The organism is Pseudoalteromonas marina, assembly GCF_000238335.3.
In the GTDB taxonomy this organism is placed as follows: domain Bacteria; phylum Pseudomonadota; class Gammaproteobacteria; order Enterobacterales; family Alteromonadaceae; genus Pseudoalteromonas; species Pseudoalteromonas marina.
Map to the genome: position 1 here is coordinate 1,845,486 of NZ_AHCB03000005.1, position 57,671 is coordinate 1,903,156.

Consider the following 57,671-nt stretch of genomic DNA (forward strand, 5'->3'; position numbering starts at 1 on the left):
AAATAATTTCCATGCAAGGTTAGGTTTGTTAAAGGCCGACTCTTTAGGCACATTAGGTAATAGCTGCTGGTATAGTTGCCAAATGAAACTCGATGGCAACGGAAAATCAACCTGAGCAGCCACACCTAAATGCTCACTCAAGCCAATTTTTAGCCACTGCGACATACCCGGAGATTGCACCAGCACCACTTCTTTATCGAACGGGCTTTGCAATGGGCTTACCTTTAACAGTTGATGAAACTGTGCTTGCAGGGCTTCCATACGGTTTGATTGAATAATATTGAGCATACGACACTGTCCTTACTTGAAGTAAAACCAGTGTAAGATATTTTCAATTATAGGGGTAGCAATAAGGGGAAAATGACGTTAATAAAACAGCAAGTTAGAAGGTAGTTAAACAAAAAATAAACGCACAGAACTTACTTTAATCACTTTTTAATCACTGTGCGTTTATTATTTATATCGCGCTTTATTTATAAGGGCTAATACTTGAAAGGCCAAAGTTACTTTGCATAATGACCTTGCCGTCAATCCCTTTGAGTTTTAATGAGATAGCTGGGTCGGCTTGTTTCCAATCAATGCTTAAATCACCATAGTTTACATTGTGCGTGTAATCGCCCACGCGATGCTTATTTGGGCTGACGTCTTTCCATTTTTCAGTCAAACCTGAGCTGGTCATTTCAATAAGCGGATAATCTAGGTTTTGATCGTATTTAGATATTTCCCCCCAGTGTGTATCGCCACTAATGATCACCACGCCATTTACTTTATGTTTTTTAATTAACGTAAATAAACGATTTCGATCCTCTGGAAAGTTTGCCCATGACTCCCAGCCTGTAAAATCAGGCAATAACTGCAAGCTTGATGCAATAAGCTTAATAGCAGCAGGTTTTTTAAGCTCGCGCTCAAGCCACTGCCATTGCGCTTCACCTAGCATTGATGCGCCTTTTACTTCTGTTGGGCTATATGGGCCTTGGTTGTTTAATTTACGCTTGGTGTAATATTCAAGCTCGCTTACATGATTAAGTGTGTCACGGTTCCAACGTAAATCGGGCATAATCACTTGCACCGTTTGCTCGCCTTCACCATACATATACGAGGTATAAATACCTTCTGAGCGTGTTCTACGCTCTGTGTTTTTAGGCTCGCCCCAAAAGTCGAGCATAATTTGTCGCGATTCTTCTTTGTGAGGGTATTCTTTTCCTGCATCGTTTTGACCAAAGTCGTGATCGTCCCACATTGCAATAATAGGTGTGTTTTCTTTTAGGGTTTTAAAGCCGGGTTTTGCACCTAGTTTTTGATATTTATCAGCAAGCACTGACATGTCATTGGTGTCGCCGTAAATATTGTCGCCTAAAAATATAAACAGATCGCCCTGCTCTTTGTTTATGGTGTCGAATATTGGGATATCTTTGTCTTGATGCCCGCACGAGCCAAACAATATTTTTGATGGTGCAGCCATCGCGCTTGCACTAACAACCAACGCAAGCGTTGAATATAAAATAGGGTTTAATAACATTTTCATTTTAAAATCTCTTTAATAGCGGGTGCCATATTGGGGTTAATTGTATGTGGTTGCTGACCAAGTGCCGCAAGCACTGTAGCGGCAATTTGCGCTTGTTTAACATTTTTAATTTTTATTAGGCCATTTCCTTTAATGGCAGGGCCAATTGCGCCAAGCCAAATATGCTCCGAACCAACAATTCCCTCTGGGAATGCCCTTTTACCTTGCACTGAATTGGCTAAGGCCTGTTTAGAGCTGTGGTGTTGCCAATCGCTTGCATGACTCCCTCGGCCGTGGTCAGTAGTAATAATAAGCGTTGTTTTGTTTTTATAACCTGGGGTACTTTGAATGGTTTGCCATAAGTCTTTTAAAAATGCATCGCTTTGTTTGGCTGATTTTAAGTAAGCATCGTAATGACCATCGTGAGCAAAATCATCTGTTTCACCTAAGCTAATTACCAGCAACTTGGGTTGTTTAGCCAACATGTAGGCTTTGGCAAAACGGTAGGTAAAACTGTCTAATCGAACATTTGTCCACGGGCTGGGGATTTCTTTTTGCAGTGCATTTAAAAGTGGCGCATCGGCAAATAAATCCTCTGCAATAGGCATAAACCCTGCATTTACATATACGTTACTGCGCTTGGTGTTTACAATGTATGGAAACACATCCCAGCTACCAAATAACGCGGTGCTGTTTTTAAATTCAGCTTGCGCGTCTAAACGCTCTAAAATAGTTTTATTTGGGTTATACACTTTATCGTTACTGTTAATATTTTCATCTACTTCGCCACTTAAGATTTCGTTATAACCGGGATACGAAAAATACCACGGATTACTAACCGACATTGTAGATCCCTTTGTTCTGTCGCCAATAATCACGCCTTGTTTAGCCACTACTTGCGTTAAAAAAGGCATTAATAATTGCTGACGCTTGTTTGAATTTTCATCCCAAAATTCATTACTTAAATCGCTCGGCTGTTTAACAAAGTCTTTATTACTAATAAGGTTTTTATCAGCACCACTAAATACTTCTTGCCAGCGCACGCCATCAAGGGTTACAAGCACAACGTTTGCGTCATCCGCACACACAGAACTGGCAAGTAAAATAAAGCTCGCCGATAATACTTTTAATATTTTATGCATGAATTTTACACCTCACGTTAAATAAAAAGCCCATCAAAGTGACGGGCTTATATTTACGTAATTGATTGGTTAAAACGTAGCTGTAAAGGTAACTGCCGCAGTGCGAGGCGAGCCTATAAAGTAAGTTGAACCATTACCTGTGCCGCCAGCTAAGTAGCTTTCATCTGTTACGTTATAAACAACAAAAGCAATATCGATAGCTTTAAATGGCCCTGCATCAACTTGTGCTGCGTAACCCGCATTTAAATCAAGCACAGTGTAGCTATCTACGTCGCCACGCTCACCGGTATATTTAGCCGACAAACCAAAGCGAAAATCGCCACTGTAATAATCGGTAGAAAGCACAAATAAGTCATCCACTGAGTCTATAACCTTATCACCCGCTTCAAAACCTGGCGCATCACCTTTGTACTCTGAGTTATTATTTGTATACGAGCTGTAAAAACTCCACTCAGGGCTAAGCATGTAACTTGCTGAAAGCTCTAGACCTTGTGATTCAATACCGCCTACATTTAAGTAAGAGCCATTAGTACCAATGGTATAGTCAATGCCGCCAGTATCACTGCCAGGTGCAATAAAGGTAATACGGTTATCAAACTCAATTGAATAAGCTGTAGCGGTGAGTTTAAGAGCATCATTTTGGTAACGAACACCTAAGTCAATATTTTCAGCTGTTTCTGGTTCTATGGCTGATAAATCAGAGCTGTCGCGCTCAAGCACACCATCTTTTATAGCTGCAAAATTTTCGCTATAACTAGTAAATAGCTCTGTTGAGTTATTTAACTGGTACACAATACCACCACTAAACAGTATATCTGAGTCACTGTTTACTTTTGCAGTGGTTGCATTTTGGTAATGATCAAACTTTTCAATATCAACGAGGTATTTTTTAACACCTACGTTAAGCGTTAAATCGCCAAATGCCATTGAATCTTGTGCGTACCATTTTAGCGTATCGGCTTCAAAGGTATTTTTATATTGAGTCCAGTAAGGCGTGCTGTCGTAGTGGTGATAAATACGTGCATCTATCACTTTGTGCCAATCGCGCGATTCGTCGCGGTCACTTTGTTCATACCAAAAGCCCGCTTCTATGTCGTGCATACCAAATGTAGCGGCATAATGGGCTGTTACGCCTAAGCGATCTTTATTGTAATGAGTATGACGATACGACATAACCGGTGTTGCTCCTGCATCGTAACACGCAGGGTTTAACCCCGGGCCAGATTCCCATGGCCAGCTTAAGCTAGCTGTACAATCTGCGTTGGGTGCAAGCGGATTACCTTCACTGTCGGTAAAACCGTAAGACCCTGCATTTGAGCCACCTTCGGTTGTTGGGTTACCATTTTCATCAACTGGGGTTGTTAGGTAAGGTGGGATCCAATCGCCACGTCCTGAATTTTTATGATAATAAGGGCTAACAGTAAGTAATGACGTTGGCGAAATAGCGTATTCAAACTTTAAATACGCTAACGTATTTTCGCGAAGTGTACCCCAACCTTCTGCAAACATTTGGTCAAAATGCGGCACACCCGTCCAATTCCACGTTAGTTGATCCCAGTCTGGTGTTTGCTCAAATTGGGCTAGACTCACGCTGTTGTAATTTGTTTCGCTTACGTCGTCGTATGATATACGACCGGTAATGGTTAAATCCGTTAATGTAGTAACAAATTTAGCTTCAGCGTGTTGGTTATCTTTACCACCATTGCTACCCGAACCAATCCAACGGCTAGTATCAGTTTGTGAGTAACTAACGTAAGCTTGGGTGTTATCAAACAATGTACCCGTTTCGTGTTTTAAGTAATATCGTGTAGCATCGTGACTGCCCGACGTGTAAGCAAAAGTAGTGCTTTTTTCAAGGCTTGGTGCTTTACTGACAAAGTTAAATGTACCGCCAAGTGCTTCAAGTGAAGCCGATTTAATATCAGACGTACCTTGACCGACTTCAACGGTTGCAAGGTTTTCAGAGTCTAAGTAGCGATTTGCTTTTGCACCGCCGCCATAGTTAGAGCCACCATTAGGAATGCCATCAACTGTCATACCTAACTGTTGCTGATTCCCGTCAATACTAAAACCACGCATCGTAATTGTGGTAGACCAATCGTCACCGCCAAATGCATCACCTTCATTTATGCTAATGCCTGGCAAATTATCAATGACTGACAACACACTTGAAACCGTGCTTTGCTGCTCTAACATGGCAGGTTCAATCACATTATTAGCGTAACTGGTTGGCTTTGCCACAACCGTTACTTCTTCAATAGTGGTTTCGTCGTTAGCATAAGCAGATGTTGATACCGCCATGGCAATGGCCATGCTCAAAATCGATTTACTCTTTAAAGCGTACATTGTTGTCCCGTTTGATTTTATTAATGGTTTATTATGAAAACGGGCACAGTATGATTTTTAAATATGACAATAACGCTTTGTTTTATTGACATAAAGATTAAAAAAATATGAGAAAATAATGGCGAAAATATGTAAAAAAAAAGACACTTAATAAAGCTATTAAGTGTCTTTTTTTTTAATTACTACAAATTACTTAAGCTCAGCAAGCATCTCGTCGCTGTAAGGCACTAACTCTTCGCCGTTTGATACTTTACTAATATAATCTGGGTTTGCAATTAGCGGGCGGCCAATCGCAATTAAATCAAACTTACCTTCATTAATTGCTGCTTTAGCTGACTCAAAGCTATAGCTACCAACACCAACAAGTACTCCTTTGTATCCCGCACGTAAAAACGCTGATGTAGTTTTGCCTTCTAGCGATTCGAATGTTGTGCTGTCGTCAAAAATACCACCGTGCAAGTAAGCAAGGTTTCGTTTTTCAAGTTCAGGTAGTAAGTAGTCAAATACCGCTTTGTCGCGGTTATCTTCACTCATATTAAAGTAGGCGCCAGGTGTTACACGCAGTGCTGTACGCTCGTTACCTACTGCAGCAATAACTGCATCAGTAACCTCAAGTGCAAAGCGAGCCATGTTTTGCGGTGTTTGGCCGTACTCGTCTTCACGTACATTGGCTTCATAATGTAAAAATTGATCAATTAAATAGCCGTTTGCGCCATGAATTTCTACACCATCAAAACCGGCTTCAATTGCGTTTTCGGCGGCTTTGGCAAAATCTGCAATTAACGATTTAATATCGTCAATTGTCGCGGCTTTTGGCGTGATGTAAGTCAGTTCACGCATGCGGGGTACCGAACCTTCTACGCCAATTGCTGAAGGTGCGAGTACTTCACCATCAAAAAAATGAGGGTGCGCTACACGGCCAACATGCCAAAGTTGAGCAAACATTTTACCACCATTTGCATGCACAGCGTCGGTCACTTTTTTCCAACCTTGAATTTGCTCGCGTGTAAACAAACCAGGCGTAGTTGGGTAACCTTGCCCGTCTGGGCGAATAATTGTCGCTTCGCTAATAATAAGACCTGTGTCTGCGCGGCGAGCATAATACTCAACCATATCTTGCGTTGGCACTAAATTTTCATCAGCCATACAACGTGTAAGCGGTGCCATTAATACACGATTTTTAAGCTCAATCGTGTCATTTAATCGATATGGTGTAAGTAAATCTGTGTTCATTTTATAAATCCTTGATTAAGTGTATGCATACTAAGTGCGGCCATTTAGGCAACATTCAAGATCAATTTTGAATGTTTGCTCAAAATATACTGACTAACCCATAAAACAGATCTAAATAACAAAAATTAATTGTGAAGTTTTCAACACGATGTCACATAACTCGATATACTTGTACGCTATAAATATAAATTGACCGCAACAAAAGTGAGCCCATCATGACACGCGTAAATGCAACCGAAGAACACGACGTAATTTTAGGCCTTGGAGCCAAAAAGCGTCTCGCTTTTATGTTTGAAACCGTACAACAGTACAAGCAAGTATGGATTTTAAATGACGACGACGGCTGTGTAATGCTTACTAACGAAGATGACGATTGTGTGCCTGTATGGCCTACACGAGAATTTGCACAAGCATGGGCAACGGGCGACTGGGAAGGATGCACACCTAAAGCAATCCCTACTAATGATTGGTTCAGCCGATGGACACCTGGCCTTGAAGAAGACGACTTACTTATTGCCGTATTCCCGACAGAGGAAGACGACGGCACTATTTTATTTCCTGATGAATTTGAAAGGCAACTAAAAGCACCAAAGAAAAAATACTAAGTAACTAGCATAACTTTATTTAGTTTATAAACGCGGCTTTACAATAGCCGCGTTTTTTATACCTGCTTTCTAAAATTTAAATATGCCTGAGTGATTGCTTTAGCATCTTCAACTTGCGGATAGTGCCCAAGCTCAGCAAAGCCTTGTGTGCGGGCATTAGGTATTATTTTTTCATACTGTTCGAGCATGTGTTTCCCTGATATTGGGTCTTGCTCACCTGCAATAAATATAACCGGTATATCGCTATTAATAATTGCAGTAACCCAGCGCTGCTCGTTTTGCTTTCGCTGTGTAATGTAATTAATTAACTTTGGCATAACACGTAAACCATTATTGTGATTTAAAAGCGCCCAAAGCGTATCTATAACTACAGGTGCGGGTGGCGTGTTTGCACCAAATATGGAGGTTAAATTTTTGGCAAACTTTTGCTTACTCATTAGCTTAGGGACTATCCAGCCCAGCTTTGAAAGTAACAACTTTTGTATAAATAACGGTTTATGTGCTTGAGGAAACAACCCGCCATTCAAAAAGCACACACTGTGTATATGTACTTCACTTTGATTAGCCACTTGCCTCGCTAATAGCTCTTGGGCAACGGTATCGCCATAGTCGTGGGCAAGTATATGTACATTACTTATATTTAAACGCTGTAAAAAATGTGTGTATAAATCAGCTTGCTCTGCAATTTTATAATCCGCTTTTGAAGGCTTATCCGAAAGCCCAAAACCAAGCATATCAAGTGTCACTAAAAAGTAGTGTTTACTGAGTTCATCCCACATACCTTCCCAATCCCAGCTTGCACTTGGAAAACCGTGAATTAAAACAAGCGCGGGGTTATGTGTATTCCCTGCCGTTTTAGTAAAAATTTGATGCCCGTTTATATTTATAAATTGACCGCTTAATTGCCATTGTGAAAGTGAGTACATGTTATGAACCAAAACTTTTGTATTTAATTGTTGTAACACAATTACCCATAAACTTCGAAAAATCACCAGCAAGCTTTAACGCATAGATTAAAAGAAAGCCTTTTTCATTACAAAAATACCTATAAATACGGTATTAACTGAGAACCCACGCTAAATAAAAGTATTAAGCAACGTACTATTTAACAAAGAATTTAGTTAATTATTAGCTTGTAACTTAACTATTAAATGCTATATTCAAAGCTCTTAGGTAATAATACAGTCTCAAAAAATACCATACAAAAGGATTGCTAAATGGCTTTGCAAAGTAGAGCTAATAAAGGGGTGCGATTAAGTACTTTACTTCAGGTTGTAATCCTCACTACAGGTATTGTTTTAACTTACTTTCAACAAATTCAGCATCAACAAACCTTAGACTCAAAAGTAACAGCTGCGCTAAATAGCAAGTTAACCAGTTTATCCGTAGGTATAAATAACAGAATGGAGTTATATCAATACGGGTTATTTGGCCTCAAAGGGTTTATACAGGGTATTGGAATAGAAAATTTAAACTACACCGCAATTAAGAGTTATTCAAACGCAAGAGATTACGCCCAAGAGTTTCCTGGTGCTAACGGCGTTGGGTACATAAAAAAAGTAACACATAACGAACTTGCCGAGTTTATAAATAAAGCACAAAGCGAACGCCCCGATAGCCTATTTAATTTTAAAACACTTACTGAAAATAAAAATGATCATTTTGTGATCCAATATATTTTTCCTGAAAGTGGTAATAAACAAGCAATAGGGTTAGATATTGGCTCAGAAACTATTCGTAAACGTGCAGCATTAAGCGCAGTTTTTGCAGATAATGCGCAATTATCTGCACCTATTACGTTAGTCCAAGCAGATCAGAAAGCTCACCATGGTTTTTTGATTCTATTACCTATTTATAAGAGTAAGATCACTCCTACATCTAACGATGAACGCCTTGAAGCACTGCATGGCTGGGCATACTCCCCTTTGCTTATAGACAATATTTTAAACTCATTATTTGATATTGATGAAAACTACTTAACCATTAGCGATCTCAACGATGCAACCGATGTGGCCTTTTTTACATACGGCAATCCAGCAAATAACACTGAATTTAAAGTATCCACTGTGACTAAAGTGATTGGTCGTGAGTGGCAAATAACGTTGCATGGCTCTTACGCGTTTGTAGAAAACCTGCATTTGCCCTATCAGTATCAAGCACTCGTGAATGGTATTTTTTTAACACTCATTGCTATGTTAATTGTGCTTGCAATACAGTTACAATTTTTTCGAAAAGCCCAAAAAGAAAATTTAAGACGTGAAGCCGAACAAGCACATAAAAATATTCTTGAACAAGCCAATTTAAAACTAGAAACCGATGTAAAACTGCGAACTCAGCAAATAGCTGATATTAGTATGTTACAGCGTAGTATTTTAGACAGTGCTAGCTACTCTATTATAGCTACCGACATAAACGGTTTAATCACCGAGTTTAACCCTGCCGCAGAGAAGTTACTGGGCTACAAGGCATTTGATGTAGTGGGTAAAAAAACCTGTGGCATATTTCATTTAGAAACAGAACTGATAAGCAAAGCAAAACAACTGAGTATTGAGCTCAATAAAATAGTGAGTCCTGGATTTGAAACATTAATTGTAAAAGCAACCCCCACAGAACCCGATGTTAATCAATGGACCTATGTAGACTCTAAAGGTAGGCATATTCAAGTGAGCTTAAGTGTTACGTCGCTATTGAATAACAGAGCTCAAGTTGTTGGTTTTTTAGGCATTGCGTTTGATTTAACCCAGCAAATAAAACACGAGCACGCGCTTGCTCATGCAAAGGAACTCGCAGAGCAAAGCTCTAAGACTAAATCTGAATTTTTAGCAAACATGAGCCATGAAATACGTACACCCATGAATGGTATTTTAGGTACTCTGCAGTTACTGCAAGAGCAACCGATGAATGATAAATCAACAGACTACTTAAAAAAAGCACTCTACTCTACTCGCTCATTAACCACTATTATTAACGATATACTGGATTTTTCTAAAATCGAAGCCGGTAAACTTTCTCTTGAGCAGAAGGTGTTTGAGCTGGACGAATTAATTCATCATTTAGAGTCTGATTTATTAGTACCTGCCCAAGAAAAGAATATTTATCTAAAATTTAAATCAACGATTCATCATAAATACTGGCGTGGTGATGCTGTAAGAATAAGGCAGGTGTTTTTAAACATAATATACAACGCAATTAAGTTTACACACAAAGGAGGTGTAACGGTTGAGTTTAAACTAACTGACGATGAACAAGTTTGCGCTATTGTTTCAGACACAGGTATTGGTATTCCAAAAAATGTTGTAAACAGGCTCTTTGAGAGATTTGAACAAGCAGAGTCTTCAACCACGCGTGAATATGGTGGAACAGGGCTTGGATTGCCAATTACGAAGTCGCTTATAAACCTTATGGACGGTGACATAAAAGTAACAAGCGAAGAAGGTGTTGGTAGCCAGTTTTATATATACCTACCGTTAGAACAAGCTGACAACATACCAAGCAATGATAATACTGAAAATTTAGATTTTCCCGATCTAAGTAATAAAGTTATTTTGATTGCTGAAGATAATAAAATTAACCAAATAATTGTGAGCTCTTTTCTTGAGCCTACAGGTGCTAAATTAGTCATTGCTAATAATGGTTATGAAGCAATAGACTTATACAAAAAGCTATCACCTCATATAATTTTAATGGACATACAAATGCCAAAAATGGATGGCTTTGAAGCGTGTAAAGCCATAAAAAGGATAGATGCATCACAAACAGTCATTGCACTTACAGCCAATGTGCTCTCTGAACAAAAGCAACTTTATGAACAGTTTTTTGATGGGTACGTATCAAAACCTATTGAAAAACAAAAACTAATAAACGCATTACATATTAAAAATAGCTAAAGCCGAAATACCTTAAAAACTGACATATTGGGTATTAAATGGTTATATAAATACTTATAAAGTATTTTTTACATAAGCACATAAGCAAATTAAAGGGGGAGTATGCTTAGATTATTTAGTTTATATTTATGTATATTGTTGACCCTATTGTCTTTTAGTACATTAGCTCAATCGCTTAATGATGAACAAATTAAAAAAATTGGGCCAGCTATTTGGCAACAAGTTAATATAAAGTCACCTGTTTCGGGTGAACAAATAATCAGTGCATATCAAAATAAGCAAAGCCCTCTTGTTTCTTTATCTGAAATGCGTGGACCCGCTGTTGCTAAAATACCACTGTCGACTCTGAATGAAGAACGCTGGTTTGTATTACCCCAAGCAAACTACCTAGATGGTGGTTTTGCTTATTGGCAAGATACACAGGGAATTCGTTTAATTGCTGATTTTTCTCAGGGTTGTTTGTCGCAGTCAGCAATTATAATGCATGGACAAGCGTTTCAATTAAACCTAGAAACAAATTCTCAAGGCGTACTGTGGCTTTATTTAAATGCACGTCATTACGCCAAACCAGTGAGTGTAACCTTTTTAGATGAGCCTACATTTATATACCAGCAGTTTTTTATAAATTCACTCAGTATAATGTCCATCACCATTATGCTCACCCTTGCCTGCATGGCATTCATTCTTTATTTAAAAACAGGTCAAAACGTTGCGTTATATTGTGCAGGTTATATTGGCTTACACGGAATTGGTTGGGCGTTTGCGGCTGGGGTTTTTGGCGTGTTTTACAGCTTTAAAAGCATAAACTCACATTATTTTGGTATGTATATTTTTTCGTTTGCGATATCTTCAGCCAGCGCCTTTGCCTATTACTTATTTAATTTTCATACGGTTGAAAAAACACGAATAAGCCAATTTTTAAAGTATTTTTCTTATGTCGCTTTTATTAGTGGCTTTATAAACCTAGTACTACCCTTTCATTGGGTATTTTATTTAGCACACACTTTAGCAGCAATATGGGTGGTACTAACGTTAGTGCTCGGCTTTAAAATGTTGAGCTTAAACGATTTTAGAGCAAAGTACTTTTTAACCGGTAATATTGTTTACAGCCTATCACTTGTTGTCTTTATTTTATCTCATCTTAATTTATTCGTAACGGCTTCAGCTGAACTTTGGGTGCTTGTTGCCCTCGCTATTGATTGTATTTGTATATTACTTTCATTATCCGAATGGCTGAAAATAAAGCAAAACGATTATATTAATGCCCTTGAGCAATCACGTATTGACCCACTCACAAAAGTAGGCAATCGTTTATTACTACAAGAAAAGCTAAATTCCATAGGTCATTATTACTTAATAGTATTTATTGACTGCGATGGTATGAAAACAATAAACGATCAATTAGGGCATGCCAGTGGCGACAAACTACTTATCAATGTCACTGAATTAATTAAAAAAGAACTGGCCAACCTAGGAGATGTGTATAGAACTGGAGGCGATGAGTTTATATGTTTGTGTTGTGCTTCGTCGTTAAACGAGCTAGAAAAATTGGCAGACAACACATCTAAAGCACTTAATAAAGCGCATATTCAACTAAAGCAAACGTGGCCGCAATCTGGTTTAAGCTTTGGCATTGCTAGCAGCAGTGAGTGCACAGATTATAAAGCATGTTTTACTTTAGCTGATGAAAGAATGTATGCGGCAAAATATGCTCGTAAAAATAATACGCCTACTAACCACAATACCACCCAGCAGATTTAAAGCACAAAAAAGGACGTCCTGAGACGTCCTGATATTGAATGATGGTGGGGAAGAGGGATTCATAGAAAACCAATAAACCATTGTTTATAATAAATAATACCTTTAAAAATAAAATAAAGGAATACTAATAGGTATACTAAAAGCTATTTATCTTTAAAAATAACCATGACTGCCACAAAATTCTGAGCACCCTCAACGCCCTCGCTGAGCTTGCTCTACCCTTCCCAAGCATCTAATAACCTAGTAACCTTAGCATCTATAGATGATATGTCTTCCTTCATAGCTTTAATCTCACTGATATCATCAAAAGTTCTCTTTTTAAGTTCGTATTGCTCTTGCACTTTTGTATCTTTAGAAATCAACTTAGGATTTTTCCTAGCGTAATTTATTAGTTTTTCAATATATTTAGATTGGGATATTTCATCCGCGTCACTAAGCGCCTTTAATTTATCACGCGCTGATTTAGACACCTCCAGCTGAAGTTTACACACTTTATTAGATGTATTCTTCAAGCCTCTTTCATAGCTTTTCCAGGCTTTATGCAGCCTTTGCACCTCGACTTTTTGAGTATCCTCATTAGAACTGTACCCTTTAACTTCATATCTAATGAAGCTATTTAACGAAGCGTTTTCAGATTTAAAATATTCAGCATAGCTTGAGAATCGATAAGCTAGCCAGTTGCGCAAGTCTTCGTTATCTTCCTTAACCCACTTCAAAATATTCTTGCTATCAATCCAATCTGTCATTAATTCATCCATGTGCTTTAGCGTTTGTCACTGTTATAAAAACAATAATCCAACACTAATCTATAAGCAACTACTTTGCAGTCAGAAACTAAACCCCCTTCTTATTAGATGGGCAATTAAACACCACCTAAAATCTAAGTTAGATATTTATTAATGCTCACATCCAAATTTCAGTTAACACCCTTAGGTACTATATTAAAAACTCAGTTAGCCTCTCAATTAACCACTAAATTAACGACCCCATAAGATTTCTTTCGATAAATAAAAGTCTAAATAAACTCTAATTGAGATAAAGTTTCACCCTGCAATTTAAATACAAAATAACACCCTGTTATTGTGTTAATTGGAGTGTTCTTACTCTACTATAGAGTAACAATACGCTGCATGGAAACAATCTAATGAGTGAGCTTTTCAACTTAACCACAGGTATATCAGCATATTCAAAATGGGTTTTAATTCGTTTAATTACGAAGAAAAATATTGGAGACGAACTATCTAAACCTGATCTGATAGAATTAGGATGCCCATATAATAAATTTAAAAAAGTAATCGAAGAGCTACAAGAAATTAATGCAATTTTAACGCGCAAAACTGAAAATTCTAAAAAAGGACGACCTGCTGAGTCATACATTTTTATCTACGATGAACACACAGAAATGACTAAATCACTACCCAGTAAAGAGCTTATCAGAATAAAGGACGAAGAGTTAAGAGTGCCTGTAAAAATAGTATGGTGTTTCTTTGTATTAAACCAAGATGAGTTTGGATATGTTGTTAATTTTACACTATCCAACATTGCTAAAGCATGTGGGTTAAAAGATGCTGAGGTTAAAACTGCTATCTCTCAATTAATTAACCTTAAATTCATTCAAAAAGCCATAAAAGGGTGTACTTTAAAAAAAGTTGAAGACAAGAATAAAAGGAGTGTTGTTGGAACTGGATGTAACAACTTAAAGCGTTCGTCTTGCTATAAAATAATAGGCAATAATCAAAACAATTTCATATACCTATTCACAGTTCCTTCGTTGACTAATTTAGAGTCATATGCCAATCGTAAAAAAATATATAACTTCTCTGGGGCACTTATAGATTTTTTCTTCTCTGAAAAAATACGTGAAAATGTTTTTTTAAGATTATTAAGATTTGAAGTAGATTCACTTAAACATGACTTTAATTTTTTGTGTCAGCAGCCTAAGGAAGTTTTCAGCTACTTCGATGGAGTCCTTCTTAAGTTAGTTTCTATGGGGCTATCATATTTACTAAATGGTGGAACTAAAATTAAACCTGTTAGCCAAGAAGATGCTTTTAACCATATTTTTAGCCCTGCAGACTATGAATTAAGCGCCGCTAATTTAGGCTATGGAACTTCGTGCCTGATAAAAAATCTAGCTAATATACATATCCATTACATTTTATATTCTATATTTCACTCGCTAAAAGACACTCCGAAAGTTGGTGAGGACATAGAGAAATACCTTAGCTCTATACATTCATTCAAGAACAAAGGTTTCTATATCAATACCTTCATAAAAAACACTCATTCGAAGGTAAAGTTCTCTGATGTTACATCAATTAACAATTTAATTTTATTTACCAATCTAGACCTCTCTGAAAAAGTTAATAGTAATGATAGAACAGTGAAGTTTATGGACTCAAAAAGCCAACTGAACAATGGGAATTACAATATATTTCATATTGATCTAAAAGTATTTGAAGCATTTTACAAAAACACTTTAACTTCAGAGCAGAATTAATAGAGAATAAAGCCCGTATGTATAGCGCTAAAAAAATGTCCCGTTGATACGTGCTTACTTTTTCCAAGCCCATTTCTCGGTTTGGTAATATTTATTAGAGCTACTAGTAACGAATTGATTATCACAATAAATACAAATTAAAAAACTACTGCTCACACACCTGATATGAACTAATACCTATCAGGATAAATAGAATGAATAACCCAACGCAATACACGCAAACAACTAACCCTACTTACAAGCAATTTAAAACGCTCGCTAGAGATAATCAGCCTTTAGTTATTCCCTATTTAGATGCTATTGAAAAAGTCATGCTTGCTGCATGTACTGAACATAAAAGAACGTTTGCAGTCAGAATTGATTTAAGGCTACCTACACATTCAAATACGATTAATCTAAATAGCAACAAAGTGTGTACTCGGTTTATTGCCTCTCTTGAGTCACAAATTAAAGCCGATACAAAACGTAAAGCTCGTGAGGGTAAAACGCCACACCCATGCAATATTAGGTATATTTGGGCTAGGGAGCAGAACACTGCTCACCACCAGCATTATCATTGTGTACTGTTTTTCAATAAGGACCGGTATCACTGTACAGGTAAAATAGATGTAGAGAGTGATAACCTGTTTACTCGAATAGTAAAGGCCTGGGCGAGTGCGTTAAGCTTACCAGTAGATGACACAATTGAATTAGTTCACTTGCCTCAAAATGCACATTACTATCTTGATGCTAAGAGCTCTAATTTTACTCATGACTATCATGCTCTGTATTATCGACTGAGTTACCTCGCAAAGCTCAATACTAAACAATATGGTTCAGGGCAGCGTTGTTTTGGTTATAGTCAAAGGTGATTTTTTAATTAAGACCTGTACTTCTCATAACTTGTTCTAACGCGCTTTTGGGACCTTCAACTAGCTTAATAAGCTAAAACCCTTAGTATATAAGGGATGGTAAGTTCCCAAAATAGCATTACGAGAAGCACTATTTACACTACAAAAGCAAAAAAAGAACGCACTGCAAAAATGCGTTCTTTGTTTACTTCTAATCAAATAAGCTCGCGACTCCGGCTAACAAACCACTAGCAACAGCCAAAGGCACCGTAACTGGCGCAGACGCCACGCCAAGGCCAACAACAACTGCACCGGATACTGTAGCGCCAGCTACAGCACCAGAGCTCACAGCAATGGCTGTTCTACTGAGTGATGGCTCAGAACTACCGGTTATTTGCTTAGAAACTTCATTTCCTACTACACCGCATGCAACGGCTTTTTCTAACGACATAACAAACTTACTCCTATCATATGTAATAAATTTATAGCTCTAACTCCTCAAAGTCTTTATCGATTTCCTCCTGGGTTATGCCAATGTAACGCAGTGTTGTTGCTTCCGAGCTATGGCGAAGCATCTTCATTACACGCGCGATGTCTTGGGTTTTATGGTAGAGGTGGTAACCTCGGGTTTTACGCATTGAGTGAGTGCCTAGTTTTAAATTAAGCTCTTCACCCACTAACGCAAATGCTCTTGTTACAGCCCTTCGAGATAAAGGCCGTGGTACTGAACTTTTAGCTTGTTGATTCCGATACGATTGAAATAAGTAAACATGGTTGGGGTGAGTGATTCGTACTTCATGGATAAACGCTAATACTTTTTGATTTAGCTTAATCTCTGCAAGCTTGCCTGTTTTACTTTCAAATATAAGTAACCTGTCGTTTTGAATATCCGTAAATTTAACAGACAATAAATCAGATATGCGCAATGCCAAGTTCAGACCTATATTCCAAATATGGCTCATCTGTTTAGAACACCGCTTTTCAAGCAAATAACTAATTAACTTTACTGTATCAAGGTCCTTAATCGCCTGTACTTCAGCCATGGCCAACTCCTTATTCTGTTGAAATAGTGACCTGGTAGCAGCCTGTGTTGTAATACTCAACAAAGTTAGTCACAAATAAAGTTAAAAGCTCCTTGCCCTCTCGTTCACTTAACCAGCCCACCAGCATGTGATAAACGCGTTTAATCACAAAGCAAACATCAATCTCCTTTACTAATTCAGAGTCCGATTGGCCCTGGTATGAAAAATCAGTAATGTATACAAGCTCCCAACCAATACCGCGTTTTTCTAGCCTAACCTCGACTGGGTGAAAGCCCCCAGCTGCTGCGCTATAATCTTTATCACGAAAATTAATAGTTAACTCACTCGCATTCCCTATCGATTCACCTTGTTTAGTGATGGCATTTACAATCACATCAAACAGTGACTCTGGCACGATTAGTCCTGGCACTTGCTCTATTTTAATCGCCATACCCTACTCCCTTTAAATTAAGCCATGCTCAGCAAATGAATAACTGGTTTCACCAATGATGATGTGATCGACTATCGAAACATCAATTAGGTTAAGCGCCTGCTGTAATTTGGTGGTGATAAGCTTGTCAGCTTGAGATGGTGTACTTACGCCTGAAGGATGATTGTGCGCAAGTATTACAGATGCTGCATTTAGCGCTAATACTTCTTTAACCACCTCTCGTGGGTATACGCTTGCTGCGTTAATAGTCCCCCTAAATAACTCTTTATATTCAAGTATGCGGTTTTGGCTATCCAAGAACAGGACGGCAAACACCTCATGCTCAATCAACGCCAGCTTATGCCTTAAATATTCTTCACTGTCTTTGGGACATGTTAAAGCCCCATGCCTAAATTGCTTTTGAGCGATTATGTAAGCAGCTGCTTCAAGTATTTGTTCATCACTTACAGGGTGATCAAATTCGTATAGTGACTTGTTATTTTGCATTGTTATGCCCTCTTAATGGTTTATGCAAAATAGTGATGTATGTGCTTAACGTTTTTGTTTCGCCTCAGTAAAAAATTACTACCTCCGGAAAGGATATGTACTAATAACCTAACTGGAGAAATCCCATGCGTTTAATCAAATTAAAAGAAGTTTTACATATCACAGGCCTAAGCCGTTCAACTGTTTATCGCTTTATGAGCGCTGGTGGATTTCCAATGAAAGTTGAGTTAGGTGGTAACTCTGTAGCCTGGGTAGAAAGTGAAGTTGAAGAATGGATAAGTGAAAAAATTGGGAAAAGAGACACTGCAAGTACTGCAGCTTAAAGTGCTACCCCATAGCGGGGTAGCTTTAATAAAGCCTACTTGCTCAATTCATAGCAAAGTCTAAAGCCTGTTTTTATGCCTTTATATTTACCTGTACAATCTCGCGGACCAGATGCCCTTAATACATTAGCGTCATCATAAAAAGAGGTTAAACTTGCTGAACGAATACTTACTCCTTCCAAAAGCCATTCTGCAAAAAAGTTCGAGTCTATAAATTCCAACCCATTTTTTTCAAAATTAGTTAAACTCTCAGGAAACCGTAATGTTAAAGCATCAAAGTCACTCTCATTCATATATGGTGGATGCCCAGGGTACTGCCTACCGTCAGATGTATGAAAGGTCATATCACTGCCTTTATTAGAGTGTGCACTTTTTCCAACTTCATTATCTCTGACAGCTAAGTACTCGTCGTAAGCTAGTAATCTTAGTGGAACGTTTGTTTCTTTTTCTGCCCAGCTAATATAAGCCAGCACATCATAAAAAGTACATGTAGCAGCTAAACCTTTATCACACTCACTATTTAATGGGGGTAACGAGTCACCCTTTCTGGTAGCAAAGTATTCATGGTTTTTATGTAAAAAATCATTTATTTCATCTATGGTTATAAGCTCTGAAACCATTAGCTCTTTCTCGGCTAGCTTAATCTTTTTAAAGCCATGTAAGCGCTTATTCGAGCTGCGGCTTTCAGTAATATAATCACCAGAGGTTTCATAATAATTTTGTAATATTACATGTTGCCCTGGATAGTTTTTAGTTAAACCGCCATTAGCATAGTAATGTTGCTCTGCTAAGTGGCTGTCTAATTCACGATTACCTTTATAGTTAAAGTACTCCCAACGCTTAAATCGATAATCTTCAATAAAGCTTGGTATATCAGCTCGTTTTAGATAATCACCATATATCTGATGTGAAAAAACCTTATCTCTTTGGTTTTTAATTAAAAAGTCATAGTTGCCACTATTGTCAGAAAGAAAAATAAGATTTTCGTTGTAAGGTATTACATTAACCCATCCACAATCACTAGCCTGAAGCCACTCATTTAATACATTTGAAAAAAACTCCATTTGTTTTTTTATTGATTGAATTTCAGATTTAAGCGTTCCCTCTTCAAAATAAACTTCTACCTCTGAATCAGGGCCATAACAATACGTATCACAAAGATTGTCCCCGAGTAAGTTATAACAACTGGATACAGTATTGTGATTCTTAATTAATATTAGTTCTGCAGCAGTAGTTACTAACTCTTTATGTTTAACTGCAGTTGAAGTAGCGTCTTGAGCTTCATCATCAGTGATAAGGTCTATGAAACTTGGTAGGCTTGATTTATCGACCACCTTAAAAGCTACTTTTGCTGATAGCCCTTGGGATAAAAGCTGCTGTTGACGCTCATTTAATTGAGTTATGTCATAGCCATCACTGAAAACCTTTAAATGAATATCGTTGGTAATTATACTTTCCCAATCACTATCAACCTCAAGTGCGGTATTTAGCTCTAGCATATCCCAAGCTAAAACACCTGAAAAATCGAAGTCGTGCCCAGTAAATAACTTACTCGGCATCTGCCCTTTTGAGTAAAACAGCCTCTCAGATACTTGCTGGTGGGTAAATTGTGCGTAGCCTAATTGCATTCCACGGTATTTATGCTCAAGTAAATTAACTCGTTTATGCAAGTTATGCTTTACCATAAATGGCTTAAGCTTTTCTTCAAACTCATTTGCGAAGTTAGCAAACCCTCCCTTAATACCGAGGCTTTTAGCTAGTATATTAAGCCTTGTGGTAGTAGATATTTTTTCTCTGTCTTTAATAATTTTTTTAGCTGAGTATTTTAAGTTCTGTGGTGTTAAACCAGTTACAGGCAGTATATGAAATTTTTCTAGAGGGATGTATGTAGTTGGAACTGTAGTATTGTTTTTCATTCTAAAACCTTCAAAAATAGTTAAAGCCCCGTTGTATATTTTAAACGGTGTACTTCTGGCTACTAAGTCCAAGAATGAAGTGTATATCGTAGGTGTTATCTAAAAAACGATTCGAGTGCTTTGTTTTGTAAGAAGTACATTACAAACCGCAGGTAAGCCTCTGCCCTTGAAACGCAATTTAATTGCAAAAACATTTAATGTCAAATGTTTATTGTAGCTATTTAAGAAACACACCACATTAACTCATTTTGATTGCATCTTTTCATTTGCCTGATATAGTTACTACAAAATAATGATTTAGTATATTTATGACTAATACCGCATTGGATGCACTCACACATGCTCAGAGGGAACGCTTAGCGTTCATAGATTTTAATCTGCAGTACTTTGGCCAAGTTGCAAGAGCTGATTTAATTCAGCGTTTTAAAACTGGCTTAGCCGCGTGTACTCGTGATTTTTCATCATATAAAGAACTTGCACCTCAAAATCTAGTATTAAGTCATACAACTAAAAGCTACCACCGCTTAGAAAGCTTTAAACCTTTGTTCGCACATAACGCTGAGAGTATTCTCAGCGCTTTATGCCGTGGTTTTGGTGATGGCCTGTCTAGTGGCGTTCAGCCAAGTGACTACTGCCAAAACGCAACGCGTTTAATACATCCAAATAGCGAGATCATCGCTACTCTAATGCGAGCTATTACTTCTAAAAAAGCAATTGAGTGCCTATATACATCTTTAAGTTCCGGCACAACTTCAAAAGAATTAATCCCCCACTCTATTGTAAATAATGGCACACGCTGGCATGTACGTGCATTTGATAGATCAAACCAAGAATTTAGAGATTTTGTTGCTACCCGTATTGAATGTCCAAAAATACTGCAGTCACTCATTAAACCTGAAGAATACGCAGATAAAGACACCCAATGGCACACCATTTACGATATAATTTTAACCCCGCATCCAAAGCTAAAATACCCAAAAGCAATAGAGCTTGATTACGAAATGGACAACGGGCAATTAAAATTAGAAGTAAGAGCAGCTCTACTCGGTTATTTGCTTAGACAATGGAACGTAGACTGTACCGAACAAGGCACATTAAACTGTAATACTTATCAACTGCACTTAAGCAATAAATCACAACTTAATCTTAAAGATATTGAGATAGCACCCGGTTATGAAAACTAATTTATGAAAATATCTAACACTAAAATTGAAAATATTAAAACTGACATTGATCAAGCGATTAAATCTGGCTCTTTTCAATCGAGTAATCTCATTTTATTGGTGCTGAACCCAACGGAAATTCACGAAGTAATTGTAAAGAATGTTGATAGTCAGTTTAAAAATCTATCTAAATTGTTGTCAGAAAAATTAGTCGTCTTATCGTTAAAAGATAGAGAACAATATCTACATAGTTTAGTCTCTGACTTAGTTAAAGAAGCTGAAGACATTTGCTACTTTTCAAGAATAAATTTGCTGTTTGAAGAAAGCTTACAAGCAGACCCATTAAAGCTGCTTCAACATGCAGCTAAAAAGAAACCGATTATTGTCATTTGGCCTGGCAGTTTAGATAGCATGTCATTGAGCTATGCAAAACCAGGTTTACCAGATTACAAAAGTTATAAATTAAATGAATTTCAAGATGTGCAGGTAATTACTACTTGCGAACAGGGAGTTAAATAATGAAGAAGTACAATGAATTAATCCAATTCGAACCAGTTACAACCACTATCGAATTGGAAGATTCCGCTGATCATACCAAAGCGGAAAAATTAATATCGTCATATGTTATTTCAGAAAAAATGAAATCTAAATTGAACGATACTATCATTAAGCATCTTCAATATGATGAATTTACAGATCAAAAAGCCCTTTGGATTGTTGGTAATTACGGCTCTGGTAAATCACATTTAATGTCTGTTATCTCAGCTTTAGCTGAATTCCCTGACCTAATTGACAAAGTAACAAATGAAGAAGTAAAAGAATGTGCAGGCCAGATAGCTGGAAAATTCAAAGTAATACGTTTTGAGATTGGCGCAAGTAAGATGGACCTAACAGACATCATTACTTTTCAGTTAACTAAAGGGTTAGAAGATCTTGGTGTGAATTATGAATTTCCACCGATGGATCAAATAACCTCTAATCATAAGCAATACATAGAAGAGATGATGTTGGCATTTCATGCTAAATATCCTGACCATGGCTTATTGTTAATTTGTGATGAAATACTCGATTATTTCCGCTCTCGAAATAACCAACAATTACCGCTAGATATGGCTATGCTGCGTGTTCTAGGTGAAGTTATTGAAGGTACACGTTTTCGCTTTATCGCAGGTGTTCAGGAAGCTATATTTGCTGATCCAAAATTAAGCTTTATCTCAAAAGAAGTTAAACGTATTACAGATAGAGCAGTAGAAGTTGTAATCGTAAGAGACGATATTAAATTTGTTGTTGCTGAAAGACTATTGAAGAAAACGGCTCAACAAAAAGAATGGATCAGAGAGTATCTACAAAAATTCACGCCTTACTACGAAAAAATGAATGAACGCTTAGATGAGTTTGTTCATATGTTCCCAGTGCATCCTGATTACATTAACACCTTTGAGCGTGTTCGTATTGCAGGGTTAGAGCAACGCCAAGTTTTACGTAGCTTATCAAACCATATGGAAACGTTAAAATCTCACGATGTTCCTGAAGATGTTCCTGGCATATTCTCATACGATACCTATTGGCACGAACTAAGTTCAGAGCCAAGCATGAAAACGAACCCTGAAGTCGGACAAGTTATTGAAACTGGTGAAACTTTAGTTGAACGTATAGAACAAGCATACCCAACACCAGGTGAAAAAGACTTTGCTAAACGATTAGTTGCAGGCTTAGCTATTCACCGAATGGCTGTTGGCGATATATATAAAGAAATGGGCGCTACAGCAGCTGAGCTTAGAGATTCTCTCTGTTTATTTATTCCAACGGTTGATGTTTTACCAGGTGAAAAAAGTAAAAACTTAGAAAACCATATTGTTACGGTATTAAAGAAAATAAGAAAAACAGTAAATGGTCAGTTTTTCTCAAAAAATAAAGCCAACGACCAGTTTTATATCGATCTTAAAAAGACTGAAGACTTTGACGCTATTATCGAAACCAAAGCTGAACAATTAGCTAATGATAATATCAATGGTGCATATCGTGCCGCCATGCTTGAGATCCTTGAACAAACTGATACCCAGCAAGTTCACACCATGTGGCAACATGAACTGAAATGGATCGATAGAAACGTTAATCGCCAAGGCTGGTTATTTTTAGGCTCGCCAAATGAGCGTGAAACGGCTAAACCTCAACGTGATTATTACATGTACTTTATTCAGCCTGAAGATGCGCCAAAGCAGAAAAAAGAACATATCCGTGAAGACGAAGTGCTGTTTGTATTAAAGAATAGAGATGAAACGTTTGATCGTTACCTTAAATACTATGCGGCATCAGTTGAGTTACGAGCCTTAGCCACTGGTAGTGCAAAAAATACCTACAAGCTGAAAGCAGATGATTATCTAAGGGATATGCAGAAGTGGATCAGAAACCATATTGCAGATGCTTTTGAAGTTAAATACAACGGCCAATCAAAGCCTATTATGGATTGGCTTAAAGGAACATCAGTTCGTGATATCACAGGCATATCAGCCAATGAGCATGGCAATGTAAAAGATATTTTTGAAGCAGTGGCTAGTTATGTCTTTGAAGGTTACTTCCAGTCGCTTGCTCCAGAATACCCTAAGTTTAGTCAGTGGATCACGGGTGATAACATGCAAGGGGCAGCAAATGATGTTCTTATTAGCTTGTCTAGTGGTGCTAGAACTAAGCGTGCTACTGCCGTTATGGATGCACTAGAATTGCTTGATGGAGAGAAACTACAAGCAACTAAGTCTCGCTTTTCTGCAACAGTTTTAGATGTGTTAAAAGCTAAAGGTCATGGTCAAGTAGTTAACAATGGCGAATTGCTAGAAAAAGTTAATGCCAACCTTTATTTTAAGCCCGATACATATCGCCTAGAGCCTGAATGGTTACTGGTTATCTTAGCAAGCTTGGTTTATTCAGGGGAGTTAGAGCTTTCCGTAGTAGGTAATAACATTACGGCAAGTAATGCGGATTTACTTAAATCTCTAGATTTTAACGACCTAGTTAACTTCAAACATATACAAGCACCAAAAGACTTCAATACTTCAGCTATTAAAGCATTATTAGAGTTGCTTGATATGAATGAAGGTTTAGCTATTAGCATTCAACAAGGTGACGATGGCATTGTTCGAGAAATGGGTGACAAAATTGAGCAGAAAGTTAAGTCACTTGTTACTGATAGCCAAGCAGTAAAAGAAAGGCTTCTTTTATGGGGTCAGCATGTACTTGAAGACAATGAAGCGGGGTTACTTACAGAAAAGCTAACATCAGCCAAAACTTTCTTAGAAGAAATGCAACGCTTCAATACACCAGGTAAGCTCAAAAACCTAAAAGCAACGCCTGAAGATATTGCATTACAAAAAGAAAACTTAATTGCTTGGAATGACTATAAGCAGTTAGAGCTGACAGTAAAAGAGTTTTCCGACATTACCAACTATCTAAGTAAAGCACAGTTGGTTTTAGCTGAAAATGACGACTGGCAAGAGACGGTTAAAAGTGCTCAACAAGAGTTACGTCAAGGCTTAGCTGATAAAGACGTAAGGCAATCAACTGAATTTAAGCAGAAAATGCTTAAACAACTAGCTAACGCAAAGCAATCTTATATCACTCGCTTTGTTGCTTTATATCAACGTGCTCACTTAACGTTAGCAGAAAATAAAACTAAAACGAAATTGATGGATGATGACAGGCTAGCTACATTAAGCTTATTAAGTGGTATAGCTTTATTACCAGGAAACCAAGTTAAAGACTGGCGTGAAGATTGGGCTAAATTGCAGCCTGCAACGGCTATCGATAGTAAAGTTTTAGGAGTTGATCCGAACCCTGTTTCATTCAACCCTAGAACGGAAAAATACCTTGCCCCAGCCAGTGATCGCTTAAACAGATTAGATGAACAATTAGATGCCATGCTAACGGAATGGACTTCTACACTTCAAACGAACCTTGCTGACCCATTTATTCAATTAGATTTAATGAAATCAGAGCAAAAGGCTGAAGTTACAGCGTTTATCAATTCAGGATGTTTGCCAGAACCACTAACAAAAGACTTTGTAGAAGAAGTGAATAAAGTACTTGATGGTCTAGTTGCTGTATCAATAACGTCAGAAGAGCTAGTAGCTAACCTTGGTAAAGGAACGCCACAAAGTATTGATGATGTGCGTAAGCGTTTTGAGCAACTCATTGCTGAACGTTGTAAAGGCCAAGATATCGATAAAGTTCGTATTGTTATTGAATAAACCTTATAGAAAATAATTTACTAGAAGGCCGTTAATTAATAACTTCCTTTTAAGAGAGAATATATGCAACAAGATTCATTATTAGATGATGTAAAAGTTGAATCATCAAAAGACCCTGTAGAGTGTTTAGGCCAAACCTTCGAAAATGAAGAAGCACGTAGAGCGCACTTTAGTAAACTTTTGCGTGAAAAATTAAAAGATCCAGAGTTTAGAAAAATAGAAGGCTTTCCAATAAGCACAGATGAAGCGATTCTTGAATTATCAGATCCGCCATATTATACCGCTTGCCCAAACCCTTGGTTAAATGATTTTATTGAATATTGGGAGTCTGAAAAACAATATTCAACAGAAGAATATGAAAGAGAACCTTTTGTAGCTGATGTTAGTGAAGGGAAACATGATCCTCTCTACAAGGCTCACTCATACCATACGAAAGTGCCTTTCAAAGCGATTATGCGCTATATCTTACATTATACCAATCCGGGGGATATTTTACTTGATGGTTTCTGTGGTACTGGCATGACTGGCGTAGCCGCACAAAATTGTGGCGATAGGACTACTGTCGAATCATTAGGGTATTTTGTAGATTCAAAAGGAAAAATTTACGAGGACGCTAGTCAGAAAAAATTAATTAGTCAACTCGGAGCAAGGAAAGTTGTATTAAATGACTTATCTCCAATCGCTACCTTTATTTCTTCAAATTATAATTTAGAACCTGAAGTCGAAAGTTATAACTCAGAATCACAAAGAATACTGAATGAGATAAATAATGAATTAGGCTGGATGTACAGAACAAAGCATGAAGATGGTAGTGAGTACCCAATTGATTTTGTAGTTTGGAGTGAAGTTTTTTCGTGTCCGGAATGTTCAGAAGAAATAGTATTCTCAAAAGAAGCTTTAGATATTGATTCAGGAAAAGTTGCAAAATCATTTTCATGTCCCGGTTGTTCAACAGAACTTAAAAAGGACTTAATGGAGTTACAATATGAGTCCAAGCATGATCCTTATAAAAACGGTGTACATCAAGAACCTAAAAGGGTTCCTTTTTTAATTTACTATAAAGTAGGAAAAGAACGAATTTATAAATCTCCTGACGAATATGACATTAATGTCCTAGCTGAGATTGAAAAGTTGGAATTCCCTAGTAACTTTCCAATAAAAGAAATGCCCGATATGCAAATGATGAGAGTTGGAAGAATGAAGCCTTCTAACATTGATCATTTACACCATTTTTTTATGAAAAGGCCGTTGGTAACGTTAGCTAAAATGTGGGAGAAAGCTAATGGTATCCTAGATTATACGACAAGAAGACAATGTTTATTTTTTGTTGAGCAGGCTATTTGGGGCATGTCAAAACTTGCACGATTTACTCCGACACATTTTTCTCAAGTAAATCAATATTTATCAGGGGTGTTTTATATTGCATCGCATATAGTAGATGTATCTCCAAATTATATTTTAGGAGGAAAAAGAGATAGGCTATTAAAAGTATTTGGGCAAATGAATAATAAGAACATTCACTCCTTGACATCAACCCAGGACATTGCAAAAGCTAGTATATTACCGAATAGCCTTGATTATATATTTGTAGATCCCCCTTTCGGTGAGAATATTTATTACTCTGATTTAAATTACTTAATCGAATCATTTCATGGTGTTATGACGAATTCAACTAACGAAGCGATAATTGATAAAGTAAAAGAAAAAGATTTTGGTCAATATCAACAGCTCATGCTCAGTTGTTTTAAAAATGCTTTCATAGCTTTAAAGCCTGGTCGATGGATTACGGTAGAATTCTCTAACTCCAGTGCAGCAATTTGGAATCTTTTGCAAACTAGTTTGACTAGCGCAGGCTTTGTTATTTCTAGTGTTTCAGCTTTAGACAAGAAACAAAGGTCTTTTCAATCAATAGTTTCAACTACAGCGGTTAAACAAGACTTGGTTATTTCAGCTTATAAACCGAGTCAGAAATTTTCTAATAAATTCAAAGGGGATGACAATTTTAATGCAATATGGGATTTTGTCGAAAACCACCTTAATTATCTTCCAAGCATTAAACATGAAGATGGTGAGCTTACATTTATTCCTGAGAGGGACCCTCGTATACTGTTCGACAGGGTAGTAAGTTACTTTATTGTAAATAATAGGAGTGTACCTTTAAGTAGTGGTGAATTTCAGAAAGAACTTTGTCAAAAGTTTAGCTTCCAGGATGGAATGATATTTACTCAACCCCAATTACTAGAATATGAAAAGGTTAAAAGTAAAGGTGTTTGTATTAAGCAACTTTCTATTTTTGTAGATGATGAATCGTCAGCAATAAGTTGGTTGAAACAAAATCTAAAGGATAAGCCCAAAGTTCAGTCAGATATCCACCCAGAGTTTATGAGTGCTATTTCAGGATGGAAAAAGAATGAACTGCAACTTGAACTTTCTACGTTATTAGAGCAGAACTTTCTAAGATATGACGGTAAGGAAGATGTACCAAGCCAAATCCATACCTATTTATCAACAAATTATAAAGATATGCGAAGTTTGGCTAAAGATTCTGTAAGTCTTAGGTTAAAAGCAAAAGGTCGTTGGTATGTACCTGACCCAAGTAAAACTGGTGATATTGAGAAGTTGAGGTTAAGAATTTTACTTCGGGAATTCGATAAGTACAAAAGCGAGAAGAAAAAGATTAAACAACCTCGTACTGAAGCGTTAAGAGCTGGATTTAATCAATTGACTGAAAATCAAGAGTATCAAACTATTTTAGATATATCTGCCAAAATTCCACCTGCTGTATTGCAAGAGGATGAAAAACTGCTGATGTTCTATGATAACGCATTAACGCTAACATCTAACGATGATGACGATTGGGATTAACGTTAAAAGGAAATAAGGATGTTTGATGTCGGAGAATGGGCTTGGAGCAAGGCCCATCAGCAGCATGTTAAGGTAATAGAAAATTCTGGCCTATGGGGCCAGAGTTTTTACCGTGTTTGGTTACAGCAACAAGACTCTGTTGTGAAAGTTGTTGATGATGATTTAGTTCATGCTGATGATCAGCAAGAGCCAAGTGAACACTTTATTTCATATGTTGCAGTGGCTGCAAAAATAGCGAACGCACAGCAAGAAGATGTATTACTAGCCCCAATTGAATCCAATGTCATTCCTCTTCCTCATCAATTAAAAGCACTCAATAAAGCGATGGCTCGTAAGCAAGTACGATACTTGTTTGCTGATGAAGTTGGTTTAGGTAAAACCATAGAAGCTGGCTTAGTGATGCGAGAGCTAAAACTGAGAGGCATGGCTAAACGCATATTAGTGTGTGCTCCTAAAGGTTTAGTTAGCCAGTGGGTAAGTGAAATGAGTACTCATTTTAATGAGAGTTTTCACTTACTTTTACCGGGAGAGCAAAAGCCTGTTGATGAGCATGACAATGTTTGGTTGCGCCATGACCAAGTTGTTTGCCCTGTTGATAGTATTAAACCGATAGAGAGCCGCAAAGGCTGGCCTTTAAAGCAAGTTCATGAATATAACAAACATCGATTTGATGACTTACTTGCCGCAGGTTGGGATTTAATTGTCATCGATGAAGCCCATCGTTTAGGTGGCAGCACTGAATTAGTCGCTCGATATAAATTAGGGCAAGGGTTAGCGGAAGCTGCACCTTATTTATTGCTACTTTCAGCAACACCTCATCAAGGAAAAAGCGATGCTTTTCATCGCTTAATGGCCTTACTTGACCCTGAAGTGTTTCCTGATATTTCTAGTGTGACCAAAGAGCGAGTGCAGCCATATGTTGTACGTACCGAAAAGCGGATATCTATTGATGGTGAAGGCAAACCATTATTCAAACCTAGAAAAACAGAGTTAGTCCCTGTTGCTTGGCAACAGAAGCACTCCATTCAACGTCATCTTTACGAGGAAGTAACTGAATACATTAAAGAAGGCTACAACCAAGCCAAAGCCAAAAAACAAAATGCTATTGGCTTTTTAATGATTTTGATGCAGCGACTAGTCAGCTCTAGTAGTGCCGCGATAGCCAAAACATTATCTAGACGTTTAATTGCTTTAGATACAATGGTGGTTGAAGAAGAGTTACCACTGTCTTTCGCTGATGATTGGGCAGAGCTAGATGGACAATCACAGTTAGATGAAATGATTGTTGAAAGTAAACAAGCCTTAGAGAACGAAAAAGCAGAAGTAGCACATTTACTGAAATTAGCTGAGAAATGTGTGGCAAATGAAAGTGATGCTAAAGCGGAAGTATTGTTAGATTGGCTTTATAAACTGCAACAAGAAGAGCAATCACCTGATTTAAAAATGCTAGTGTTTACAGAGTTTGTGCCGACACAAGCAATGTTAGATAAATTTTTTACTGATCGCGGTATTAGTGTTGTTTGCTTAAACGGTTCAATGGATCTAGGTGAGCGAAAAAAAGTACAAGCATCTTTTGCGGGTGATACTCGTATACTTATTTCGACAGATGCGGGTGGTGAAGGTTTAAATCTTCAGTTTTGTCATGTGATTGTTAACTATGACATGCCTTGGAACCCGATGCGCATGGAACAAAGGATAGGTCGTGTTGATCGTATCGGTCAGCCTCATGTGGTTAGAGCATTAAACCTTGTACTAGAAGATACTGTAGAGCATAGAGTGCGTGATGTACTTGAAAGTAAGTTGCAAGTTATTTTAGAAGAGTTTGGTGTCGATAAAACCAGTGATGTTCTCGATTCTGCTGAGGCGAATCACTTATTTGACGAATTGTTCATGGAGACATTGACTAACCCTGATGTAATGGACCAAGAGCTTGCTAAAGCATTACAAACAATACAAAACGCAGGAAAGGATAAAAAATCACAAGATAATTTGTTTTCTGATGGAGAGCAATTACTCGCTGAGACTTATCAAAAAACGGCTAATCACCCTTTACCTCATTGGATTTCTGCAATGGTTGAGCAATATCTCCTATGGCAAAATCAACAAGGCATTAAGGCCAGATTTGATAAATCCTCAACGGGTGGTTTAGATATTACTTGGCCAGATGGTGCTTTATGGAATGATATAACTTTTGTTGGTAAAGACGCTCAGCAAGATCTTAGGCTAAAACACATTACTTTGGAGAACCCTAAAGTTAGAGGGTTGTGTACCCATTTACCTATTTGGAGTGATGTGCAATCGATACCTGTTGTAAAAGTACCAACATTACCAACAGGTGCTTCTGGCTACTGGTCTTTGTGGAGTGTTCGTTTTGCCGGGAGCGATGAGAGACAAGTTAAATACTTACCTATTTATGTTAAACCTGATGGTAGCTTTTTTGCTCCCGCCTCAAATCGGATTTGGGATGCATTATGCTCCGATACGGTAGAAGTGATTACAGGCCCCAGTAGTGTGAAAAGCTCTGATATTTACCAAATGTTGCGAGCTGTTGCAGAAGAACAAGGAAAATTAGCTTTTGAAGATATGCTAATTAATTATAAAGCTGATTTGTCAGAGAAAATTGATAAAGGAGAATATTCTTTTGCTGCTCGAAAACGAGCAATAGAAAGAATAGGATTGCCTGAAGTAAAAAATTATCGTTTACGTCAATTAGCAGATGAACAACTTACTTGGGCACAACAAATAAAAGAAAAACAGCAAGTATACCCTGAGTTATCACTTCATATTGTTTTTGAGATAAAGGGATAATTTATGGCTTGGCAAAGTGAACTACTCAGTAAATTAGATTTCACCGCAAAACAGTGTTTTATTATTTCAGATCCTGAAAACCTTTGTTTTGAACCATTTATTGACGCACAGTTTGAAGAATCAAAAATAGAGCTTATAGATTATAGCGACCCTGTGTCGTTAAGGTTGGTATATGAGAATTGGCTTGAAGAGCAAAACAGCAAGGCATTAATCATTAGATGTGCTGAAATTGATGAAAACTATATTCCTTTTGATATCTCGTTAAACGCACAAAGCGTAAATTTTCATATCAATGAAATAATACCAGAGCTAGAGAACGAAACACTTCGAAGCCTTTCTCCTATTTACTTCCAGCCAATTAAGGAAGCCATTTCAAACTATCGACCAGGCAAGCTGGGAAGAATTGCTAGTTTAGATTTTTTGTTAAGGCATATCTATAAGATTGCCCCTGAGATAATACAATCTGAAGTAGATTTAGTTCGATTACTCATCCAAAAGCATTACCTTAGTGGTGATATGCCAGAAGTAATTGAGCAAAGGTTAATTGCTTTATTAGAGCTAAATAGTGCTTTCAACGGTTGGGATTTTGATAGGTTATTGCCAAATAAGGCTGAGTTTTTTGAGTTTCTGCAAGCTCAATGGGGGCTATATCTTCAAACACTAGTACCTGTGCAAGAAATTAAAGAGCCTTCATGGCCTCAAGGTAAACTAATTGTGCCGTTTGAAGATCAGGATATTCAAGTTTATGTTGATAATTTATTCAGTGATGGTTTGCTAAAACCTATAGATTTAAAAGGAGTACCACAAGAACACTGGGCCTCTATAGGTGTTGCTAGTGATGAAGGTTTCTCTGAATTAAAGCGTTTTTCTCATTTGCTCTCTCGTTTAAATAAAGTGTTTTCAAATGTAGAGGTTAATGAGCAAAACGCGGACTTTTGGGGAGAGCATGCATTTGAGCTTGGTATGCTGAATGCGTTAAGCCACAAAATAGAAAAGTTACTCCCTTCAGATCTTACATCATTAAAGCGCCTAAACGATAAAGTAGATAATACGTTTGAGCAGTGGTTACTAGATAAGTTTGGTAGTTTGATTTCGTTACCCTCGATTCGCCACCCTAATATGTTGCATAAAATCCCTGACTGGTTAAATCGTAAGGTACAGGATGAACAAAAAGTTTGCTTGCTCGTTATGGATGGAATGGGCTTTCAGCAGTGGGCATTGTTTAGAGAGTCTTTGAACTCATGTTCAAGAGTGACAATGGAAGAACATTATAGTTTTGCTTGGGTCCCCACTATTACCTCAATTTCTCGACAGTCGATGTTTTCGGGTAAAAAACCTTATTTTTATGCTGATTCGCTTTTAACAACATCAAAAGAAGGTAAGCTGTGGCAAGCATATTGGGAAGACCATGGTTTAACTAGCAAAGAAGTGTTGTATGCAAAAAAAGTTGAAGATAGAGCTACTAATGAATCGTTTAATGACTTGATATCTGATCGCCATATTATGGCTGCTGGCTTAGTCATCAATTTCGTTGATGAGCAAATGCATGGTATGAAAAACGGAATGTCTGGTTTAAATGCTGTAGTGTCAAATTGGATTAAAACTTGGAGGTTTGCAGAAAAAATTAACATTTTACTAGATGCAGGTTATGAAGTGATTGTTACTGCTGATCACGGTAATCAAGAGGCTATAGGCTGTGGTGCATTACGGGAAGGTGTAAAGGCTGAAACCAAAGGTGAGCGAGTTAGAATCTATGATTCAGAAAATGCAGCTACTAGTTCTAATGACCTTTTAGACGGGAAAGTGCTAAAATGGCCCGGCAAGAAATATGGCTTACCTGAAGGACGATTTCCATTAGTAAGTAAAGGAACTCATGCGTTTGTAAAAGAAGGGAACAAAATTGTTGGGCATGGTGGTATCAGCTTACACGAAGTAGTTGTACCGTTAGCCGTTATAAAAAGAAAGTTGTAATAGATATGTCTAAAAGGGTTAATTATAGTCGTCATATTGAGGCTCATTGGTTAGATCAAACGGCACTTTGGGTTGCCGAAGGGTTAAACAAACAAGAATTGCACGACAAAATTAATTCAATGCTTTCACCGTTGATTAACTGCAAGGTTAATTTGGGGAAAACACGAAATCAATTAACATCATTGTGGTTTGATAAGAACGAAAATGTCAGTAGTGAGTTCTCAGCATTCGCAGTTGATTACGTGAAAGAGAGTCATGATATTCCTCTTGTTATTCATTGGGGGTTATTAATTGCGAAAAAGAAATTCTTTGCTGATGTAGCTCGATTTATTGGACGAAATTCAAAGTTTAATGACTCATTTACATATGCTCAAGTACAAAAGCGAATGGTTGAGTTATACGGTGATACTGAAACAGTAAAACGTGGGCTGCGCTCTGTATTGAAGACTATGGTTGATTTTGGAGTTTTGCTACGAAGCAACTCCAGAAGTTACCAAGTAAATCAAAATAATTTGGCAGTACCTAAAAAATTAATGAACTGGTTATTATGCGCTTTACTATTTAGTGAAGACGTAATAAGCAGAACACTATCAGATATTATTGATGATGCAATTTGGTTTCCATTTGAGATTAGTATCGAGCCAGAAGACATTGATAAGCAATGGTTTGAAGTGCATCAGCAAGGATATGAGCTGATGTTGTTTAGAAAGAAATAATAAAATAAGAGAATTAATTTGAAAGTATCAATTGGTTTTAATCGACATTTAGAGTCGAACTGGCTTGCTCAAACAGCATCTTGGGTGGCAAATGGAATTGAAGGTAAAGAGCTAAAGGATAAAATTGATACTTTACTAACTCCTGATTTTACAAGCCAAGTGGCTAAAGACAAAACACGTAATTTACTTTTCGGTATTTGGAGTAAATTACCCAAACATATCCCCAATGATTTTCAACGAGATGCAGCTAATTTACTGATGGAATATAGTGAATTGAACTTAGTTTTTCACTGGGGGATGATGCTTGCAAAGTACCCTTTCTTTAAATCTGTAGTTGAACAAATTGGTCGTTTAACCAAGTTAAATGACTCTTTTTTATATTCTCAACTTGAACAGCGAATTACCGAGAATTATGGTGATACTTCAACAATCAAAAGAAGTATGCAGTTTGTAGTAAGAACGTTGATGAACTTGGAATTACTAGCTAACCCTAAGCAAGGTATATATCAACTTAGAAAGCCTATTCAAGTTAATAATCCATCAATAAAAGCTTGGTTAATAGAAGCAAGTGTTTATTCTGAACAAGTAACAAGTCGAAGCTTAACTGCCATTAACGATGAAAATGTTTGGTTCCCATTTGAGCTATATTTTGATGAGAATGATCTGAGTCAAAATGATCGTCTTGAAGCTCATCACCAAGCCGCTGATGTGATAGTGTTTGTTTAGAAGCACCGCACACCTGACTATAAAATAATAGTTCTAGAATTTGTAATTTGACTTCACAATATAAGCATGAGTAGATGGATGAGTAAAAGAGTTTGGATCCGATCTGGCGTACCACACACAGGTTGGGAGCATGTCAGAGATATGGAAAATGACACTCCTGATGGCATTTGCGAGATGTGAGGCCAGAAAAACATTAAATATTTCGATGTTTTGATACACGATAATTATGAGGGTGAGATAAAAGTTGGAAAAGACTGTTCATCTATAATGAGCTATCCAGGCAAGAATGGTTTCCGCTGGCCAGGCACAGACATTCTTATATTAGAAAATGAAGATACTAAACAGTTTGGTATTATTAAAGATGGTAAACCCTACCCAGAAAGGTTTTCATCATTAAAAGAGGCCCAAAATTGGGCAATAGATAATAAAATCTATCTATAGTTTCAGCGTTACATAGTTGATAACTAGGTCCTGTAAGGTAAAGAACTAGAATCAATTCAAAGCCAATGCTCAGGAATTTGTAAGTCGAACGATTTAGCTGCATATCTGAGCATTGAAATGATTTCTTTATGCCTGAACTGATCGTAAGCTTGACTTTTATTCTTCAGTTCTACTAGCTTTTTTAATTCAGGCAAGTTGAACATATTCAATTTATATAAGTTACCCCAGGTAGCTTCTCCAAATAGATTATAGATAATTTCTGTTCCATCACGCTCACTAGCTAAGCGCTTTTCGCCAGTTATTAGCGAGACAGCTTTTTCAGCTTCATCTCTGCTATCGTAGGTATTTAGTTGTTTCATTTTTATCCTTATAGCCCTACATCACATTAAAAATATTCCTAACCAATATAGCTTACTCCAATGTCTAACAAAGCCAGAATGAACTTTGTAAGCTACATACACTATGTATTCTATTATTTTTCGATGGATTACCAAAGCAACTCTACTACTTCAGTTGATATAAACCATTCAAAAAAACATACTTTAAAGTAAATGAAGCTATATGACCTTGAAATATTAATAAATTAGCGAGACTAAATCATGGATGGCAAAGTAAATAGAAACAGATTAACTCTTGAAGAGTTTATAGAACGTGGTAATAAGTGCCATAAGAATAAATATAACTACTCAAAAGCAACGCTTATTGATACTAGCTCAAATGTTATTGTAATTTGCCCTGAACATGGGGATTTTGAAGTAAACGCTAAACGCCACTACTCTGCATCTTCTGGCTGTCCGTCCTGTACAAATTATATCAAAAATGACCTTAATAAATTTATTGAGAGAGCTCGATTAATCCACGGTGATAAATACGATTACTCAAAAAGTATTTATGTCGCTTCCAGTAAAAAGCTTAAAGTTATATGCCCTTTACATGGAGAGTTCGAGGTTACCCCATCTTTACACTACGGTCCAAGAAAAGTAGGTTGTACGGCTTGTTCAGGTAAAAGGAAACTTACAAACAGTGACTTTATAGAACGCTCAAAAGCTATTCATGGTGATATATATCAATATGAAAATACAAGGTATGAAGCAAGTAACAAAAAGGTAACTATAACCTGCCCTACCCATGGCGATTTTAATATTAGAGCCAGTGATCATATTGGTGGCCCTAAGAGAGGCTGCAGTGAATGTAAAAAGTTAAACTCGGGCGCTGCTAATACTGGTGTAATGAATACTGGTAAATTTATTGAACTATCAAAAAAAGTACATGGCAATAAGTATATTTACGATAAATCAGCTTACATTACAGCAAAGAAAAAAATAACCATTATTTGTCCAGAACATGGTGATTTCTCGATGCTCCCTAGCTCGCACTATTCAAAAAACCAAGGTTGTGGTGCTTGTGGAGGCAGAGCTGGTATCAATACAGAAGGGTTTATAGGAAAATCAGTATTGTTATTTAAAGATAGATTTGATTATTCTAAAACCCATTATGTTAATGCAAAACGTAAAGTAACTTTAATATGTAAAGAACATGGAGAGTTTCAAGTTCAACCCAACAACCACCTTGCTGGAAATGGTGGCTGTATGTATTGTTCTGGCCGAGGTGATATTGACAATGAAAACTTGATAGCACGCCTCAAAACAAGCTTAGGTGAGCAACATGATTTTTCAAAGGTTCACTATAAAGGCAGGAATGAGAAAATAACTGTAATTTGCCCTACCCATGGTGAATTTTCGGGATTTCCTCAGGTATTGATTAAAAATCAAGGCTGTCCTAAATGTAATGAGTATACGAAAGACGATTTTGTTAAAAAGGCACTTTTAGTGCACGAAGGCCAATACGATTATTCAAACACAGTGTATATATCCTCAAGGATAAAGCTGGAAATAAATTGCCCCCGCCATGGTTTCTTTGAACAAGACGCTAAAAGTCATTTAGAAGGTAAAGGTTGTCCTACTTGTGGAGTAGAAAAAAATATTCTAGCTAACAGAGACCCTGATGATTTCTGCTTACTCTACTATCTAAAGCTTGAATATAAAGGCTATTTCTTTTGGAAAATAGGAATAACTACACGAGATGTTGAGCAACGGTATCACTTACTACATCGTGATAATGTCACGATTATTGATACACAAATTCTAGAAACAACAATTGGTAAGGCAATCAACGCTGAAAATAATTTTATAAGGGAATATGAGGAATATTTAGAATACAGAGGTCATATTTTAAAGCACGCAAAAGGTGGAACTGAAACTTTTTCTATTGATGTACTGCTATCAAACAACAAAGAGCTATCTGATTTTCTGTAATGGTTTCTAAATGCTCACTAACTTAATTCATGTTAGTGAGCGTTGATATGTATTAATTTACCCTGAGGTTGAAAATTTAAAATCCGTCTGTTAATTAATTTTGGTAATGGTCTTCACAAACAGGGTTATCTTGCAGATAACGCACTGCAGGCTTTTCGCAAAACTCGCATTCAGTACCTTTTGGTACCGTGTTTTCATCACAATTAGGGCAACTATCAAGCTTATAATTAAACTTGTAATCGCACACTTCACACTCAATTAAGTCATCTTCGCAATCAGGACAGTTATCAAAGACATCCAAATCAAATTTTAATTTACACTCGCTACATTCTACTAAATCGCTCATATTCCCTGCTTAATTTTATTAATTTAAATAGCAATGTACCTTTTTAAGTACATTCAGTAAAGCCATGATATTGTTGTTTAATTAAGCAATTCTTTTATCAATACAGAACCTAGCTGGCGTGTATTAAACGGATTCCCGTTGCCATTTAAAATTGAAATCCCTAACTCTTTAGCAATATCACGCAAGTAAGGCTAACTGGGTGTTACAAGCTCGTCATTTAAAAACACTTCAATAGTGCCGTTTTCAAGCTCCACCAATTTGTAGTTATTCCATATAACTTCTTTTACATTTAATAATATACGTGGCTTAACTGGTGCGTTTATTAACTTACTCATTTTAATACAGCTTTTTCCCGTTACTGCATCACTCATTAGTTTTTTAGCTTCTTCAACGGGCGCATCTAATAAAGTTTCACTTGCATCTCATCTGTATTGATTCTTAAAATAATTATACGATCAACCAAGTTTAGCGTATTAGTATTAAAGCTTATATGGCCACCTGTAAGCATTCTACCTGTTGTTTTGACTGATATACGCTCGCCACTACTTGATACAACATCGTACCCCGCCTGGTTAACCTCTGTTGCCATGCGTCTATTTGTTATAAGTGCGGCGTAAAGCTCCCCAATTCTACCTGTTAAATGTCTAAGCTCTGTTGCAGGTACATCCCAACTTAACTCCCTTTCTAACCAGCTCATTGCCTCACCCAGCGACTGAATGATTTGCATTTGCGTTAAAGCCATTTTATATCCTTATTTTATCTTCTAACCAACTTTTAAAAGGTGCTTATGTCCTGATACCGACAATGAACCTTGAGATGCCTTTGCTATATGCTCACTCCACCAGCTCATCAACTCTCTACGTTTTTCTATATATTCAGCTCTATTATAAGCAGAACGAACCTGGTTTTTATCTACATGTGCCAGTGCGGCTTCTATTATATCTGGGTTAAACTCATGCTCATTTAATGTGGTGCTACCAAGCGAGCGCAAGCCATGGCTTACTAAACGGCCCTCAAACCCCATGCGCTTTAAAGCCATATTAGCTGTCTCATTGTTGATATGAGTTCTCGGGTTTCTGTCTGACGGAAAAACAAAGTCTCTATGCCCTGAAATTGGTTTTATTGATTCTAATAACTCTATAGCTTGATTTGATAGAGGAATGGCATGCTCTCTGCGCTTTTTCATTCGTTCAGCTGGGATAATCCATAGTTTATTCTCAAAATCAATTTCATCCCAACGGGTACCGGCCGCTTCACCTGGGCGGGTAAGAGTATGTAACTGCCATTCAATCAAAAAGCGGGTTACTCGTTTAATTGACGCCGTTGCAAGCGTTTGCATCAATTCAGGCAGCTCTTCTGGTTTTAACGAAGGCATGTTTTGTTTTTGCGGCTTTTTAAATGTTTCTTTTATTCCAGCAAGCGGATTAGCTTGAATATAACCACTATTAACTGCGTAGGTCATAACTTGGTTTAATCGTTGGCTTAAACGCTTAACTGTTTCTAGAGTACCTTTAGCCTCTATAGGCCTTAATATTTTTATTACTTGTGGTGCGTTAATTTTGCCAATAGGATATTTACCAATAACCGGCAGTATATGGTTATTTAACGATCGCCAAATATCTTCGCCATGAGCTTGCGTAAAATCAGGCTTTTTAACATCAAACCACTCTAAAGCTACTTTATTTAGTGTTAACTCTTCTTGAGCCCGTTTAAAAGCTAAGGTTTCATCTCTATGCTCTTTTGGATCAGTCCCTAAAGCAACTAGTTCTCTGGCTTGTTGCGCTAACTTTCTGGCATTTACAATAGATACATCTGGGTACTTGCCTAATCCCATGTTGACACGCTTTTTTGTGATTGGATGGTAGTAATTAAAGTTCCAGAGCTTAGAGCCACTCTTTCTAACTTTTACTTGTAGGCCGTTACCATCGGATAAAATTATATCTTTATCCTCTGCTTTTACTTTTTTTAACGCTGTATCGGTAAGCTGCTTGGCTGATCTTGCCATAAAAAATGAACCCCACTCAAATTTAGTATTCTTTTATTATGGCAGCTTATTCAAGGAATACCATTTTAGATACTAAAGCTTTGAGCTTGGATGAAACAGCCTGGGACAGAGTGACACTCTAAGCTATTGATTTTAAATAGTTAAAGGCACAAAAAAGGACGCCCAAAGGCGTCCTGATATTGAATGATGGTGGAGGAAGAGGGATTCGAACCCTCGTTAGGGATTAACCTAAACACACTTTCCAGGCGTGCGCCTTCAGCCACTCAGCCATTCCTCCACGGTGTTGCCTAGCAACAGCGCGTTATAGTATGAAATAGGTTACGCAGGTGCAAGGCCTTTTTAAATATGTACTGTTGAATGGCTATTAATCGTGCAGTTATTTACTTTTTCAATAAAAAACGGCTAAACCATAAGGCTTAGCCGTTTTTTATATCAGTCTAGTTACTTTACATTTGCTAAAAACTATTTAGCCATACTCGCCGTAAAGTCTAGCATGCGGTTAAGTGACTTAAGTGCACCTTCACGCAAGTCCATATCTACAAATACTTCTTTACCTTGAGGGTCTATTAAGGCCTCCTCAATCGCTTTTAAGCCATTCATTGCCATCCACGGGCAATGTGCACAACTTTTACAAGAAGCGCCTTCACCAGCCGTAGGGGCGGCAAAGAACTCTTTCTCTGGGCATAGCTGTTGCATTTTATAAAAAATACCGCGATCAGTCGCAACAATAAACTTTTTATTCGCCATTGTTTGCGCTGCTTTAATGAGCTGGCTTGTAGATCCAACGGCGTCAGCAAGTGCAACTATTTCTGCAGGTGACTCTGGGTGAACTAAAACGCCAGCATCTGGGTGCAGTGCCTTAAACTCTTTCAATGCTTTAGTTTTAAACTCGTCGTGAACAATACATGCGCCATTCCACATGATCATATCAGCGCCGGTATTTTTTTGAATGTAGCTGCCTAGGTGCTTGTCTGGGCCCCAAATGATTTTTTCGCCTTGCTCGTCTAAGTGCTCAACAATTTCAAGCGCGCACGATGAGGTTACAATCCAATCTGCACGGGCTTTAACCGCTGTAGAGGTGTTTGCATACACCACCACTTTACGATCAGGGTGCTGATCGCAAAATGCTGAGAACTCATCAATCGGACAACCGATGTCTAGCGAGCATGTTGCTTCAAGTGTTGGCATAACAACCGTTTTGTTTGGCGTTAAAATTTTAGCAGTTTCACCCATAAAACGAACGCCTGCAACGATGATCATATCAGCGTCGTGTCTTGCACCAAAGCGCGCCATTTCTAAAGAGTCGGCAACGCAACCGCCAGTTTCTTCGGCAAGGGCTTGGATTTCAGGATCAGTATAATAATGCGCTACGAGTACCGCGTTTTTATCTTTAAGTAATTGCTTAATACGTGCTTTGTATTCGCCTTGCTCGTCGTTTGTTAACGGTGCTGGCTTTGGAGGGAAAATATAGCCTTCAGGCATAATAGTTTGCGCTAAACTCATGTTCTCGACCACTTATTTACAGTGTATAAATTACGGCGAATTATACGAGAATAAAAACATAAATAACAGCAAACTGCTTAAGCTTGTTTATAAAAAAACAGAATGGGATTTTAAAAAAGAATGTAGAAGATGGTGGGTCATGATGGATTCGAACCATCGACCAATTGATTAAAAGTCAACTGCTCTACCAACTGAGCTAATGACCCGCTCTAATATTGTACGTACTAAAAAGATAGTGTTTGCGTAGATCCGCCGATGTTCCAGTTTTTACTTACAAAGCAAAAATGGTGGGTCATGATGGATTCGAACCATCGACCAATTGATTAAAAGTCAACTGCTCTACCAACTGAGCTAATGACCCGCTCTTGGTGTTAACTAATAAATATATATTTCCATGAAAATGGTGGGTCATGATGGATTCGAACCATCGACCAATTGATTAAAAGTCAACTGCTCTACCAACTGAGCTAATGACCCGCTCAAATATAAACTTAAAAGCTTACTTGCGTGAATCCGCCGATTAGAGTTTTATAGAATGGTGGGTCATGATGGATTCGAACCATCGACCAATTGATTAAAAGTCAACTGCTCTACCAACTGAGCTAATGACCCATTCTATAATTTTTAGATTATTGAGTGCAATTAATGCTTTAGTAAATAACCACTTAAAAATAAGTGGTGGGTCATGATGGATTCGAACCATCGACCAATTGATTAAAAGTCAACTGCTCTACCAACTGAGCTAATGACCCGCTCATAAACTTATTCAATAATATAAATGCGTAAATCCGCCGATCCAGACACTTTAAAAGTGGTGGGTCATGATGGATTCGAACCATCGACCAATTGATTAAAAGTCAACTGCTCTACCAACTGAGCTAATGACCCGCTCTGGTATAACTGCTGTATTAAAGTTGTTGTAGACCATTATAAAAATGGTGGGTCATGATGGATTCGAACCATCGACCAATTGATTAAAAGTCAACTGCTCTACCAACTGAGCTAATGACCCGCTCTAACTTTACAACCTTGAATACTACGTAAATCCGCCGATAAAAGACCATTTTAAAATGGTGGGTCATGATGGATTCGAACCATCGACCAATTGATTAAAAGTCAACTGCTCTACCAACTGAGCTAATGACCCGCTCTTTTTGCAACATTTTGAGTGGGGTAACCATTCGTTTGCTGCGGGCGCTTATAATACTTATTTATAAAATGAGTGCAACCGAAATTGTCTCTTTTTTTAAGTTTTTATGCCTAGTTGACCAATTTTAGACCGCTTATGACAAAAAGCAGTCTAATCAAGCTGATTCAATTAATTAGACAGGCGATCTGTGGCTAATTTTGCAGCCGTTGTACTTGGGTACTGCGTAACAAGTTCGTTAAGTATTTTTAACGATTCGTCTGTCAGTCCTTGCTCTTTTAAAAGCGTGCCTAATTTTAACATGGCGTCTGGGCGTTTATTTGAATTTGGATATTCGTTTACAACCACTCTAAAGTGATCAACCGCTTTAACGCCATCGTTTTTAATTGTTAATAATTGACCTAACCAATAGTGTGCGTTTGACGCATACACAGATTCTGGATATGTTTTTAAGAACGTTTGAAACTCTGGAATAGCCTGGTCGTAGCGTTTATCTTTCATTATGAGTGCAACAGCACGCTCGTAAGCCTCATTCTCAGATAAATCACTGCTATATGCTTGTGAGTCATTAGGTTGTGCATAGTCGGTTGCAGGCACTGCTGCAGGCTGTGAATACGCCTGACTAACACGGTTTTCAATCTCTTGATAAAGCTCACGCTGACGCTGAAGTACTTTTTCTAGTTTATAGCTTTGCTCTTCCGTCACACCACGAATTTGACTTACTTCATCTTGAAGTAAATTAAGTTGCTGTTGTAACTCGGCTTGCAAGAAATTGCGCGATTGCATCATACTTTCTAACGACGCTAAGCGCTTCTCAATACTTGACTGTGAACTCGCAGCTTCTGAAACAGGAGCGGGAGCAGCCCATAACTGGGTGCTCCCGCTCAATATCATTGCTGCCAAAATAATTTTCGGCTTCATAATATCTCTTATCTTAGTAAACTAATACCGCACGGCGGTTTTTAGCGAAAGCTGATTCAGTGCGAGACTTAACCATTGGTTTTTCTTCACCGTAGCTCACTACTGACATTTGGCTAGCTGATACACCTAAGCTTAGCAGGTATTTTTCAACTGACTGACCACGGTTTTCACCTAGTGCAATATTGTACTCTGGCGTGCCACGCTCATCTGCATGGCCTTCAATTAATACTTTAACCGATGGGTTTTTTACTAAAAAGTCAGCATGTGCGCGAAGTAAATCAGCATATTTGCTTTCAATTGTCGCTTTATCAAAATCAAAGTAGATTACTTGCTCTTGACGAAGTGCTTCGTATTTTTGACGAAGTTGTTCTTCAGCACGTTCTTCAGGCGAAATTGTTGCTACTTCAACTGTATCGTTGCTAGTTGTTTGCTCAACAGCAGGTTGATTAGATTGGTTTGCAGCACCTTCGTCGATATCTGAAGACGAGCTACAAGCTGCTAATGTCATTACTGGCACAGCAATTAGCAGGCCTTTAAGTATTTTATTAAGTTGCATTGAGTAGATTCCTATTTTGAGTAAACCAGTAACATTACTGTAAATATGGCGACCAAGCTGGCGCCTTTACTTGTCCGTCTAGCACAGGTAATCGTGCTTTAAAGCGGCCGTCCATCGATACTAACGCCAGTACCTGTTTGTTATTATGGAGCGTGCTGTATATTATCATCGAGCCATTTGGCGCTATACTCGGTGATTCATCTAAGCGAGTTCGCGTTAATACTTGAAACGCGCCAGAAGCTAGCTCTTTTTTAGCAAGATGGTACTTACCGTTCGTACGATTAACCATCACTAATTCTTTACTGTCAGGCGTAACTGACCCTGCAAGATTCATATCGCCATCAAACGTTAGGCGCTTTGATCTGCCAGTTTTTAAATTTAACTTATAAATCTGAGCATTACCACCCCTTTCCGAGGTAAACACTATATCTTGCCCATTTGGGTACCAAGATGGTTCAGTATCTATGCTACGGTGGTTTGTTAGGCGTGTTTCTTTACGCGTTGCCAGGTTTAGTAAATAAATTTCTGTTGCGCCTGTTTTATCTTTTGAAAGGACTAATAGAAGCTCTTTACCATCAGGTGAAAACTGCGGCGCACCATTAATCCCACGATAGCTGGCTACCACTTCTCGCTTGCCAGTATATAAGTCTTGGATATATATTTGGCTTTGACGATTTTCAAACGTTACATAAGCAAGCTTGGTACCATCTGGTGACCACGCAGGTGACATTAACGGCTCTTTAGAGCGCAAAAGTACTTGTTCGTTGAATCCATCGTAATCGGCAACAACGAGTTGATACGGCTTATCGTCTTCGTCACGCACAATCACATAGGCAATTTTAGTTAAAAATGCACCTTTTTCGCCTGTTAGTTTTTCATAAATCACATCACTAATACGGTGTGAATAGCGGCGAAACCCACTTTCTGAAATAACGCTTTCTCTGGCTTCTAAAATGTGGTCTTGGCTTTTTACTAATTGCCCATTAGACATCATTTGGGTGTTACCACCCGTGATTTGACCACGAATTACATCCACTAATTCATAACGGACTAAGTATCGGCCATCGGTTTGCTGTTCAACTTGGCCAACTAAAACGGCCTCAACCCCTTGATTAACCCATGAGGCATAATCAATTGCTTGGTCCTCGCTTGGTTGTTGTGGCATTTGCGCAACATCAACCGGCTTAAACTTACCACTTCGGACTAAATCAGCTGCAATCACATCACTTAGTTTTTGTGGGATCGGACCTATTCCTGTGTATTTAAATGGCACAATAGCAATAGGCCTTGCGCCGTCAACACCTTCGGTAATTACAATTTCAAGTGCAGCATTTGCAATGCCTTGAAACCCTAGTAGCAATACTACACAGGCTACTCTTAGTTTATTGAACATATCATTCCTTTAAAATTCTGGCTTGATTGTTAAGTTAATATTTTTTAGCTGATCAAACACGTCTCTGTCTTTAGACACAGGTAATGTGTCGGCCATACGAACCGCTCTGAGCGCGGCCTCACACACTAGCTTATCACCACCTAAAGACTTAACTTGCGTAACTAAACCATTAAAGCCAAGACGGATATTCACTCGACATTGTTGGTTTTTCATTTTTTCATCAATTAACAAGTTTTGTTGGATGCGCGCCATAATCAAAGCACGGTATTTGTCAACTTCACTCGCAACTTGTTGCTGGCGTATTTTACTACGTGCAGCCTGCTCTTTAGCAAGTTGTTCTTGTAATATTTGTTCTTGTAATGCTTGCTGACGCTTACGTTCAGCTTCGGCTGCACGCTCTTTAGCTTCTTGCTCACGCTTAATACGTTCAGCTTCTGCTTTTTTTAGCGCTTCTTCTTCAAGCTTACGTTTATCTGCCGCGGCTTTTGCTGCCTTTTCAGCCTCTTGTTTTTGCTTTTCTGCTTGCTTAGCTTTGGCACGCTCTTTTTGCTCTATCTCACGCGCCTTTTTTGCTTGAGCTTCAGCTTGCGCTTTTTCTTTCTCTTTAGCTTTGCGTTCACGCTCAAGTTTTTTAATGTTTCGAGCCTCAGATTCACGTTGTTTGCGAGCATCTGCAGCCCTGCGTTCTAAATCACGTATCCGCTTATCTTCAGCACGCTTTTTATCTTTTTCTTTTTTTTGTAGCTCAGCAATTTTTTGCTCAACCATTTTTTGGTCAACCGATATCGCAGAAACCGCTTTGTCGGGTTCAGGTATAGCTGTGTTTAACGTCACTTCCATTACTTTAGGGGTTGGTGCATGAATGTTAGCTGACGCGTACAACAATCCGCCCAAACCTAAATGCAATACCACCGATTTTACTAATGCACTACTCATCCAGTTAATTCCCCTCAAAGGATTCGGTCATCAATCCCACTGACGGCACACCTGCGTTTTTCAAAAAATCCATTAGCAATAACACTTCTTGATAAGAAACTTTACCAGAACCTTTAATCATTACAGGTACATCTGGATTTTTCATTAACTGCAATTTAATCACGGCGGCTACATCGAGTGCTTCCATTGGCTCCTCTGGATCAGTACCTACACTGACGTAATATTTACCCTCAGCATCAATAGACGCAATTATTGGTGGTGTATCTTTTGTATCAACTAAATCAGATTCTTCCATTTTTGGTAAATCGACTTTTACACCGTGAGTAATTAGTGGTGCAGTCGCCATGAAAATAATAAGCAGCACCAACATTACATCGATATAAGGTACTACATTAATTTCTGCTACTGGGCGGCGCTTTTTACGATGATACATTCGCTTGTGCCTCTATTTGTGTAGCTGCTTGACGGTGTAAAATATTAGCAAACTCTTCCATAAAGTTGATGTAGTGAGATTCAAGCTTTTCAACACTGTTTGAAAAACGGTTATAAGCAATTACAGCCGGAATTGCAGCAAATAAGCCCATTGCTGTAGCAATTAGAGCCTCTGCTATGCCCGGAGCAACCATTTGTAATGTGGCTTGTTTTACTTCACCCAATGCAATAAAGGCATTCATAATACCCCACACAGTGCCAAATAAACCGATGTAAGGACTTATAGAACCAACCGTTGCCAAGAACGATAGGCTTTTTTCAATTTTTTCGATTTCACGTGACAGTGCTACACGCATTGAGCGATGCGTACCTTCCATGACTATGCTTGCGCCTTGAAATGTATTTTTTTTATGTCGCGCAAATTCTTTAAAGCCTGCCGTAAATAACGCCTCAATACCATGAGACTGAGCACTGCGAGATGAAATTTCGTTATAAAGCTTACTTAAATCAATGCCTGACCAAAACTTTTGCTCAAACTTTTTAGCATTCGAAAGCGCATCAGAGATTGCTTTTTTACGTTGAAAAATAATAGCCCACGACATAACCGACATGGCAACTAGCCCTAACATTACTAATTGTACAAGCAAACTGGCTTCTAAAATTAGATCCAAAAAATTAAGCCCTGATCCCACATTAAACTCCTAAATAGTATCAAAATACGTCAATTGTAATGATTTGTGCAATTATGACCGCAACTAAGGTCAATTAGTTGCATCTAGTGTATCGAGTCCATTTAAAACTAACAACGATATTGCTATGAATAGCCAACAAAAAACGTTAAAAATCGGCTATGTTGTTTGTTTTTTATGCCTAGTTGTATAAATATTTATTCAAATAAAATAAAAACTCAGGTTCAGCTGCGTAATTATATAAATAAACATCATAAAACACGGCATTTATTCAAAATTAATGCATAAACACGCAAAACCACGTTAACGTTACCTACCAGAATACTAAAACTAATACCGAACAATTATACAAAAATATACTTAAGTACTATTTTTCATTAACTTATAAAATATATGGTTATTTAACGAACAACTTACAAACTACAACAAAACTAAATACATTAGTTTTTTTAATCTGAAAAAACAAATTTTCTAGTTTGAACAATTTTTAGATATTCCGTATTATTCTCCCATACCGAGCTAGCGCATTAAATGAAACTGTTTCATTATGTCCTGTTCTTAGTAATATGATCTTAAGTCGTATTACATTGTTTTACTCTATTTGGATAAAACCTAACAGTGTAAAACATGGTTCCCCCAGATTACTTCCTTTAACTTGTTGTTAGCCCGCATTATTTGCGGGCTTTTTTTTACCTGAAATTTGGCCTAGACCAAAATATACAGATTCATTTAATATTGTTTATTGAGCCAGAAATTTAGCACTAAACCTAGCCAGCCATAGTCAGCACTGACTAAGTTGAATTTTATGAAAGGCACAATAGCCACATACGCCTTAACGCTCTGTGAATTGTTGGTTAACCAGAATTCAGGCGAGTTAATGGTAAGGCAAATGACTTTTAGTAGATAAAATACGTTATAAACGGACGTGCCCTTGCTAACGGTTATTTTTAGCAAGGGTTTAGGAAAGGTGTTTAAAATTAGTCTTTATTAGGTAACAAGCCAAAATGATGGTACGCATTGTCAGACACAATACGTCCGCGCGGTGTGCGCTGAATAAACCCTTGTTGAATTAAAAACGGTTCAATAACATCTTCTATTGTTTCACGCTCTTCACCAATGGCAGCGGCTAAATTATCGAGCCCTACGGGACCACCCATAAATTTTTCAATGATGGCTAGTAAGTATTTACGATCCATATAATCAAAACCGCTTTTATCTACATCAATCATGTCGAGTGCTTGCTGGGCAACGTCTGCATTTACAGTTCCGTCAGATTTAACCTGAGTATAATCTCGCACACGGCGCAATAAACGGTTAGCAATACGCGGCGTACCCCGTGACCGTTTAGCTATTTCACTAGCGCCATCGTCGCACATTTCTAGCTCCAGATAATGAGCTGACCGGCCCACTATATGCGATAAATCCTCTACTGAATAAAACTCCAAACGCTGCACTATGCCAAAACGGTCACGTAGTGGCGATGTGAGTGAGCCTGCACGCGTTGTAGCGCCTATTAACGTAAATGGCGGCAAATCCAGTTTGATAGAACGTGCAGCAGGGCCTTCACCTATCATTATGTCAAGCTGATAGTCTTCCATTGCAGGGTAAAGTATTTCTTCAACCTGTGGGCTTAACCTGTGGATCTCGTCAATAAACAGTACATCACCTTCTTCAAGATTTGTAAGAAGTGCCGCTAAATCGCCTGCTTTTTCAAGTACAGGTCCTGAGGTGGTTTTAATATTTACGTTTAATTCGTTTGCTACAATATTCGCCAATGTGGTTTTTCCTAAACCTGGCGGACCAAATATTAATAAATGATCAAGCGCTTCATCGCGGCTGCGTGCAGCTTCTATAAATATTTCCATTTGCTGCTTAACATGCGGTTGACCTCGGTAATCAGCCAACAGTTTTGGCCTAATTGCTCGGTCAATCGAGTCTTCATTTGTTTTTTCAGTCGCGTCAATTAAGCGATCCGCTTCAATCATGGGTTACTCACAACATCGATTTTAAAGATTCTTTTATAAGAACCTCAGTAGACATATCCGGTTTACTCACCGATTTTACTGCTTTTTGTGCCTGTGGCAATTTATACCCTAATGCAACAAGTGCAGAAACGGCATCATCCGCTGCATTATTAGCCACTAATGCATCGCTGTGAGGCTCTATCACTGCGCTATCGCTAAATGGTGTAAATAAATCATTACCCCAATCTTTTAGACGGTCTTTCATCTCAAGCACTAAACGTTCAGCTGTTTTTTTACCCACACCCGGTAATTTAACCAGCGATGTAGCATCTTCATTATTTACACAGCTAACAAACTGTTGCGCCGACATTCCCGATAAAATAGCGAGCCCGAGTTTTGGCCCTACCCCATTAGCTTTTAAAAGCTCTCTAAATAATGCGCGCTCTGTTTTATTATTAAAACCAAACAGTAACTGCGCATCTTCACGCACTACAAAATGAGTATAAACAATCGTGTTTTCACCCACTTTTGGTAAGTCGTAAAAACAGGTCATTGGCATCTGTACTTCATAACCCACGCCGCTTACTTCAAGTAAAATTTCGGGGGGTTGTTTTTCAACTAAAATACCATTTAAGCGGCCTATCATTGTTATTTCCTTAAGCGTCCTCTAACGGTTTTGCTTGCGCTGCCCGCTAGTTTAATTAAATTTTGTTCTGAATGAGCATGGCAAATTGCTATTGCTAATGCATCTGCTGCATCGGCTTGAGGCGTACCTGGTAATTTTAGAATATTTTTTACCATATGCTGGACTTGGCTTTTGTCTGCACCACCGTTGCCTACTACAGCTTGTTTAATTTGCCTTGCCGAATACTCAAACACTGGCAAATCAGCCATTGCAGCACCCACAATGGCAGCACCACGCGCTTGGCCAAGTTTTAATGCAGAATCGGGATTATGAGCCATAAATACTTTTTCTATAGCAAACGTTTCAGGCGAAAACTGCTCAACAAGTTGAGTGATGCCCTGATAAATCATTTTAAGGCGTACCGGAAAAGGATGATCGGCTAATTTTATACAACCACTGCCTAAATAAGTAAATTTAGCACCTTGGTGAGCAACTACACCGTAACCAGTCAAACGCGATCCTGGGTCGATCCCTAAAATAATGGCCAAATCACATTCTCGTTGTTTTTATTGTAAATTAGGCTAATAATGCCAGAGCACTGTATAAAATACCAGTACCAAGCAAAAACAAAAATGCTCGCATAAGTAGCGAGCATTTTAAACGCAATAATAGTTAGTTTACCCTAAAGCGCGAACTAACCCTTGGGTGTTTTGTTTAAGGGTACGGGCAATCATTAAATAACCCAACCCGGCTACAAATAAACCACCAGCAAGCGGGCCTATAATCCATATATGTGGATGAAGCTTGCCCGTAAGTTCAAACATTTGTTGCTGCACAATCAAAAGCGCTAAGTCGCTAAAAAATGCAGCAACTAAACCGGCTAACCCACCCAATAATAAAAATTCGTACAAGGTCGCATTTTTAATTAAACGGCTTTTAGCACCTAATGTTCTAAGAATTACAATTTCTTGCATGCGTTCACCTAAGCTCGCTTGCACTTGCGAAATGAGTACTAATGCACCGCACAAAACAACAATGGCAAGTACAAAACCAATGGCGAGTGAGACTTGCGATATTGTGGTTTGTATTTGCTTTACAAAGTTGTCTACATCGATTGCAGTAATGGTTGGATAGGTGCGCAACAGTTGGCTAAAGTCGCGCTTTTGCTCAGGTTCTATCCTAACAGACGAAATATAAGTCGCCGGAAAGTCTTTAAGTACATCAGGGCTGAGTATAATAAAGAAGTTGGGTTTAAGCGTTGCCCAGTTAACTGTACGAACGCTGGTAATTTTAGCATCGAACGACTGCGCGCCAATTAAAAAGGTAAGTGTATCGCCAATTTCAACGTCAAGGCGCTCTAACATCGACTCTTCAACTGATGCCTCGGCCACTGCGTTTTCACCAAACCACTCGCCTTGAATTATCTCGTTTTGAGCCGGTACATCTTTAAGCCACGTTAAGTTTAGCTCACGGCCAATACCCGAACGCGCTTCTTCGTCTTTTTTCTCATTGTCTTGGAGAGATACTTCCCGTGCAACCAACTCACCGTTTACCGCGTTAACGCGCCCTCGAATCGTTGGGTAGAAGTCAGACACTAAAATATCTTTCTCAGCAAGGTAGTTATTGATTGGTTCAAGGTCGTTTTGAGTAATATTAACTAAAAATGCATTGGGCGCATCGCTTGGTAATTGCGACTGCCAATCAGCTATCATGTCATTTTTAAGCACAACTAAAAACAAAAGCAGCTTAATGGCGAGCGAAAAACTAATAAGTTGAACTGCATTTACATTGGCACGCTTTTGAATCGACGCAATAGCCAATGACCAACTATTACCTGGTTTTAAACCCAGTTTTCGGCCACCACCAAATATAAGTTTAGATATTAAAAACAACACTCCAATTAAAGTTAGTGTGGTTATAAATAATATTAGCGTTATTTTTATATTGTTACTAAATAACCACATTAACAAAAACACGGTCAATGCACTCATACCCAAGTGCACGCGGCTCACCGCTAGTTTGTCACCTAAATTACGACGCAGTACCCTAAGCGGCGGAATATCGAACAAATCAAATAACGGTTTAATAGAAAACATAACGGCGCAAATTACACCCGTACTAATTGCTACAAGCCAAGGCTTAAATCCACCCATGGGCAATTCGCTTCCCATACTTTTTGAAAGGTATCCGGTGGCTATTTCTTGCAAGCCGTAACCAATCAATAAACCTATACTCACAGCCATTGCACATACAAGCAATAAGTGAAGCATGTAAATTTTACGGATCATTGAGCGACTGCCGCCCAATGTTTTCATCATCGCAACAGGGTCATATTGGCGCTCGCAGTATCGTTTGGCTGATACAGCAATCGCTACTGCAGCCAAAATAATACCTAGTAAACCCGCTAACAATAAAAAACTCTCTGCTCGATTTAAACTGTTTGAAATTGGTGATTGACGATCTTTAACACCGTACCATTGTTGGTTTTCTTTCATTTGTGGTTTTAGCCAGTCATAAAAGCTGTTTATGTCGTCTTCACTACCTGCATAGAGCTGACGGTAAAAAACACGGCTCCCAGGCTGAACAACCTCTGTTTTTGGTACATCTGCAATATTTATTAATACACGACGGCTACTTGAAAATACATTGAATGGCGCATCAGGCTCCTCAACGATCACTTTTTCAACATTAAATAACGCAGCACCTAGCTCAACTTGCGAGCCAATATCAATGTTTAGCGAGTAAAAAACAGACTCACTGAGCCATACATTACCTGGGTTTGGGCCGCCGTTTGCAATAACCGTTTCACCCATTAATGTGTTTTTTACTTTTAGCTGCCCTTTTAACGGGTATGCGTCTGATGCTGCTTTCACCGAGCTAAATTGCATTTCGTCATTAGCAAATAACATGGTGTCGAAGTACACCATTTGCGCGGTTTGTAAGTTTTGACTTTTAGCTCGCTCAATAAAAGCGGTGTCAATGGCATGGCTGCTTGCCAATACTCGGTCAGCAGCAATAAACGCACTGCTTTTTTGTGCAATGCTTTGTGCTATTCGATCTGTCACCATAGACAAGGTAAGTACAGTTAATACCGCTAAAGCAATAGCTGCACTAATTACCGTTAGCTCACCTCTGCGAAATTCTCGCGCAAATAATTTAAGCGCTAATTTAGCCCACATTTGCAACGTCCTCTGCTTCACTTTTTACAAGTAAGCCCGCTTCTATCTGAATAATATGCTCACATTTTTGAGCGAGTCCTTCATCGTGCGTCACTAAAATAAGCGTTGTACCATGTTGAGAATTTAAGTCGAACAGCAGCGACTCAATCATTTTGCCGTTCTTACTATCTAAGTTAGCTGAAGGCTCATCGGCAAATAAAATTTTGGGTGTACCAATAAAAGCACGGGCAATAGCAACACGCTGTTGCTCACCACCCGAAAGCTGAGATGGGTAATGATCTGTTCGGTGGCTTAGGCCTACTTTTTCAAGCAAAGCAAGTGCCTGCTCCTTAGCATCACTTTTTCCCGCTAGTTCTGCAGGCAACATTACATTTTCGAGAGCGGTTAAGCTTTGCACCAACATGAAAGACTGAAAAACAAAACCAATTTTAGCGGCACGAAGTGCTGCACGCGCTTCTTCGTCTAAATCATGAAGCGGCTCACCGTCTAAAAATATTTCGCCATTAGTCGCTGTATCCAAGCCTGCTAATAAACTCAACAAAGTAGACTTACCTGATCCCGACGTGCCAACAATAGCAACAGACTCACCGTGCTTGACATTAAAGCTGATGTCGCTGAGGATGGGCAACTCACCTTCAAAGGTAGTTACTATTTTAGACAAACCATTAACTTGAATTATATTTAATTGAGAAAGCGCTGACATATGACTCATTCAATCCTTCGTTTAGTATTCATTTTATTTTTAGTTATCAAACCGCTGAGTGCAGCAGCCGACAACACGATTTTAATACTTGGTGACAGTTTAAGCGCAGCCTATGGCCTACAACAAGAGCAAGGCTGGGTAAAATTGTTACAAGATAAGTACAATGACGAGCAAGCCGACATTGCACTTGTAAACGCCAGCATTAGTGGCGAAACGTCTGGCGGCGCACTACGCCGTCTTGATGCATTACTTACCCAATACCAACCAACACACGTGCTTATAGAGCTTGGTGCAAATGACGGTCTTCGCGGATTTCCGGTAAAAAAAATGCAAGCTAATTTGACCTCGCTGATACAAAAAAGCCAAGCAGCTAATGCTATGACCGCGCTGATGGAAATTTACATTCCACCTAACTACGGCCCTCGCTACAGCAAAATGTTTACTGATAGCTTTAGCCAAATTAGCGAAGAAACTAATACGCACTTATTAAACTTTTTTATGCTCAATATCGCTGATAAACCAGAGCTAATGCAAAACGATGGGTTACACCCTAACAAAAAAGCACAGCCGTTGATACGTGATGAGATGTACGACTCGATCAAAACTTGGTTGAATAAAGACTAAAAAAATAACCTAACTTAAGTGGGCTTTTTAGCTCACTTGCCTAATAAACACCCAAACAAACAATCGCTTATTGATTTTTAAAAAAATACACGTACTATTGCACTCAACGTCGGTATGTAGCGCAGCCTGGTAGCGCACTGTCATGGGGTGGCAGGGGTCGAGAGTTCGAATCTCTCCATACCGACCAATTAACTCCCTCCTGTTTCTATAATTAACCTTCAAAAAAGTATTAACCCGAAAAATAAATTTACTTAGAGATTACTTAAACCAGTAGTTCTATTGCTGTTCATTACGCCTAGAAAACAGTGTCTATCAATTGGTCCCTACTTAGTATGCAGCAATATCTTAAAATCATCCTTACGTGTCGACATTTCACCAGGTGCTAATTACTAACTTAATAAAATGACAAAGTAACAAAACCCTTTTTAGTTTTTAAAAGCACATGAAGGCGCTAAATATACTTTAAGCATATTGTTATTTGCTTAAGCATAATCTGGATGAAATATAACAAGCGCGGCTAACGATACACGTTTAATTTACAGAAAATCCCAACAAAACTTTTCATTATAGTAAAGAAAACAAATAAATCTGCACACTTATTGAGCATTTTATTTAATTAACATATGATAAGGTTTTATTTTTACGGTGTTGAACATGGACTTTTCAGCTGAAGAATTAAACTTTATCTCTGACTTATTTAAGCCAGAAGATCAGGAAGTAAAACCAAATCACAAGCTTACTTTACAAAGTAGTGTACCCGCAAGCATTGCGCACCTATTGAGCAACGCAAGCTTAACGCTATTAGCAAAAGTTGCGCACTATCAATTATGGTTTCCGCTTGATTTAAAAATAGATCCCTCTGGGGTTATTAACCCTGTATTAAGTGCGCCTGAAGTCATTGATACTAAAGGCACACAGCGTAGTTGGCGTTGGAGCCAACTCAATATAAAGAGCGAGGGTTTTTATATTGAGTCTATATCTAGCACTGGCATATTTTTAAAACCTCTGAAAGATAACAGTCGCTTAGGTAGTATGAAAAATGTGCAGTTTACACTACCAAACGAAGAGTATATTTCAATTGATATAGAGCCCATTAGGCAAAATAAGTCAGGAATGGCTGCAAAAATTACGCGTATTAATAGCGGAAAAGAGCAGTTAAGAACCTATCTATTTGAAGAGCATAAACGCCAATACTCGGCACTTTATGAAAATGGTAAATTAGTTAACGAAATACGTTGATATGTAAGTTATGCAGTAAATGTCTATATTTATTTCGTCTAAGTCGGTTTCTTAATTTTTATATTTTTTAGCCTTGCTTGATGTTTCAACTCATTTTAAATTTTGCAAAAAAAAGCGCTATACAGCGCTTATTGATTTATATGTAATTAGTGTTTGGGCTTTACACCGTTACGAACCATATCTTGCCCATTAGTAAATACATCTTCGGTGATACCGCGGGCCAATAGTAGTTGCTGTTTATCATCAAATACGGCAATAAAACGGGTACCATCTGAGTTTTTAGTCGCCATACCAACGCCAGATACCCCTTTTAATCCATAGCCACCGCTTTCTATTTCGAGTAAAAAAGCTTCTAAGTCTGCTAAGTTGTCGATTACATCACTTTCGTTATTCATGTTAAAACTCTTTCTATCTCTCTTTGCTTTGAGCAAAGTGGTTATACGTTATAACGGTTATTTTATAGAGCTGGTACTTAAAATCCAAATATTTACGCCTTAAACTTAAAACGATTCGACCACCAGCGATAAATTACTCACAGCGCAGCCAAACTGTTTGGTGCTTATTCGGTTGTAGCGTGTATCAGCATTAGCATTCAAGCTAATTAAAAATTCATCTTGCTGAGCAACTGCGCTTTGCTCTTGGGCAAGGCACATGGCTTGGGTAAGAGACCGTAATTTTGCATCCGTTAATATGCTCCCAAAACGCTGAACCGGTAAAGGCGGTATTTTAATTGCTGGCAATGCTTGGCTAATACTGCGCTGACTTAAGGTAAAATCGTTATTTTTAATATCAATCACACTGCCCACAGGCCAGTAAGAGTAACTGTAGGTTTTAGTTTTAGTTTCAGCCTGAGCTTGCTCTGTTGATTTAACCATCACCACACCATTTTTACCAATTACGGTCATTAAATTGCCAGCTTCAGATTTAATCACCACTAAGGCTGTGGTTTCGTCTACACCAAAACCGAATGTCGGCTGATCTTGGTTTGCGCTTAAGTCGTCGAGCAAAGTGCCTAGTCTTAATGTACGGTTTCGCTCGCTAAAGTGTGTATCGAGTACACCGTAACTAAATGTGCCTAAACCCCCAAAGCGGTTGTAAGTTAAACTATCGCTGTTTGAGCGTTCACTTGGGGCATCAATGGCTTGTGCGCCTTCTTTCAATGCCGACAAGCTAGTGCCATTGGTGATCATCACCACATTCCCGGCGTGTGCTTGCCCACCACTTTGCACCGCGGTACCTGCACTTGTTCCAACAATAACAGGGCGAGACTGTAATGCTTTTGTCCAAGGGTAAGGCTGGTTATTTTCATCAAATAATACTTTTCGAGTTAGGCTTTGATCGCCACCATTAAACATCACACCGGTACTGTTTTTTATTAGCTCTACTAAAGCGTCGGTGCCTTTTTTACACAATTGATATTCAGCTTGTGTGCGATCAGGGTAAATATGTTCGCGTTGATATAGCCCCATTTCGGAGTGCCTAAGCGTGGTTAAATCATCACACTTGTTGGTGGTTATTGCTTTAGCAAGCGCAGGGGTTAATGCAAGCCATTGCGAATTTACATTAGGGAAGCTTAGTAATCCTTCATAAAAATCAGCAGATTCATAAGGGTCTCTGCTTGAGGCGGTAATGGCTAGCATACTCGGGTTAGTATCATTAACTTTTAAACTTCCCGATATAAACTGCAAAATCTCTGTCGCTGCCGATTCGCTATTAAGCGCAGTATTTACCTGCTCTTTTAGTCGCTTGTTGTCGCTTTTTATTTGAGCTACTTCAAGCATATCTATTACAAAATTGTATTCTTGATCCGATAAACTATTGAGCTGTTTGCTATCAATATCGCGCCACAACCATAACAGCTCTTTTTTCGATAACGTGGGCGATGATTTAGCCTGCATTGTTGCTAAATTTTTAATAGTATTGTTTTTAGCTTGGCTATTTTCACTAGGCCACTGTTGCTTTATTTGGCTAATTTTAGTGTGAGAGAGCGTAAATACATTATGCGTTTTACCCGAGATCTGAGTATTTTTTTCACAGTTTTTAGGGCTTAAACTGGCACATGTTGTGAGAGCTCCCCCCACTAAAACGAGAGTTTGACTAGACTCTTTTGCGCTTACTTGCAGCGAAAAAGCGACAAGAACAGATAAAAAAGCGGTT

At 38.2% G+C, this 57,671-nt stretch carries 48 protein-coding genes and 10 tRNA genes (2 of these 58 cut by a window edge); 18 read left to right on the forward strand and 40 right to left on the reverse strand.

Features of this window, described 5'->3' with window-relative positions; genetic code table 11:
• The 5 genes from recC to PMAN_RS08500 all read right to left on the reverse strand — a co-directional run.
• On the reverse strand, positions 1-288 hold the 5' end (the start) of the coding sequence (gene recC / locus PMAN_RS08480; protein WP_010557279.1) for an exodeoxyribonuclease V subunit gamma. 3,009 nt of this gene lie to the left of the window's left edge; 288 of the gene's 3,297 nt are visible here — the first part of the coding sequence; the start codon lies at positions 286-288; its stop codon lies off the left edge, out of view.
• Between the two features lie 181 nt (positions 289-469).
• Complete coding sequence (locus PMAN_RS08485; protein WP_010557278.1) at positions 470-1,525, reverse strand: alkaline phosphatase D family protein; 1,056 nt, start codon at positions 1,523-1,525, stop codon at positions 470-472.
• Positions 1,522-2,646 (reverse strand): alkaline phosphatase family protein, encoded by a 1,125-nt coding sequence (locus PMAN_RS08490; protein ID WP_010557277.1) that lies wholly within the window; start codon positions 2,644-2,646, stop codon positions 1,522-1,524. Before PMAN_RS08490 ends, PMAN_RS08485 begins: the two co-directional genes overlap by 4 nt.
• A gap of 69 nt (positions 2,647-2,715) precedes the next feature.
• Positions 2,716-4,992 (reverse strand): TonB-dependent receptor domain-containing protein, encoded by a 2,277-nt coding sequence (locus PMAN_RS08495; RefSeq protein WP_033035895.1) that lies wholly within the window; start codon positions 4,990-4,992, stop codon positions 2,716-2,718.
• Between the two features lie 189 nt (positions 4,993-5,181).
• Complete coding sequence (locus PMAN_RS08500; protein WP_010557275.1) at positions 5,182-6,225, reverse strand: alkene reductase; 1,044 nt, start codon at positions 6,223-6,225, stop codon at positions 5,182-5,184.
• Between the two features lie 215 nt (positions 6,226-6,440).
• Here PMAN_RS08500 and PMAN_RS08505 point away from each other — a divergent pair, with 215 nt between their 5' ends.
• Positions 6,441-6,830 carry a DUF2750 domain-containing protein gene (locus PMAN_RS08505; RefSeq protein ID WP_010557274.1) on the forward strand — a complete coding sequence of 130 codons (390 nt, stop codon included), beginning with the start codon at positions 6,441-6,443 and terminating at the stop codon, positions 6,828-6,830.
• Between the two features lie 56 nt (positions 6,831-6,886).
• On the opposite strand, the gene PMAN_RS08510 is transcribed toward PMAN_RS08505, so the two are convergent.
• Positions 6,887-7,756 carry an alpha/beta fold hydrolase gene (locus PMAN_RS08510; RefSeq protein WP_033035914.1) on the reverse strand — a complete coding sequence of 290 codons (870 nt, stop codon included), beginning with the start codon at positions 7,754-7,756 and terminating at the stop codon, positions 6,887-6,889.
• Positions 7,757-8,047: 291 nt separating this feature from the next.
• Here PMAN_RS08510 and PMAN_RS08515 point away from each other — a divergent pair, with 291 nt between their 5' ends.
• Both PMAN_RS08515 and PMAN_RS08520 read left to right on the forward strand, forming a co-directional pair.
• The gene (locus PMAN_RS08515) at positions 8,048-10,717 is read left to right on the forward strand and encodes a CHASE domain-containing protein (protein WP_010557272.1); all 2,670 of its coding nucleotides are present in this window, start codon (positions 8,048-8,050) and stop codon (positions 10,715-10,717) included.
• A gap of 102 nt (positions 10,718-10,819) precedes the next feature.
• On the forward strand, positions 10,820-12,478 hold the full coding sequence (locus PMAN_RS08520; RefSeq protein WP_010557271.1) for a GGDEF domain-containing protein: 1,659 nt from the start codon (positions 10,820-10,822) through the stop codon (positions 12,476-12,478).
• 215 nt (positions 12,479-12,693) lie between these two features.
• Here PMAN_RS08520 and PMAN_RS08525 read toward each other — a convergent pair whose 3' ends face one another.
• Positions 12,694-13,224: a hypothetical protein gene (locus PMAN_RS08525; RefSeq protein ID WP_010557270.1), complete on the reverse strand. Its 531-nt coding sequence runs from the start codon at positions 13,222-13,224 to the stop codon at positions 12,694-12,696.
• A gap of 398 nt (positions 13,225-13,622) precedes the next feature.
• Between PMAN_RS08525 and PMAN_RS08530 the strand changes: the two genes are divergently transcribed.
• Positions 13,623-14,978, forward strand: a complete 1,356-nt coding sequence (locus PMAN_RS08530; protein WP_010557269.1) for a hypothetical protein — start codon at positions 13,623-13,625, stop codon at positions 14,976-14,978.
• Between the two features lie 194 nt (positions 14,979-15,172).
• The gene (locus tag PMAN_RS08535; protein ID WP_010557268.1) at positions 15,173-15,829 is read left to right on the forward strand and encodes an inovirus Gp2 family protein; all 657 of its coding nucleotides are present in this window, start codon (positions 15,173-15,175) and stop codon (positions 15,827-15,829) included.
• A gap of 190 nt (positions 15,830-16,019) precedes the next feature.
• Here the strand turns inward: PMAN_RS08535 and PMAN_RS08540 are convergent, their stop codons facing one another.
• From PMAN_RS08540 to radC, 4 genes are read right to left on the reverse strand one after another with little or no spacing between them, the layout of a single operon-like run.
• Complete coding sequence (locus PMAN_RS08540) at positions 16,020-16,259, reverse strand: hypothetical protein (protein WP_010557267.1); 240 nt, start codon at positions 16,257-16,259, stop codon at positions 16,020-16,022.
• A 31-nt stretch (positions 16,260-16,290) separates the two neighbouring features.
• Positions 16,291-16,851 (reverse strand): tyrosine-type recombinase/integrase, encoded by a 561-nt coding sequence (locus PMAN_RS08545; protein WP_010557266.1) that lies wholly within the window; start codon positions 16,849-16,851, stop codon positions 16,291-16,293.
• 10 nt (positions 16,852-16,861) lie between these two features.
• Positions 16,862-17,281, reverse strand: coding sequence for a DUF2787 family protein (locus PMAN_RS08550; protein ID WP_010557265.1), 420 nt, complete (start codon positions 17,279-17,281; stop codon positions 16,862-16,864).
• A 12-nt stretch (positions 17,282-17,293) separates the two neighbouring features.
• Positions 17,294-17,767, reverse strand: a complete 474-nt coding sequence (gene radC / locus PMAN_RS08555) for a RadC family protein (protein ID WP_010557264.1) — start codon at positions 17,765-17,767, stop codon at positions 17,294-17,296.
• Positions 17,768-17,892: 125 nt separating this feature from the next.
• Here radC and PMAN_RS08560 point away from each other — a divergent pair, with 125 nt between their 5' ends.
• Entirely contained in the window at positions 17,893-18,090 is a 198-nt protein-coding gene (locus tag PMAN_RS08560) for a helix-turn-helix transcriptional regulator (protein ID WP_010557263.1), read from the forward strand.
• Positions 18,091-18,125: 35 nt separating this feature from the next.
• Here PMAN_RS08560 and PMAN_RS08565 read toward each other — a convergent pair whose 3' ends face one another.
• On the reverse strand, positions 18,126-20,006 hold the full coding sequence (locus PMAN_RS08565; RefSeq protein WP_010557262.1) for a hypothetical protein: 1,881 nt from the start codon (positions 20,004-20,006) through the stop codon (positions 18,126-18,128).
• 308 nt (positions 20,007-20,314) lie between these two features.
• Between PMAN_RS08565 and PMAN_RS08570 the strand changes: the two genes are divergently transcribed.
• From PMAN_RS08570 to PMAN_RS08605, 8 genes are all read left to right on the forward strand, one after another.
• The gene (locus PMAN_RS08570) at positions 20,315-21,190 is read left to right on the forward strand and encodes a WYL domain-containing protein (RefSeq protein ID WP_010557261.1); all 876 of its coding nucleotides are present in this window, start codon (positions 20,315-20,317) and stop codon (positions 21,188-21,190) included.
• A 3-nt stretch (positions 21,191-21,193) separates the two neighbouring features.
• Positions 21,194-21,688 (forward strand): BREX-3 system P-loop-containing protein BrxF, encoded by a 495-nt coding sequence (gene brxF, locus PMAN_RS08575; protein ID WP_010557260.1) that lies wholly within the window; start codon positions 21,194-21,196, stop codon positions 21,686-21,688.
• Positions 21,688-25,410: a DUF6079 family protein gene (locus PMAN_RS08580; protein ID WP_010557259.1), complete on the forward strand. Its 3,723-nt coding sequence runs from the start codon at positions 21,688-21,690 to the stop codon at positions 25,408-25,410. Before brxF ends, PMAN_RS08580 begins: the two co-directional genes overlap by 1 nt.
• A 63-nt stretch (positions 25,411-25,473) precedes the next feature.
• Positions 25,474-28,275, forward strand: a complete 2,802-nt coding sequence (locus PMAN_RS08585; RefSeq protein WP_010557258.1) for a DNA methyltransferase — start codon at positions 25,474-25,476, stop codon at positions 28,273-28,275.
• 18 nt (positions 28,276-28,293) lie between these two features.
• Entirely contained in the window at positions 28,294-31,083 is a 2,790-nt protein-coding gene (locus tag PMAN_RS08590) for a DEAD/DEAH box helicase (RefSeq protein ID WP_010557257.1), read from the forward strand.
• Between the two features lie 3 nt (positions 31,084-31,086).
• The gene (gene pglZ, locus PMAN_RS08595) at positions 31,087-33,054 is read left to right on the forward strand and encodes a BREX-3 system phosphatase PglZ (RefSeq protein WP_010557256.1); all 1,968 of its coding nucleotides are present in this window, start codon (positions 31,087-31,089) and stop codon (positions 33,052-33,054) included.
• A gap of 5 nt (positions 33,055-33,059) precedes the next feature.
• On the forward strand, positions 33,060-33,770 hold the full coding sequence (locus tag PMAN_RS08600) for a hypothetical protein (RefSeq protein WP_010557255.1): 711 nt from the start codon (positions 33,060-33,062) through the stop codon (positions 33,768-33,770).
• Positions 33,771-33,788: 18 nt separating this feature from the next.
• On the forward strand, positions 33,789-34,496 hold the full coding sequence (locus PMAN_RS08605; protein ID WP_010557254.1) for a hypothetical protein: 708 nt from the start codon (positions 33,789-33,791) through the stop codon (positions 34,494-34,496).
• Between the two features lie 497 nt (positions 34,497-34,993).
• Here the strand turns inward: PMAN_RS08605 and PMAN_RS08610 are convergent, their stop codons facing one another.
• Positions 34,994-35,296: a hypothetical protein gene (locus PMAN_RS08610; RefSeq protein WP_010557253.1), complete on the reverse strand. Its 303-nt coding sequence runs from the start codon at positions 35,294-35,296 to the stop codon at positions 34,994-34,996.
• A gap of 240 nt (positions 35,297-35,536) precedes the next feature.
• Between PMAN_RS08610 and PMAN_RS08615 the strand changes: the two genes are divergently transcribed.
• Entirely contained in the window at positions 35,537-37,252 is a 1,716-nt protein-coding gene (locus PMAN_RS08615) for a hypothetical protein (RefSeq protein WP_010557252.1), read from the forward strand.
• A 94-nt stretch (positions 37,253-37,346) separates the two neighbouring features.
• Here PMAN_RS08615 and PMAN_RS08620 read toward each other — a convergent pair whose 3' ends face one another.
• The 25 genes from PMAN_RS08620 to PMAN_RS08735 all read right to left on the reverse strand — a co-directional run bounded on the left by PMAN_RS08620 (position 37,347) and on the right by PMAN_RS08735 (position 53,651).
• Positions 37,347-37,598 (reverse strand): hypothetical protein, encoded by a 252-nt coding sequence (locus PMAN_RS08620; protein WP_010557251.1) that lies wholly within the window; start codon positions 37,596-37,598, stop codon positions 37,347-37,349.
• Positions 37,599-37,789: 191 nt separating this feature from the next.
• Entirely contained in the window at positions 37,790-37,933 is a 144-nt protein-coding gene (locus tag PMAN_RS19130) for a hypothetical protein (protein WP_242032459.1), read from the reverse strand.
• 65 nt (positions 37,934-37,998) lie between these two features.
• A complete protein-coding gene (locus PMAN_RS19135; protein WP_010557250.1) occupies positions 37,999-38,340 on the reverse strand; it encodes a DUF6998 domain-containing protein in 342 nt (113 codons plus the stop codon).
• Between the two features lie 21 nt (positions 38,341-38,361).
• Positions 38,362-39,603 (reverse strand): integrase domain-containing protein, encoded by a 1,242-nt coding sequence (locus PMAN_RS08630; protein WP_010557249.1) that lies wholly within the window; start codon positions 39,601-39,603, stop codon positions 38,362-38,364.
• 187 nt (positions 39,604-39,790) lie between these two features.
• A tRNA-Ser gene (locus tag PMAN_RS08635) sits at positions 39,791-39,880 on the reverse strand.
• A 185-nt stretch (positions 39,881-40,065) separates the two neighbouring features.
• Positions 40,066-41,106, reverse strand: coding sequence for a quinolinate synthase NadA (nadA, locus tag PMAN_RS08640; protein WP_008131973.1), 1,041 nt, complete (start codon positions 41,104-41,106; stop codon positions 40,066-40,068).
• A gap of 130 nt (positions 41,107-41,236) precedes the next feature.
• Positions 41,237-41,312 (reverse strand) — tRNA-Lys (locus PMAN_RS08645).
• A 79-nt stretch (positions 41,313-41,391) separates the two neighbouring features.
• Positions 41,392-41,467: transfer RNA gene (locus PMAN_RS08650), tRNA-Lys, on the reverse strand.
• A 40-nt stretch (positions 41,468-41,507) separates the two neighbouring features.
• A tRNA-Lys gene (locus PMAN_RS08655) sits at positions 41,508-41,583 on the reverse strand.
• A gap of 59 nt (positions 41,584-41,642) precedes the next feature.
• Positions 41,643-41,718: transfer RNA gene (locus PMAN_RS08660), tRNA-Lys, on the reverse strand.
• A 64-nt stretch (positions 41,719-41,782) separates the two neighbouring features.
• Positions 41,783-41,858, reverse strand: a tRNA-Lys gene (locus PMAN_RS08665).
• 60 nt (positions 41,859-41,918) lie between these two features.
• Positions 41,919-41,994, reverse strand: a tRNA-Lys gene (locus PMAN_RS08670).
• 48 nt (positions 41,995-42,042) lie between these two features.
• A tRNA-Lys gene (locus PMAN_RS08675) sits at positions 42,043-42,118 on the reverse strand.
• 59 nt (positions 42,119-42,177) lie between these two features.
• Positions 42,178-42,253 (reverse strand) — tRNA-Lys (locus PMAN_RS08680).
• A 171-nt stretch (positions 42,254-42,424) separates the two neighbouring features.
• Positions 42,425-43,174, reverse strand: coding sequence for a tol-pal system protein YbgF (ybgF, locus tag PMAN_RS08685; RefSeq protein ID WP_008131976.1), 750 nt, complete (start codon positions 43,172-43,174; stop codon positions 42,425-42,427).
• Between the two features lie 13 nt (positions 43,175-43,187).
• Complete coding sequence (pal, locus tag PMAN_RS08690; protein ID WP_008131978.1) at positions 43,188-43,730, reverse strand: peptidoglycan-associated lipoprotein Pal; 543 nt, start codon at positions 43,728-43,730, stop codon at positions 43,188-43,190.
• A 34-nt stretch (positions 43,731-43,764) separates the two neighbouring features.
• Entirely contained in the window at positions 43,765-45,123 is a 1,359-nt protein-coding gene (gene tolB, locus PMAN_RS08695) for a Tol-Pal system beta propeller repeat protein TolB (RefSeq protein WP_010557248.1), read from the reverse strand.
• Positions 45,124-45,132: 9 nt separating this feature from the next.
• A complete protein-coding gene (tolA, locus tag PMAN_RS08700; RefSeq protein ID WP_010557247.1) occupies positions 45,133-46,059 on the reverse strand; it encodes a cell envelope integrity protein TolA in 927 nt (308 codons plus the stop codon).
• Between the two features lie 4 nt (positions 46,060-46,063).
• The gene (gene tolR / locus PMAN_RS08705) at positions 46,064-46,492 is read right to left on the reverse strand and encodes a protein TolR (RefSeq protein ID WP_006794474.1); all 429 of its coding nucleotides are present in this window, start codon (positions 46,490-46,492) and stop codon (positions 46,064-46,066) included.
• Positions 46,479-47,183 (reverse strand): protein TolQ, encoded by a 705-nt coding sequence (gene tolQ / locus PMAN_RS08710; protein ID WP_006794475.1) that lies wholly within the window; start codon positions 47,181-47,183, stop codon positions 46,479-46,481. The genes tolR and tolQ overlap by 14 nt, the downstream gene beginning before the upstream one ends.
• A 974-nt stretch (positions 47,184-48,157) precedes the next feature.
• The gene (gene ruvB / locus PMAN_RS08715; RefSeq protein ID WP_010557246.1) at positions 48,158-49,165 is read right to left on the reverse strand and encodes a Holliday junction branch migration DNA helicase RuvB; all 1,008 of its coding nucleotides are present in this window, start codon (positions 49,163-49,165) and stop codon (positions 48,158-48,160) included.
• Positions 49,166-49,172: 7 nt separating this feature from the next.
• A complete protein-coding gene (gene ruvA, locus PMAN_RS08720; protein ID WP_006794477.1) occupies positions 49,173-49,790 on the reverse strand; it encodes a Holliday junction branch migration protein RuvA in 618 nt (205 codons plus the stop codon).
• A gap of 2 nt (positions 49,791-49,792) precedes the next feature.
• Positions 49,793-50,317, reverse strand: a complete 525-nt coding sequence (ruvC, locus tag PMAN_RS08725; protein ID WP_008131991.1) for a crossover junction endodeoxyribonuclease RuvC — start codon at positions 50,315-50,317, stop codon at positions 49,793-49,795.
• Positions 50,318-50,446: 129 nt separating this feature from the next.
• Positions 50,447-52,948, reverse strand: coding sequence for an ABC transporter permease (locus PMAN_RS08730; protein WP_010557245.1), 2,502 nt, complete (start codon positions 52,946-52,948; stop codon positions 50,447-50,449).
• A complete protein-coding gene (locus PMAN_RS08735) occupies positions 52,938-53,651 on the reverse strand; it encodes an ABC transporter ATP-binding protein (RefSeq protein WP_010557244.1) in 714 nt (237 codons plus the stop codon). The genes PMAN_RS08730 and PMAN_RS08735 overlap by 11 nt, the downstream gene beginning before the upstream one ends.
• Here PMAN_RS08735 and PMAN_RS08740 point away from each other — a divergent pair, their 5' ends adjacent.
• The 3 genes from PMAN_RS08740 to PMAN_RS08750 all read left to right on the forward strand — a co-directional run bounded on the left by PMAN_RS08740 (position 53,652) and on the right by PMAN_RS08750 (position 55,514).
• On the forward strand, positions 53,652-54,275 hold the full coding sequence (locus PMAN_RS08740) for an arylesterase (protein WP_010557243.1): 624 nt from the start codon (positions 53,652-53,654) through the stop codon (positions 54,273-54,275).
• Between the two features lie 110 nt (positions 54,276-54,385).
• Positions 54,386-54,462 (forward strand) — tRNA-Pro (locus PMAN_RS08745).
• A gap of 467 nt (positions 54,463-54,929) precedes the next feature.
• Positions 54,930-55,514 carry a hypothetical protein gene (locus PMAN_RS08750; protein ID WP_010557242.1) on the forward strand — a complete coding sequence of 195 codons (585 nt, stop codon included), beginning with the start codon at positions 54,930-54,932 and terminating at the stop codon, positions 55,512-55,514.
• Between the two features lie 146 nt (positions 55,515-55,660).
• Here PMAN_RS08750 and PMAN_RS08755 read toward each other — a convergent pair whose 3' ends face one another.
• A complete protein-coding gene (locus tag PMAN_RS08755) occupies positions 55,661-55,909 on the reverse strand; it encodes a hypothetical protein (protein ID WP_008132014.1) in 249 nt (82 codons plus the stop codon).
• Between the two features lie 105 nt (positions 55,910-56,014).
• Positions 56,015-57,671, reverse strand: the 3' portion of a protein-coding gene (locus PMAN_RS08760; RefSeq protein ID WP_021032461.1) for a cyanophycinase. The gene runs 50 nt beyond the window's last position; the window shows 1,657 of its 1,707 coding nt (coding positions 51-1,707); its start codon lies beyond the right edge, outside the window — the gene reads right to left on this strand; its stop codon occupies positions 56,015-56,017.

Coding starts and splice junctions, on each gene's coding strand:
- PMAN_RS08500 (WP_010557275.1), bottom strand. CDS start 6,225: ATGAACACAGATTTACTTACACCATATCGATTAAATGACACGATTGAG.
- pal (WP_008131978.1), bottom strand. CDS start 43,730: ATGCAACTTAATAAAATACTTAAAGGCCTGCTAATTGCTGTGCCAGTA.
- nadA (WP_008131973.1), bottom strand. CDS start 41,106: ATGAGTTTAGCGCAAACTATTATGCCTGAAGGCTATATTTTCCCTCCA.
- PMAN_RS08495 (WP_033035895.1), bottom strand. CDS start 4,992: ATGTACGCTTTAAAGAGTAAATCGATTTTGAGCATGGCCATTGCCATG.
- radC (WP_010557264.1), bottom strand. CDS start 17,767: ATGCAAAATAACAAGTCACTATACGAATTTGATCACCCTGTAAGTGAT.
- PMAN_RS08600 (WP_010557255.1), top strand. CDS start 33,060: ATGTCTAAAAGGGTTAATTATAGTCGTCATATTGAGGCTCATTGGTTA.
- PMAN_RS08620 (WP_010557251.1), bottom strand. CDS start 37,598: ATGAGCGATTTAGTAGAATGTAGCGAGTGTAAATTAAAATTTGATTTG.
- tolR (WP_006794474.1), bottom strand. CDS start 46,492: ATGTATCATCGTAAAAAGCGCCGCCCAGTAGCAGAAATTAATGTAGTA.
- PMAN_RS08570 (WP_010557261.1), top strand. CDS start 20,315: ATGACTAATACCGCATTGGATGCACTCACACATGCTCAGAGGGAACGC.
- PMAN_RS08610 (WP_010557253.1), bottom strand. CDS start 35,296: ATGAAACAACTAAATACCTACGATAGCAGAGATGAAGCTGAAAAAGCT.
- PMAN_RS08550 (WP_010557265.1), bottom strand. CDS start 17,281: ATGGCGATTAAAATAGAGCAAGTGCCAGGACTAATCGTGCCAGAGTCA.
- PMAN_RS08510 (WP_033035914.1), bottom strand. CDS start 7,756: ATGTACTCACTTTCACAATGGCAATTAAGCGGTCAATTTATAAATATA.
- PMAN_RS08580 (WP_010557259.1), top strand. CDS start 21,688: ATGAAGAAGTACAATGAATTAATCCAATTCGAACCAGTTACAACCACT.
- PMAN_RS08565 (WP_010557262.1), bottom strand. CDS start 20,006: ATGAAAAACAATACTACAGTTCCAACTACATACATCCCTCTAGAAAAA.
- PMAN_RS08750 (WP_010557242.1), top strand. CDS start 54,930: ATGGACTTTTCAGCTGAAGAATTAAACTTTATCTCTGACTTATTTAAG.
- PMAN_RS08485 (WP_010557278.1), bottom strand. CDS start 1,525: ATGAAAATGTTATTAAACCCTATTTTATATTCAACGCTTGCGTTGGTT.
- PMAN_RS19135 (WP_010557250.1), bottom strand. CDS start 38,340: ATGGCTTTAACGCAAATGCAAATCATTCAGTCGCTGGGTGAGGCAATG.
- PMAN_RS08535 (WP_010557268.1), top strand. CDS start 15,173: ATGAATAACCCAACGCAATACACGCAAACAACTAACCCTACTTACAAG.
- PMAN_RS08540 (WP_010557267.1), bottom strand. CDS start 16,259: ATGTCGTTAGAAAAAGCCGTTGCATGCGGTGTAGTAGGAAATGAAGTT.
- PMAN_RS08590 (WP_010557257.1), top strand. CDS start 28,294: ATGTTTGATGTCGGAGAATGGGCTTGGAGCAAGGCCCATCAGCAGCAT.
- PMAN_RS08585 (WP_010557258.1), top strand. CDS start 25,474: ATGCAACAAGATTCATTATTAGATGATGTAAAAGTTGAATCATCAAAA.
- ybgF (WP_008131976.1), bottom strand. CDS start 43,174: ATGAAGCCGAAAATTATTTTGGCAGCAATGATATTGAGCGGGAGCACC.
- PMAN_RS08615 (WP_010557252.1), top strand. CDS start 35,537: ATGGATGGCAAAGTAAATAGAAACAGATTAACTCTTGAAGAGTTTATA.
- PMAN_RS08490 (WP_010557277.1), bottom strand. CDS start 2,646: ATGCATAAAATATTAAAAGTATTATCGGCGAGCTTTATTTTACTTGCC.
- PMAN_RS08740 (WP_010557243.1), top strand. CDS start 53,652: ATGACTCATTCAATCCTTCGTTTAGTATTCATTTTATTTTTAGTTATC.
- PMAN_RS08560 (WP_010557263.1), top strand. CDS start 17,893: ATGCGTTTAATCAAATTAAAAGAAGTTTTACATATCACAGGCCTAAGC.
- PMAN_RS08515 (WP_010557272.1), top strand. CDS start 8,048: ATGGCTTTGCAAAGTAGAGCTAATAAAGGGGTGCGATTAAGTACTTTA.
- PMAN_RS08525 (WP_010557270.1), bottom strand. CDS start 13,224: ATGACAGATTGGATTGATAGCAAGAATATTTTGAAGTGGGTTAAGGAA.
- PMAN_RS08530 (WP_010557269.1), top strand. CDS start 13,623: ATGAGTGAGCTTTTCAACTTAACCACAGGTATATCAGCATATTCAAAA.
- PMAN_RS08520 (WP_010557271.1), top strand. CDS start 10,820: ATGCTTAGATTATTTAGTTTATATTTATGTATATTGTTGACCCTATTG.
- PMAN_RS08730 (WP_010557245.1), bottom strand. CDS start 52,948: ATGTGGGCTAAATTAGCGCTTAAATTATTTGCGCGAGAATTTCGCAGA.
- PMAN_RS08545 (WP_010557266.1), bottom strand. CDS start 16,851: ATGGCTGAAGTACAGGCGATTAAGGACCTTGATACAGTAAAGTTAATT.
- PMAN_RS08505 (WP_010557274.1), top strand. CDS start 6,441: ATGACACGCGTAAATGCAACCGAAGAACACGACGTAATTTTAGGCCTT.
- tolA (WP_010557247.1), bottom strand. CDS start 46,059: ATGAGTAGTGCATTAGTAAAATCGGTGGTATTGCATTTAGGTTTGGGC.
- PMAN_RS08630 (WP_010557249.1), bottom strand. CDS start 39,603: ATGGCAAGATCAGCCAAGCAGCTTACCGATACAGCGTTAAAAAAAGTA.
- brxF (WP_010557260.1), top strand. CDS start 21,194: ATGAAAATATCTAACACTAAAATTGAAAATATTAAAACTGACATTGAT.
- ruvA (WP_006794477.1), bottom strand. CDS start 49,790: ATGATAGGCCGCTTAAATGGTATTTTAGTTGAAAAACAACCCCCCGAA.
- pglZ (WP_010557256.1), top strand. CDS start 31,087: ATGGCTTGGCAAAGTGAACTACTCAGTAAATTAGATTTCACCGCAAAA.
- tolB (WP_010557248.1), bottom strand. CDS start 45,123: ATGTTCAATAAACTAAGAGTAGCCTGTGTAGTATTGCTACTAGGGTTT.
- PMAN_RS19130 (WP_242032459.1), bottom strand. CDS start 37,933: ATGAGTAAGTTAATAAACGCACCAGTTAAGCCACGTATATTATTAAAT.
- ruvB (WP_010557246.1), bottom strand. CDS start 49,165: ATGATTGAAGCGGATCGCTTAATTGACGCGACTGAAAAAACAAATGAA.
- PMAN_RS08755 (WP_008132014.1), bottom strand. CDS start 55,909: ATGAATAACGAAAGTGATGTAATCGACAACTTAGCAGACTTAGAAGCT.
- PMAN_RS08735 (WP_010557244.1), bottom strand. CDS start 53,651: ATGTCAGCGCTTTCTCAATTAAATATAATTCAAGTTAATGGTTTGTCT.